Source organism: Acetobacter nitrogenifigens DSM 23921 = NBRC 105050 (assembly GCF_000429165.1).
GTDB classification, from domain to species: domain Bacteria; phylum Pseudomonadota; class Alphaproteobacteria; order Acetobacterales; family Acetobacteraceae; genus Acetobacter; species Acetobacter nitrogenifigens.
The window spans coordinates 1-52,771 of record NZ_AUBI01000020.1 but is presented as its reverse complement, the minus strand read 5'-3'; the positions used below and the strand labels follow the sequence as shown (position 1 = coordinate 52,771).

At 61.4% G+C, this 52,771-nt stretch carries 45 protein-coding genes, 1 other RNA gene and 1 pseudogene; 30 read left to right on the top strand and 17 right to left on the bottom strand.

Annotated elements, in window-relative coordinates:
• A pseudogene (locus tag G442_RS24560) lies at nt 1-231 on the top strand (hypothetical protein); the annotation flags it as partial.
• 445 nt (nt 232-676) lie between these two features.
• The gene (locus G442_RS0116490; protein WP_026398875.1) at nt 677-1,996 is read left to right on the top strand and encodes an MFS transporter; all 1,320 of its coding nucleotides are present in this window, start codon (nt 677-679) and stop codon (nt 1,994-1,996) included.
• 290 nt (nt 1,997-2,286) lie between these two features.
• On the opposite strand, the gene G442_RS0116485 is transcribed toward G442_RS0116490, so the two are convergent.
• Nucleotides 2,287-4,524, bottom strand: a complete 2,238-nt coding sequence (locus tag G442_RS0116485) for a primosomal protein N' (protein WP_026398874.1) — start codon at nt 4,522-4,524, stop codon at nt 2,287-2,289.
• 69 nt (nt 4,525-4,593) lie between these two features.
• On the opposite strand from G442_RS0116485, the gene G442_RS22900 reads away from it, so the two are divergent.
• From G442_RS22900 to G442_RS22890, 5 genes are all read left to right on the top strand, one after another.
• Nucleotides 4,594-5,604, top strand: coding sequence for a tyrosine recombinase XerC (locus G442_RS22900; RefSeq protein ID WP_051292446.1), 1,011 nt, complete (start codon nt 4,594-4,596; stop codon nt 5,602-5,604).
• Entirely contained in the window at nt 5,601-6,572 is a 972-nt protein-coding gene (gene pip / locus G442_RS0116475; protein WP_035376802.1) for a prolyl aminopeptidase, read from the top strand. The genes G442_RS22900 and pip overlap by 4 nt, the downstream gene beginning before the upstream one ends.
• Before the next feature lie 124 nt (nt 6,573-6,696).
• Nucleotides 6,697-7,656 carry a retroviral-like aspartic protease family protein gene (locus G442_RS22895; RefSeq protein WP_246789499.1) on the top strand — a complete coding sequence of 320 codons (960 nt, stop codon included), beginning with the start codon at nt 6,697-6,699 and terminating at the stop codon, nt 7,654-7,656.
• Between the two features lie 238 nt (nt 7,657-7,894).
• On the top strand, nt 7,895-8,032 hold the full coding sequence (locus G442_RS25310; RefSeq protein WP_154660402.1) for a hypothetical protein: 138 nt from the start codon (nt 7,895-7,897) through the stop codon (nt 8,030-8,032).
• A 15-nt stretch (nt 8,033-8,047) separates the two neighbouring features.
• Nucleotides 8,048-9,532: an amino acid permease gene (locus G442_RS22890; protein WP_051292450.1), complete on the top strand. Its 1,485-nt coding sequence runs from the start codon at nt 8,048-8,050 to the stop codon at nt 9,530-9,532.
• Between the two features lie 4 nt (nt 9,533-9,536).
• On the opposite strand, the gene G442_RS25305 is transcribed toward G442_RS22890, so the two are convergent.
• A complete protein-coding gene (locus tag G442_RS25305) occupies nt 9,537-9,734 on the bottom strand; it encodes a hypothetical protein (protein ID WP_146882603.1) in 198 nt (65 codons plus the stop codon).
• A gap of 41 nt (nt 9,735-9,775) precedes the next feature.
• On the opposite strand from G442_RS25305, the gene G442_RS0116455 reads away from it, so the two are divergent.
• The 10 genes from G442_RS0116455 (at nt 9,776) to G442_RS0116410 (ending at nt 21,591) form a co-directional block, all read left to right on the top strand.
• A complete protein-coding gene (locus G442_RS0116455; protein ID WP_026398872.1) occupies nt 9,776-10,672 on the top strand; it encodes a fructose bisphosphate aldolase in 897 nt (298 codons plus the stop codon).
• 327 nt (nt 10,673-10,999) lie between these two features.
• Nucleotides 11,000-11,464 carry a DUF1203 domain-containing protein gene (locus tag G442_RS0116450; protein WP_035376801.1) on the top strand — a complete coding sequence of 155 codons (465 nt, stop codon included), beginning with the start codon at nt 11,000-11,002 and terminating at the stop codon, nt 11,462-11,464.
• A 289-nt stretch (nt 11,465-11,753) separates the two neighbouring features.
• Nucleotides 11,754-13,439: an alpha-keto acid decarboxylase family protein gene (locus G442_RS0116445; protein WP_026398870.1), complete on the top strand. Its 1,686-nt coding sequence runs from the start codon at nt 11,754-11,756 to the stop codon at nt 13,437-13,439.
• Nucleotides 13,440-13,720: 281 nt separating this feature from the next.
• Nucleotides 13,721-14,464, top strand: a complete 744-nt coding sequence (locus G442_RS0116440; RefSeq protein ID WP_026398869.1) for a (Fe-S)-binding protein — start codon at nt 13,721-13,723, stop codon at nt 14,462-14,464.
• Complete coding sequence (locus tag G442_RS22885) at nt 14,461-16,032, top strand: lactate utilization protein B (protein WP_051292444.1); 1,572 nt, start codon at nt 14,461-14,463, stop codon at nt 16,030-16,032. Before G442_RS0116440 ends, G442_RS22885 begins: the two co-directional genes overlap by 4 nt.
• On the top strand, nt 16,029-16,640 hold the full coding sequence (locus G442_RS0116430) for a LutC/YkgG family protein (protein ID WP_026398868.1): 612 nt from the start codon (nt 16,029-16,031) through the stop codon (nt 16,638-16,640). Before G442_RS22885 ends, G442_RS0116430 begins: the two co-directional genes overlap by 4 nt.
• 166 nt (nt 16,641-16,806) lie before the next feature.
• On the top strand, nt 16,807-17,346 hold the full coding sequence (locus tag G442_RS22880; RefSeq protein WP_051292443.1) for a DUF2946 family protein: 540 nt from the start codon (nt 16,807-16,809) through the stop codon (nt 17,344-17,346).
• Between the two features lie 185 nt (nt 17,347-17,531).
• Nucleotides 17,532-19,739 (top strand): TonB-dependent receptor, encoded by a 2,208-nt coding sequence (locus G442_RS0116420; RefSeq protein ID WP_026398867.1) that lies wholly within the window; start codon nt 17,532-17,534, stop codon nt 19,737-19,739.
• Between the two features lie 161 nt (nt 19,740-19,900).
• Nucleotides 19,901-20,080: a DUF3311 domain-containing protein gene (locus tag G442_RS0116415; protein ID WP_026398866.1), complete on the top strand. Its 180-nt coding sequence runs from the start codon at nt 19,901-19,903 to the stop codon at nt 20,078-20,080.
• The gene (locus G442_RS0116410) at nt 20,077-21,591 is read left to right on the top strand and encodes a sodium:solute symporter family protein (RefSeq protein WP_026398865.1); all 1,515 of its coding nucleotides are present in this window, start codon (nt 20,077-20,079) and stop codon (nt 21,589-21,591) included. The genes G442_RS0116415 and G442_RS0116410 overlap by 4 nt, the downstream gene beginning before the upstream one ends.
• A 132-nt stretch (nt 21,592-21,723) precedes the next feature.
• Here the strand turns inward: G442_RS0116410 and G442_RS24085 are convergent, their stop codons facing one another.
• The 4 genes from G442_RS24085 to G442_RS0116390 all read right to left on the bottom strand — a co-directional run bounded on the left by G442_RS24085 (nt 21,724) and on the right by G442_RS0116390 (nt 24,090).
• Nucleotides 21,724-22,389, bottom strand: coding sequence for a peptidoglycan-binding domain-containing protein (locus tag G442_RS24085; protein WP_051292442.1), 666 nt, complete (start codon nt 22,387-22,389; stop codon nt 21,724-21,726).
• A gap of 150 nt (nt 22,390-22,539) precedes the next feature.
• Nucleotides 22,540-22,734 (bottom strand): hypothetical protein, encoded by a 195-nt coding sequence (locus G442_RS0116400; RefSeq protein ID WP_026398864.1) that lies wholly within the window; start codon nt 22,732-22,734, stop codon nt 22,540-22,542.
• On the bottom strand, nt 22,731-23,171 hold the full coding sequence (locus tag G442_RS0116395; RefSeq protein WP_146882601.1) for a hypothetical protein: 441 nt from the start codon (nt 23,169-23,171) through the stop codon (nt 22,731-22,733). Before G442_RS0116395 ends, G442_RS0116400 begins: the two co-directional genes overlap by 4 nt.
• A 349-nt stretch (nt 23,172-23,520) precedes the next feature.
• Nucleotides 23,521-24,090, bottom strand: a complete 570-nt coding sequence (locus G442_RS0116390) for a hypothetical protein (RefSeq protein WP_026398862.1) — start codon at nt 24,088-24,090, stop codon at nt 23,521-23,523.
• 356 nt (nt 24,091-24,446) lie between these two features.
• On the opposite strand from G442_RS0116390, the gene gltX reads away from it, so the two are divergent.
• The 7 genes from gltX (at nt 24,447) to adhP (ending at nt 32,320) form a co-directional block, all read left to right on the top strand.
• On the top strand, nt 24,447-25,850 hold the full coding sequence (gene gltX, locus G442_RS0116385; RefSeq protein WP_026398861.1) for a glutamate--tRNA ligase: 1,404 nt from the start codon (nt 24,447-24,449) through the stop codon (nt 25,848-25,850).
• Nucleotides 25,843-26,802 (top strand): aspartate carbamoyltransferase catalytic subunit, encoded by a 960-nt coding sequence (locus G442_RS0116380; RefSeq protein ID WP_026398860.1) that lies wholly within the window; start codon nt 25,843-25,845, stop codon nt 26,800-26,802. Before gltX ends, G442_RS0116380 begins: the two co-directional genes overlap by 8 nt.
• Nucleotides 26,799-28,154 (top strand): dihydroorotase, encoded by a 1,356-nt coding sequence (locus G442_RS0116375; RefSeq protein ID WP_026398859.1) that lies wholly within the window; start codon nt 26,799-26,801, stop codon nt 28,152-28,154. The genes G442_RS0116380 and G442_RS0116375 overlap by 4 nt, the downstream gene beginning before the upstream one ends.
• Complete coding sequence (gene plsY, locus G442_RS0116370) at nt 28,151-28,777, top strand: glycerol-3-phosphate 1-O-acyltransferase PlsY (protein WP_035376800.1); 627 nt, start codon at nt 28,151-28,153, stop codon at nt 28,775-28,777. The genes G442_RS0116375 and plsY overlap by 4 nt, the downstream gene beginning before the upstream one ends.
• A gap of 374 nt (nt 28,778-29,151) precedes the next feature.
• A complete protein-coding gene (locus G442_RS24555; protein ID WP_084440663.1) occupies nt 29,152-30,588 on the top strand; it encodes an HD domain-containing protein in 1,437 nt (478 codons plus the stop codon).
• A complete protein-coding gene (locus G442_RS0116360) occupies nt 30,581-31,099 on the top strand; it encodes a hypothetical protein (protein ID WP_026398856.1) in 519 nt (172 codons plus the stop codon). The genes G442_RS24555 and G442_RS0116360 overlap by 8 nt, the downstream gene beginning before the upstream one ends.
• Before the next feature lie 195 nt (nt 31,100-31,294).
• Nucleotides 31,295-32,320: an alcohol dehydrogenase AdhP gene (gene adhP, locus G442_RS0116355; protein ID WP_026398855.1), complete on the top strand. Its 1,026-nt coding sequence runs from the start codon at nt 31,295-31,297 to the stop codon at nt 32,318-32,320.
• Nucleotides 32,321-32,517: 197 nt separating this feature from the next.
• Here the strand turns inward: adhP and G442_RS22870 are convergent, their stop codons facing one another.
• The 4 genes from G442_RS22870 to G442_RS22860 form a co-directional block, all read right to left on the bottom strand.
• Nucleotides 32,518-33,816 (bottom strand): alkaline phosphatase family protein, encoded by a 1,299-nt coding sequence (locus G442_RS22870; protein WP_051292441.1) that lies wholly within the window; start codon nt 33,814-33,816, stop codon nt 32,518-32,520.
• A 238-nt stretch (nt 33,817-34,054) separates the two neighbouring features.
• A complete protein-coding gene (locus G442_RS22865; protein ID WP_246789498.1) occupies nt 34,055-36,244 on the bottom strand; it encodes a M3 family metallopeptidase in 2,190 nt (729 codons plus the stop codon).
• A 262-nt stretch (nt 36,245-36,506) separates the two neighbouring features.
• Complete coding sequence (gene thyX / locus G442_RS0116340) at nt 36,507-37,415, bottom strand: FAD-dependent thymidylate synthase (RefSeq protein WP_026398854.1); 909 nt, start codon at nt 37,413-37,415, stop codon at nt 36,507-36,509.
• 153 nt (nt 37,416-37,568) lie between these two features.
• A complete protein-coding gene (locus tag G442_RS22860; protein WP_084440662.1) occupies nt 37,569-38,156 on the bottom strand; it encodes a Dabb family protein in 588 nt (195 codons plus the stop codon).
• A gap of 121 nt (nt 38,157-38,277) precedes the next feature.
• On the opposite strand from G442_RS22860, the gene ssrA reads away from it, so the two are divergent.
• The 5 genes from ssrA (at nt 38,278) to G442_RS0116315 (ending at nt 42,786) form a co-directional block, all read left to right on the top strand.
• Nucleotides 38,278-38,611, top strand: a transfer-messenger RNA (tmRNA) gene (gene ssrA / locus G442_RS24550).
• Nucleotides 38,612-38,817: 206 nt separating this feature from the next.
• Nucleotides 38,818-39,354 (top strand): SspB family protein, encoded by a 537-nt coding sequence (locus tag G442_RS0116330; protein WP_026398853.1) that lies wholly within the window; start codon nt 38,818-38,820, stop codon nt 39,352-39,354.
• Between the two features lie 42 nt (nt 39,355-39,396).
• Nucleotides 39,397-41,085: a fumarate hydratase gene (locus G442_RS0116325; RefSeq protein ID WP_026398852.1), complete on the top strand. Its 1,689-nt coding sequence runs from the start codon at nt 39,397-39,399 to the stop codon at nt 41,083-41,085.
• Between the two features lie 177 nt (nt 41,086-41,262).
• The gene (locus tag G442_RS0116320) at nt 41,263-41,655 is read left to right on the top strand and encodes a VOC family protein (RefSeq protein WP_026398851.1); all 393 of its coding nucleotides are present in this window, start codon (nt 41,263-41,265) and stop codon (nt 41,653-41,655) included.
• 213 nt (nt 41,656-41,868) lie between these two features.
• The gene (locus G442_RS0116315; protein WP_026398850.1) at nt 41,869-42,786 is read left to right on the top strand and encodes a GIY-YIG nuclease family protein; all 918 of its coding nucleotides are present in this window, start codon (nt 41,869-41,871) and stop codon (nt 42,784-42,786) included.
• A gap of 60 nt (nt 42,787-42,846) precedes the next feature.
• Here G442_RS0116315 and tyrS read toward each other — a convergent pair whose 3' ends face one another.
• On the bottom strand, nt 42,847-44,124 hold the full coding sequence (tyrS, locus tag G442_RS0116310) for a tyrosine--tRNA ligase (RefSeq protein ID WP_051292439.1): 1,278 nt from the start codon (nt 44,122-44,124) through the stop codon (nt 42,847-42,849).
• Nucleotides 44,125-44,206: 82 nt separating this feature from the next.
• Nucleotides 44,207-44,872 carry an alpha/beta hydrolase gene (locus tag G442_RS0116305; protein ID WP_026398848.1) on the bottom strand — a complete coding sequence of 222 codons (666 nt, stop codon included), beginning with the start codon at nt 44,870-44,872 and terminating at the stop codon, nt 44,207-44,209.
• Between the two features lie 603 nt (nt 44,873-45,475).
• Between G442_RS0116305 and G442_RS0116300 the strand changes: the two genes are divergently transcribed.
• Nucleotides 45,476-46,606 (top strand): cysteine desulfurase family protein, encoded by a 1,131-nt coding sequence (locus tag G442_RS0116300; RefSeq protein WP_026398847.1) that lies wholly within the window; start codon nt 45,476-45,478, stop codon nt 46,604-46,606.
• A gap of 250 nt (nt 46,607-46,856) precedes the next feature.
• Here the strand turns inward: G442_RS0116300 and hpnK are convergent, their stop codons facing one another.
• The 5 genes from hpnK to dxs form a co-directional block, all read right to left on the bottom strand.
• Entirely contained in the window at nt 46,857-47,702 is an 846-nt protein-coding gene (gene hpnK, locus G442_RS0116295; RefSeq protein WP_026398846.1) for a hopanoid biosynthesis-associated protein HpnK, read from the bottom strand.
• A gap of 89 nt (nt 47,703-47,791) precedes the next feature.
• Nucleotides 47,792-49,216: a hopanoid biosynthesis associated radical SAM protein HpnJ gene (gene hpnJ / locus G442_RS0116290; RefSeq protein ID WP_026398845.1), complete on the bottom strand. Its 1,425-nt coding sequence runs from the start codon at nt 49,214-49,216 to the stop codon at nt 47,792-47,794.
• 170 nt (nt 49,217-49,386) lie between these two features.
• Complete coding sequence (gene hpnI / locus G442_RS0116285) at nt 49,387-50,589, bottom strand: bacteriohopanetetrol glucosamine biosynthesis glycosyltransferase HpnI (protein WP_051292438.1); 1,203 nt, start codon at nt 50,587-50,589, stop codon at nt 49,387-49,389.
• Nucleotides 50,590-50,665: 76 nt separating this feature from the next.
• On the bottom strand, nt 50,666-51,310 hold the full coding sequence (locus G442_RS0116280) for an ABC transporter substrate-binding protein (protein WP_026398843.1): 645 nt from the start codon (nt 51,308-51,310) through the stop codon (nt 50,666-50,668).
• Nucleotides 51,310-52,771, bottom strand: a 1,462-nt coding sequence (gene dxs, locus G442_RS22855; RefSeq protein ID WP_035376799.1) for a 1-deoxy-D-xylulose-5-phosphate synthase, incomplete at its 5' end; no start/stop codon positions are given. The genes dxs and G442_RS0116280, both read right to left, overlap by 1 nt.

Below are 52,771 nucleotides of genomic sequence, written 5' to 3'. Positions count from 1 at the left end.
CGGAAATCAAAGCCGCCTTACGACTGGCGCCTGTATAAAAAACGCCATCTGATCGAAAACATGTTCGCAAAGCTGAAAGACTGGCGACCTGTTGCAACCAGATACGACCGCAGCGCCCATACGTTCATGTCCGCAATCCACATCGCATTAAGCTTCAGTGCTGATGTGTGGAAATCAGTCCCGAACGCCGCGATTGATCTCCAGTCGCCCAGTGTCTCATACGTAAAATAGCCACCCATTCGGAGTCAACGACACTCGTATTCTCATGGAGTGTTGGGCGTGTGGCGAATATTTCGAAACCGTGGTAAAGATATTTTATTTTTAATAGATAAAAATTATCTAGTTAATTTCAAAATAAACGACAAAAAATCCGAGATATTGAGTTTTTTTATTTCAGATAAAAATCATTATTTTTATTTTCTTTTACCAAATACGGACTTTTTATGGAAATTCGTTGACAACTGCGTGTGCGGCGATTTATCAACAGGAAATATCACAGTTTCTGCATCGCTATTCATGGTGATGCCACGTCAATGTTGTTCATTGACGTGACTTTCCGAAACGAGGCTTTCGCCTTTACGCGAAGCCGTGCGCTGCAACCTGCTTTGACCACGTGTCGGCGGGCCGGGACACGCATGTCCGATTCTGCAGTCGCTCAGTCAAGAAAGACAGATTTTTGTCAGGCGCAATCACAAGTCAGCGTCGGGGTATTTCCGGCGTTCTGGGTATCCCGTCATCTCTTTTCTTCGGATTTGTCGGCCTCCTTCTCTTCATGGTGGGCGATGGCGTTGAGGCGGGCTATCTCGATACATTCATGCTGCATCATGGGCACACTCAGGCGGACGTGAATCTTCTTTTTACGACCTATGGCGTTACCGTGATGATATCGGCGTGGCTGTCAGGTCCACTGTCAAACCTGTATGGCCCGCGCCGCACGATGTGGGCCGGTCTGATCATGTGGGCTGCGCTTGAGGTGGGGTTCCTTGCGTTGGGGCTTGGTCCAGACAATTTCGCAATGACTCTCACGTTCTATACTTTGCGTGGTTTCGCGTATCCGCTGTTTGCTTACGGTTTTTTAGTCTGGATCGCTGCAGCGACGCCTGCCCGTATGCTCGGCTCCGCAGCAGGCTGGTTCTGGTTTTCGTTCTCTGCCGGTCTTCCCACGCTTGGCTCGCAATTCGCCCGGTACACCATTCCCCATATCGGAGAACTGGCCACGTTCTGGTGCTCGCTTGGACTGGTGATTGCGGGCGGTCTGATTGCGTTGCTGCTGGTGCGCGAACAGACGGGATCACATCCTTTAATCAAGAAACCTGTCGACAAGAAGGACGTGTTTTTTGGTTCGATCAGCATCATGTGGCGCGAACCAAAAACTTTGGTCGCGGGTATCATCAGGACTGTCGATACGTCTTCGGAATATGCTTTTCTTGCGATCATGCCTGCGTTCTTCGTGGATGTTCTTCATTATACGCAGGCGCAATGGCTGGATTTGCTATCGATCATCTTTCTTGGAAATATCCTGTTTAACCTTGTGGCAGGCATGGTCGCCGACAAATTGGGGCACCGTTTTGTAGTTGCCGTTTTCGGGTGCGTCGGATCGTGCCTAACTATTCCTCTCTTTTACTACACGCCGATCTGGTATCCGGGTAATTTCATGCTCGCAGCCCTTGCCGGCTTTATCTATGGCGGCACCGTCGCTGCGTTCGTCCCGATGTCAGGTCTGATGCCGTTGATCGTTCCCAAAGAAAAAGCTGCGGCTCTTTCGATTCTGGGTCTTGGGGCAGGGGCCAGCACGTGGGTCGGTCCTGCAGTTGTGGGCGTCTGTGAGTCCTGGTTTGGCCTTGGACTGGAGGGCGTGATCTGGACCTTCTCCGGCCTATACCTCGCGGCAGGAGCAATGACGCTTTACCTGCGCATCTCACCTGAGGCGCATAAACATACGCGGATGCTCGAGGCTCGTGCAGAGAGAGAACTACGCCTGCAAGAAGCGGCCTGAGTCTGGCGGGATGTCACGAAAGCCCAAATGGGCCTTCGTGGCAGGGATTCGGAGTTCTTTCTGACCCGCTAAACTTGGCTTCACAGCATGCAGAGATCTGGATCACTTTACTGTGTGACGATATCGTTCCACTTTTGCGCGACTCTATGAATCATCTGCAATTGTTGTCTGGAGCGTCACCTTCCGGGTGACGCTCCAGATGTAAAATGGCGAGATAGCTGACGCGTCGTTTCCTCGGCCGATTTTTACCTGAGGCTGGATACTCCCTCGTGTTGGTACAGCGGCCACATCTACAGAAACGACACCGGGTCCACGTCCAGATCGACCCTTACACCTGCAGAAATTTTCACCTTCGCCAGCCACTGCCGCAGGATCGGCTGCACAGCTATGGCGCGGCGAGTGCGCAGTAACAGGCGATGCCGATGCCGACCGCGAAGCAGTCCGAGCGGTGCAGGGGCAGGGCCAAGAACCTCGATGCCCGGCGCTTCGGGAGCGGCGCGACCCAGCCTTCGCGCCGTGTCCAGCGCAGCCTCGGGATTTTCCGAACTGACGATCAGGGCCGCGAGGCGCCCGAAGGGCGGCCAGAAGCCGGGCTGTCGCTGCCGGGCTTCCTCCTCCATGAACGTCCTGAAATCTCCCGACACCAGCGCCTCCATCACTGGATGCTCCGGCGCATAGGATTGCAGCAGCACGCGCCCCGGCGCTTCCGCGCGTCCCGCGCGACCGGCAACCTGATGCAGAAGCTGGATCGTGCGTTCGCCCGCGCGCAGGTCGGCGCCGCCTAGGCCGAGGTCCGCATCGACGACGCCGACAGTCGTGAGATGCGGAAAATGCCAGCCCTTGGCGACGATTTGCGTGCCGACGATCAGGTCTATATCTCGCTGCGCGATGCGTTCCACCGCCTCTGCGATGGCGGCGGGACCGCCGACCGTGTCGCTGGCCATGACCAGAACGCGCGCGTTGGGAAACGTCTCTTCAGCTTCTTCGGTAATGCGTTCTATGCCCGGGCCAATGGCGGTCAGGCTGTGCTCCGCGCCGCACTGCGGGCAGGTCTCCGGTATCGGTTGGCGATAATCGCAGTGGTGGCAGCACAGAATTTTCCGCTTGCGGTGCTCGACCAGCCAGGACGTGCAGTGCGGGCACTCCATGCGCTGCCCGCACGCCCGGCAGAGCGTCAGCGGCGCATAGCCGCGTCGGTTCAGGAACAGCATCGCCTGCTCGCCGCGCGCGAGCGTCGAACCGATTTCGTCGATCAGGGCGGGCGAGAGGAAACGCCCGCGCGGCGGTGGCGCCATTCGCATGTCGATCAGTCGCGTCGTGGGCATCGCTGCGCCGCCATGGCGCGACGGGAGGACGAGGTGGCCGTAACGACCAGTCTCCACGTTGTTCAGCGTTTCCAGACTTGGCGTCGCTGAGGCAAGGATCACCGGTGCGTTCGCCAGACGGGCGCGGACGACGGCCATGTCCCGAGCGTTGTAGGTGACGCCTTCTTCCTGCTTGAAGGTCGTTTCATGCTCTTCGTCGACGATGATCAGACCCAGATCGCGAAACGGCAGGAACAGTGCGGACCGTGCGCCGACGACCACCCCCGCGGAACCGTCGCCGACCGCATTCCATGTCAGACGCCGCGCTCGCTGGCCAATTTCTGAATGCCACGTTGCAGGCGTTACGCCGAACCGCCGCGCGAATCTTTCCATCCACTGCGCCGACAGCGCGATTTCCGGCAGAAGCACCAGAGCCTGTCTACCAGCGGCGATGCACTCCGCCACGGCTTCCAGATAGATCTCGGTCTTGCCCGAGCCGGTCACGCCCTCCAGCAATGTGGCGCTGAAGCGATGTTCTCGCGTCAGGGCGCGCAGCGCGGTGGCGGCGACATCCTGCGCGCCGCTCAGAACAGGCGGGTTGTGATCGGGGTTGGGCGCGGCGAACGGCGCGATCGGCCCCAGCAGGGCGGCGAGTAGTGCGCCCGCGTCCGCCAACCCGCGAATCACCGCAGCGCCGACGCCCGCGCGTCGGGCGAGTTCCGCACCGCTCAGGGGCGATTCTTCTTCCAGCGCGGCGAGGACGGACCGGCGCGCGGGTGTCATGCGCAGTCCTTCGGGAAGCGTCGGGGCGGCGGCCCACCCGGAGCGCGGCCCGGCCTGCGTTCCAAGCAGATGGGGGCGCAGGGCCATCGCCAGCACCATGCCCGGCGGCGCGAGCGTGTAGGCGGCGACCCAGTCGATAAACCGCCGCAGCATTTCCGGCATGGGCGGCGCGTCGACGAGCGTGGAGACGGCGCGCAATCGGGAATCGGCGATCTCAGGCGGCGGCGGCGGGGTGAGGTCGGGGGGCAGCGGCGTCTGATCCCACACGACGCCGGTCTCGCGCCGTCCGCCCAGAGGGACGGAGACGATGGCGCCGGGTGGCAACGAGTCCGCAAGCGCAGGCGGCGCGGCGTAATCGAGCGGGCAGGGAAATGGTAACGGCAGAAGCACGGCCACGCGCTTTCGCGGCGGCTGGGGTTCCAGTAGGCTGGTTTGCGCCATGACCCTCTGTAACCGCTCTCGCGTCGTCTGTCTTCCGTCAAGCGCCACGGTATGTGACGGGCGGTTTACGTGACGGGCGAAGACGCCGTCGCCGCTTTCCTGTCGTGGCTCGCGGCCGAGCGTGGCGCTTCGCCTCGTACGATCGACGCTTACCGCGGCGATCTGGCCCTGTTTTTTTCCTTCATGACGGAGCATCGCGGCGCGCCGCTCGACCTGAAGGCGTTGGGCGCACTGGGGCTCTCTGATCTGCGGGCGTGGCTGGCGCATGAACAGACCCGGGCGCTGACCCCGCATGGCGGACGCCCGGCGACGACGCGTGATCGCGCTGCCCGGTCGCGTGCGCGAAGGGTGTCGACGCTCAGGTCTTTCTTCAGGTTTCTCGACAGGCGCCTGAACGTCGAAAACCCGGCGGCGCAGCTTCTGGTGACGCCACGAGCCAAGACGCCGCTGCCGCGTCCACTCACGCGTAGCGATGCGGCGGAGGTCGCGCCGGGCGTTGCGGCCACCGAGCGGACGCCCATGGCGCAGGCGCGCGACGAGGCGCTGTTCCTGCTGCTCTACGGCGCGGGGCTGCGTATCTCCGAAGCGCTGGCGTTGAATGTCGGAGATTTCGATGCGGCGCGCGCGGGCGCCTTTCTCCGCATTGTCGGCAAAGGAGGGAAGGAGCGCCTTGCTCCGCTTGTGCCTCGCGTCCTCGACGCCCTGACGCAGTGGCGGAGGGCGCATCCGTCTCCCGCCCGAGACGAACCATTATTTCCCGGCGTTAGAGGCGGTCGCCTGAATCCTGCGGTCGCGCAACGGGCGATGCGGGAGTGGCGCATCGGCGAAGGATTGCCCGACCACGCCACCCCCCATGCATTGCGCCATTCTTTCGCGACGCATCTTCTGGAAGGCGGCGCCGATCTGCGCTCGATACAGGAGTTGCTGGGGCACGCGAGTCTTTCGACGACACAACGCTACACGCTGGCGGACGAGGCGCGGCTGCTGGACGTCTGGGAGCGCGCCCACCCGCGCGCGGCTCTGGGCGCGGCGGATGGCGCAGAAGGGCTTCGCGCAGGTGAAAAAGGAGAATCAGAGTGACGAACACGACTGCCGCGCCCCGCACGCCCTATCCGCCGATAGAACCCTACGCGCACGGCATGATGGACACGGGCGAAGGGCACCTCGTCTATTGGGAAAGATGCGGAAAGCCCGGCGGCGTGCCTGCGGTGGTGCTGCATGGCGGGCCGGGCGGCGGATGCACGCCGACCCAGCGTCAGCTCTTCGATCCGGAACGGTACGACGTGCTTCTGTTCGATCAGCGCGGCTGCGGCCGGTCGACGCCGCACGCCTCGCTTGAGAACAACACCACATGGCGACTGGTCGACGACATCGAGCGGCTGCGTGAAATGTGTGGTTTCGAAAAATGGCTGGTGTTTGGCGGCTCCTGGGGATCGACGCTGGCCCTGGCCTACGCCGAAACGCATCCGCAAAGCGTTAGCGCGCTGGTCCTGCGCGGGATATTCACTCTGCGGAAAGCGGAACTGCACTGGTATTATCAGGAAGGCGCTTCCTGGCTGTTTCCTGACAAATGGGAACGTTTTCTCGAACCTGTGGCGGCGGATGAGCGTCACGACCTGATGTCGGCATACCGGAAGTTGTTGACCAGTGAGGATGAGAACGTTCGCGGTTCGGCGGCCGTGGCGTGGTCGGTCTGGGAGGGCGAGACCATCACGCTTCTGCCCAATGAGGGGTTTGCCACCCAGCACCGGGACCCGAAATACGCGCTCGCCTTCGCGCGGATCGAGAACCATTACTTTGTCCACGCAGGCTGGATGGACGAGGGGCAGTTAATTCGGGACGTGGAGGCGATCCGGCACATTCCGGCGGTGATCGTGCAAGGGCGATACGATACGGCCACTCCGGTTCGAACAGCGTGGGATCTGCATCGCGCATGGCCCGAAGCGGAGTTCGTAATGATCGACGACGCCGGGCACGCAGTGTCCGAGCCCGGCATCCTCTCCGCCCTACTCGACGTGGTGGACCGCTTTGCGGACCAGCTCTCCTGACGGGCGACAGGGACGTATGTTCGTGACGACCCGGACCAGGATGGAAACCCGAATGGTTTGCGCGAGGGGCTCGTCGCGTGGCCCGATCGCGCGGCGTTTGCCGGCGCGAAGGGTATTCGTCGTCTTGGCATCGTTTCTGACGCCCTTCTGCGCCCTCGCGGCGGGGCACTCCTGCGCGCCGCACCTGCTTGCCGAAGCGCCGTTGCGCGACGATCTCGGGTTCCTGTCTGCTCCGGTGTCGGTGAACGGTCGGACCATCAGTCTGGTGGTCGACACAGGTTCCGAAGGCAGCCTGATCTCTCCGGACTTTGCGCGCGAAATGGCGCTTCCTACGGACCCGCTCAGAAGCACGCGTCTCGCCGGGCCGGGGGGCGACGGCGGCGTTGCGCCGAACGTAATCGCGCGGAGTCTGCGGATAGGCGGGCTGGAGTTGGGGCCGGTTTCGCTGCCTATGGGTTTTTTGCCCGCGCGACCGAATATTCACCCACCAGTAGAAGGGCTGCTGGGCGGCGATCTGTTGTCGGGAGACGGTGCCGTGCTCTGGCATCCGCCCGCATTGGGGCTTGCAGGCGGGGGGCGCATTGACGCGCTCGAACTCGATGCGTCGGGCGGGAGAATGGCGTTCTGGACGAAGGGGGCTGCGGACGCATGCGAGCAACCGCCCCATGTCGAAGGCGGCTGGACGCCTCTTCCAGCGACACGGCGCGGACGGCGGATTGTCCTGAAAATCAGGTTGGATGGTCACGACCTGACCGCACTGTTGGACAGCGGCGCTCGGTCCAGAATCGTTTCCGAAGAGGCTGCGGCGGCTCTGGGCGTCACGAAAGACGCGCTGGAGCGAGATTCTGGCGGAACGACTGCGGGCGTGGATGGAAGGGCGTCGATCTATCGGTGGCATCGCTTTCACAGCCTGACCATCGGCGGCGAGACCGAGTTGAATCCGGTCCTCACCGTGGCGCGGGTTTCCGAGCCAGTGAACATGTTGCTGGGGTCGGACTGGTTCGCGCAACGCCGTGTGTGGATTTCTTATCGCGATGGCCGCGTCTTCGTCGCCAATGCGCGTAAGGCGTCGTCCGGGCGTTGATCCATAGCGAACACCATGGAATTCACTTGTCTCCCAGGCGACGCTCTGACAGCTTGTTTTGATGAGAAAACGAAGCTCTCGATCAGGCCTGACGTCTGCGTTTTTCCGTCCGGCTTTTGCCGCCGACGCGAGCCGGGGGGCTCGTCCGGGGATGAACAGGCTCCCCGTGTCTCCAGATAGCCGGGTCTTGCGATGAGAGCAGGATCGGATATGCACTGCCCGCAATGAAAGAACGTATATGCGTGGCGACCAGAGCCCGGTCCTGACTGTGGCGGCTGGTAGCCGGGTCGACGTACGTCGCCCCGGCGGCGTTGCGCTGGTCCGAAACCTTGTGGCCCCTGACCATGCGGACCCGAGAATGAAGGTGAAGAGCTGAATGAGCAGAGACGCGGTGAGCAGAAGTCCGGCTGGAGAAGGATCCTCCGCAAACGCCACGCAGGGCGCTGGCGTAACGGAGGAAGGCTACCACAAGGGGCTTGGCAACCGGCAGGTTCAGATGATCGCCATAGGCGGGGCCATCGGCACGGGGCTGTTCCTTGGTGCGGGCTCGCGGCTGCAGAGCGCAGGTCCGTCGCTTGCGATCGTTTACCTCGTGTGCGGCGCGTTTTCGTTCTTCATTCTCCGTGCGCTGGGCGAACTGGTCATGTACCGCCCGACCAGCGGCAGCTTCGTCTCCTATGCGCAGGAATTTCTCGGCGACAAGGCGTCCTATGTCGCCGGGTGGATGTCGTTCCTGAACTGGGCCATGACCGGCATCGTCGATATCACTGCGGTCGCGCTCTACATGCATTTCTGGCCGGTTTTCGGCGGCGTGCCGCAATGGGTCTTCGCCCTTGGCGCGTTGTGCATCGTGACCGGAATGAATCTGATAGGCGTGAAGTATTTCGGCGAGATGGAATTCTGGTTCTCGCTGATCAAGGTCGTGGCGCTGGTGCTGTTCCTGATCGTCGGAACGGTGGTGCTTGGTTCGCGCATGCCGGTGGACGGGCATATGACGGGGTTGCATCTCATCACCGATAACGGCGGCTTCTTTCCGCATGGCGTGGCGGCGGCGCTGATCCTGACGCAGGGCGTGGTCTTCGCGTATTCGGGTATTGAGCTCATCGGCACGGCGGCGGGCGAGTGTTCGGACGCCCGGACCATTCTGCCGAAGGCCATCAACAGCGTGATCTGGCGTATCGCGCTGTTCTATGTCGGCTCCGTCGTGCTGCTGGTCTGCCTGTTGCCGTGGACGGCGTATCACGCGGGCGTCAGCCCGTTCGTCACGTTCTTCTCGGCGCTGGGCGTTCCGGGCGTTGATACGATCATGAATATCGTCGTCCTGACGGCAGCGCTCTCCAGCCTGAACTCCGGTTTGTATTCCACCAGCCGCGTTCTTCGGGCGCTTGCGGTCGGGGGCTCCGCGCCTCGGTTCCTCGCCCACCTGAATCGCAGTTCCGTCCCGTCGGGAGGCATCTTTCTGACGGTTTCGATCTATCTGATCGGCGTCGGCCTTAACTACATCGTGCCCGCGCAGGTGTTCGAGATCGTCCTGAATTTCTCGGCCCTGGGCATTGTCGCCACCTGGATGTTCATCCTTGGCAGCCAGATTGCCTACCGACGTCTGGTGAAGCGTGGCGAGCGTCCGGCAAGCGCGTTTCCCATGCCCGGTGGTCAGGCGATGTCGTGGCTGACCATCGCCTTTCTCGCGGGTGTCGTGGTTCTCATGGCGTTTGATTATCCGGCAGGCGTCTTCACCATTGCGGCGTCGCCACTGATTGCAGCGATGCTGTTCGTGGGCTGGCTTCTGGTCAGGAACAAGCCGCCGATGATGATGCCGGAAACTGTTCCGTCCATCGAGCTGACGCGCCGCATTCTTGAGCACGAACAGGATTAACGCGTCATTTGCGGCGCATGACGCTGGCGAAGATGCGCGCGTCGTGCAATTCTTGCGGCACTTGCCGGAGGGGCGGAACACAGGTCGCCCGGACCTGCGACACTCCTCCGTGCGCCATCGGCTCGTGGGCGATGAAGGGTGACCCGCCCGGACGTTCAGCGTTCGGCACGCGCCGTCGACGCCGGTATCTGCGGGACGTCATGTCCCGGCACGCATCCTGAGTTCAGCAGAGAGAAACGTAAGATGTCCATTGAACGGATGAAAGAGCAGATGTCCAGCAAGGGTGGTTTCATCGCCGCGCTTGACCAGAGCGGCGGGTCGACCCCGGGGGCGCTGGCGCTCTATGGAATCCCCGAGGGCAGCTATTCCGGCGACGAAGAGATGTTTCGCCTGATGCATGAGATGCGTTGTCGCATCATCACCTCCCCGGCGTTCACGGGCGAGAAGGTGATCGGCGCCATTCTCTTCGAACGCACCATGGACGGGGAAGTCGAGGGCAGGTCTGTCCCGAGCTATCTGTGGAACGATCGCGGCGTTGTTCCTTTCCTGAAGGTCGACAAGGGGCTTGAGGACGAAAAGAACGGCGTTCGTCTGATGAAGCCGATCCCCGGCCTCGATGAGCTCCTCGCCCGCGCCGCGAAGCTTGGCGTTTACGGCACCAAGGAGCGTTCTGTCGTCAATCTGCCGGATCGCGAAGGCATCGCCGCCATCGCAGCACAGCAGCTCAAGCTTGGAGAGCAGATCGCAGCCCATGGGCTTGTGCCGATCCTTGAGCCCGAAGTGCTGATCAAGAGCCCGGACAAGAAGGGCGCGGAAGCGATCCTGCGCGAAGAGCTGCTCAAGGGGCTCGACGCGTTGCCGGGTGATTACAAGGTCATGCTGAAGCTGACGATCCCCGATGTGCCGGACCTGTATCTGGACCTCGTCAAGCATCCGCGCGTCGAGCGGGTCGTGACGCTGTCTGGCGGTTACCCGCTGGATGAAGCGTGCGAGCGTCTGGCCGCGAATCACGGTCTGATCGCCAGTTTCTCCCGTGCGCTGGTCGGCGACCTGAAGGTCTCGATGAGCGATGCGGAGTTCGACGCGGCCCTGAAGACCGCGATCGACAAGATCTACACGGCGTCCGTCGAAAAGGTCTGAACCGCTCGTTCGGTTCTTCCGCTCCCGCCAACCGGCGTTCCGGTTTGGCGGGAGTGCTTCTTCCTGTCGCCGATGCGCGGTTTTTTCCCCCGCAGCCTATTGCGCTCCGAAGAGCAGGGCGCAGGAGGGGCGTCCGTCGTCGGGTCGAATTTCCTTCCTTATTCTCCTGTGAACGTCTGTTCTCCGGGCCGTTGTGTGAAGCCTGAAAATCCAGCGTATCTACTGCGGACTAAAACCGCACGTGGTTAATGTAATTTGATCGCAAGATTCGGAGCGTAGAAACACCTGCGAGCCGTCAGAACCATAGCGCCAGAAAAGGAGGCGCATATGTTCTGCATTCAAGGGCTCGACGCGAGCGAGTTCACGTGGCTTTCCAGACTTTCGGATGAGGAACTGTCAGTGATCGGCGCAAGGCGGTGCGTGGTTGACGCCCAGCCGGGATTTCCCGATCGCATCGAAATTCGTGATCTTGAAATCGGGGAAAGCGCCATTCTGCTCAATTACGAGCATCAGCCCGCCGTGACGCCGTACCGGTCGCGGCACGCCATTTTCATTAAGGAAGGCGCAGCGCGCGCGGCCAACATAATCGACACGATCCCCGAAGCCGTAAAAATACGTATGATTTCGCTGCGGGCGTTCAATGTGGCAGGCGAGATTATCGACGCCGATCCCGCCGAAGGGGCTAATCTGCCGCCGCTAATTGAGCATTTCTTTGCCAATCCCGACGTGTCTTATCTTCACGTACATTATGCGAAACGAGGATGTTACGCAGCCCGTATTGTTCGGGCCTGAGAGCGGGAGGCGCGTCTGATTGAGGGCGTCGAAACAGGCGGAACTTTCCGCGCCGCTTCGGCGTCATCAATCTGAGCCTGTGGTTACGTCGTACTCCGTTCACGGTCGCGCGACGGCGGTGGGTCGCCGGATTTTGCGCGTCAGGCCAGCCGGAGGTGGACAACGATCCATATGCAGTGGATATGGATCGTGCGATTTCCATATAGTAGTAAGATGAGACCGACGACGCCACACTCCACGCAGATGTCGATCCCGCCGGGGATCAACGCAAGGACAGGGAGCGTCTTTCATGACAACAGAGAAATTCACCGTCGGGCATTACCTGTCCGCGCGTCTCGGGCAGATCGGCCTTAAGGATCATCTCGCCGTCGCAGGCGATTTCAACCTCGTCCTTCTGGATCAGCTTCTGGAAGAGGGTTCGACCCGTCAGATCTACAGCTGCAATGAGCTGAACTGCGGCTACACGGCTGAAGGTTATGCGCGCGCCAACGGCGCCGCAGCGATGATCGTTACGTTCAACGTCGGCGCCCTGTCCGCCGTGAACGCCATCGGCAGCGCTTACGCCGAGAGCCTTCCGGTTATCTTCATCTCGGGCGGCCCGAACACCAACGATCAGGGCAGCGGCCATATCCTGCATCACACGATCGGCACGACCAATTACGGCTATCAGATGGAGATGGTCAGCCACGTCACCTGCGCGGCGGAAGTGATCCATTCGGCCGAGAATGCGCCGGCCCAGATCGACCACGCAATTCGCACGGCGCTGCGTCTGCGCAAGCCTGCCTATATCGAAATTCCCTGCAATCTCGCCGCCGCTCCCTGCGTGCGTCCGGGACCGGTTTCCAGCCTTCTGGCCGAAGCGACGCCGGACCGCGTGAGCCTTGACGCCGCCGTGAAAGCCGCAGGCGAGTTCCTTTCTGCTCGCGAAAAGGTCGTCATCCTTGTCGGCAGCCGCGTTCGCACGCTGGGCTCGCTTGAACCGATCGTGGCGTTGGCCGAGCGCGTTGGCTGCGCAGTCACTGTCATGGGCGCCGCGAAGAGCTTCTTCCCTGAGGATCATCCGCTGTTCCGGGGCGTTTACTGGGGCGAGATCAGCACGATGGGCGCGCAGGAACTGGTGGAGAGCGCGGACGGCGTGATCTGCCTCGCGCCGATCTTCAACGATTATGCGACAGTGGGATGGCAGTCCCGTCCGAAGCCGGAAGACACGCTGCTCGCCGACCTGAACGAAGTTACCGTCGATGGCCGCAGCTACGCCGGTTTCCATCTGGGCGCCTTCGTGTCTGCGCTGGCCGAGAGCGCGCCGCGTCGTCCGGCGACCGGACAGACTGCGAAGCCCGCGCCGGATGTCATTCCTGCGTCGAAGCCTGATGCGGCGCTGACGAATGACGAGATGGCGCGCCAGATCAACGCTCTGGTCGACGGCAACACCACCCTGACGGCCGAGACCGGCGACAGCTGGTTCAACGCGGTCCGCATGAATCTGCCGGGCGGCGCCAAGGTCGAGAGCGAAATGCAGTGGGGCAGCATCGGCTGGTCCGTCCCGGCTGCGCTTGGCGGCGCATACGCAGCGCCGGATCGTCGTCATGTGCTGATGGTCGGAGACGGCTCGTTCCAGCTGACGGCGCAGGAAGTGGCGCAGATGGTTCGCTACGAAGTTCCGGTCATCATCTTTCTGGTGAACAACCGTGGCTATGTCATCGAAATCAAGATTCATGACGGTCCGTACAACTACATCAAGAACTGGGACTACGCAGGCCTGATCGACGCGTTCAACGCGGGCGAGGGGCATGGTCTGGGCCTGCATGCGCATAACGGCGCGGAGCTGGCCGAGGCGATCGAGAAGGCCAAGGCCAACACGCGTGGCCCGACCCTGATCGAGTGCCATATCGGTCAGACAGATTGCACCGACATGCTGGTTCGCTGGGGCAAGAAGGTCGCCGCCGCGAACAGCCGTCCGCCCGCCAAGGCGTAAGTCGGGTCTGGCTCCGGGGCGGCTCGCGGCCCCGGAGCACGTTACGGTGATCGCGAGGCTCGCCAATTCTGAGCCAGATTTTCGACCGCGTTTATCCAGTCCTCTCGCGAGTTTTATCACCTCCCCTATATTTGCCTCGTCTGCATGATCACTGCGCATGGATAGTCGGCCTTCCGAGACGGCCATATTGCGCTAGTGTCATGCAGTGTGGCCAGAAGTGGTCAAAGAGGTGCGTATCTTCAAAGACGCGCTGATGTTATGGTCGCAAAGAGGGTGGGTTGATGCGAGTTGGGCTGTTCGTGCCGTGTTACGTCGACGCGTTTCATCCAGAGGTCGGTCAGGCGACGCTGGAATTGCTTGAGCGATTCGGTCTCGACGTCGATTACCCGTTTGATCAGACATGTTGTGGTCAGCCGATGACCAATACCGGTTGCCACGAGGAATCGCGGGCCACCGAAGAACTCTTCGTCAAAAATTTCTCCGAATACGATTATATCGTGGCGCCTTCCGGCAGCTGCGTGAATCAGGTGCGGCGTAATTTCACGGCCCTCGAACAGACTGAGGAAGTGACGGCAGTCCGCGCCAAGACTTTCGAACTGGTCGAATTTCTGCACGACATTCTGAAAGTCGATGCTTTTCCCTGGGCTGAGTTTCCACATAAGGTAGCGCTGCATAATAATTGCAACGCCCTGCGCGGTCTGAGCATCGCCAGCATGTCGGAGCTTCGGAACGAGCGTTTCTCCAAGCCAAAAGATCTGCTTGGAAAGGTGCGGGGGCTTGAGTTCGTAGATATCGCTCGCCCTGATGAATGCTGTGGCTTCGGCGGCACCTTTTCGGTGTTCGAGGAGGGGATTTCTTCTCGCATGGGGCAGGACAAGGCCCGTGATCAGGCCCGATCGGGCGCTGATTACGTCACGTCGTCTGACAGTTCCTGCCTGATGCATCAGGAGGGATGTGCGCGGCGATTGCAGTTGGGCCAGAAATACATTCATATTTCCCAGATTCTGAACGGATCGCGGGCATGAGCGCCGCTACGCCGCAGACTCCGGCCGGTAAATCGCCAGAGGGCGCGCCGGAACATTTGACGCATGCGGCTGGAGCCAGCGTGACGATGCCGCCACGCGGACCTGAGGAGCAGCCTCGTGGTCCGGTGATCCGTCCTGGCCGACCGGTTGATCAGTCGGAGGCGGCGAAGCGGTTCATGGCGGCGCCGCAGCATCTGGCCATGCACGATCAGCGTCTTTGGGATTTGCGTCAGAAGCGCGACCGGCAGATGCACGGGATCGAGGAATGGGAGGAGCTTCGGCAACTCGCCTCCGACATCAAGATGCATACGTTGACGCATCTCGATCAGTACCTTGAGAAGTTCGAGCGCAACGCACTCGCCAATGGCGTGAAGGTGCACTGGGCGAAGGACGCGGGCGAGCACAACGCCATCGTTGTCGATATCATGCGCGCGCGGGGCGCAAAGCGTCTTATCAAGAGCAAGTCGATGCTCACCGAAGAGTGCGGCTTTCGCGAGTACGCGGCGGAGCACGGCGTTGAGGTCATCGAGACCGATCTGGGCGAACGTATCCAGCAGCTTGACGACGAAGCGCCGAGCCATGTCGTGGTGCCGTCCGTGCACAAGTTGCGAACGGACGTCGCCGCCGTTTTCGCGCGCACGCTTGGCACCGATCCCGACAACGCCGACGCCGGGTACCTTGCCGAGCAGCAGCGCGAGACGACACGCCCGCTTATTCTAAGTGCCGACGCCGGCATGACCGGCTGCAATTTCGCGGTGGCGGAAACCGGATCGGTTGTGGTCTGCACCAACGAAGGCAATGCGGATCTGTCGGCCAACACGACGGGCCTGCATATCGTCTCCATGGGCATCGAAAAGCTTATACCCAAGCTGGAGAATCTCGCTGTATTCGTGCGTCTTCTGTCGCGCAGCGCCCTTGGTTCGCCGATCACGCAATACACGTCGCATTTCCGTGGTCCGCGAATGGGCGGGGAGATGCATATCGTGCTGGTCGACAATGGCCGCACCGATCGCCTCGGTATGGAGCAGTTCTGGACGTCCCTGAAATGCATTCGTTGCGGCGCGTGCATGAATACGTGTCCGGTGTTCCGCAGGTCTGGCGGGCTGAGCTACGGCGCTACTTATGCGGGTCCGATTGGGTTGATCATCGACCCGACTTTCAATCGACATAAATATTCGACGCTGCCTTTCGCCTCCACAATGAATGGAAGCTGCACGAACGTCTGTCCGGTAAAAATCAACATTCACGAGCAGATCGCAGGTTGGCGCAAGGTGCTCTCGGAAAATCATGAGATTCCAGCGTTCAAGAAAAACATGATGAAGGCGGCAGGCGCGATCCTGTCATCGCCGCGCCTGTATCGTGCGAGCCTGCCGCTGGCCGACAGCGCGCTGCGGCATTTGCCCCGGTTCATCATCTATAACCGGATGAACACATGGACACGCGGTCGCGAGATGCCGCACACGCCGCGAGAAACCTTTCACCAGTGGTACAAGCGCGAGCGCGGCAAGGACGGAAAAAAAGGCAAGGGGAGCAACCCCTCGGCCAAGACGGGGGGAGATGCGTCGTGAGCGCCAGCAGCCGCGAGGCGATTTTCGCCGCCATCCGGGCCAATCGTCCGAAAGTCGAAGCCCCGCTTCCCGTTGTGCCGCTCTTCGATGCGAACGCTCCGGCCGATCTGGTTGCGGCGTTCAAGAAGATGGCCGAGACGATGGGCGGCAAAATTCTGGAGCATGGCGAGGACAGCCCGATCGCTGCGTTAAGGACTGCGGTCGCCGGTCGTGGCGTCATCGCCAGCGCGGTCAAGGAGTTGCCTGGCGACGACGCGCAGGGCGTTCGCGCCATTACGCCGGACATGCTGCCGACGTCTCTGGCGGATGTGGAGGTCAGCGTGGTCCGAGCGGCGTTCGGCGTCGCGGAGACCGGTTCGGTGTGCCTGCCGGACAGCAGGCTGATCGTGAACACCGCAGGTTTTTTGGCGCAGCATCTGATCGTGTTGCTCGACCCGACTCAAATTGTCGCTAATCTCCATCACGCCTATCGGCGTCCCGAGTGGCGACAGCACGCATACGCTGTTTTTCAGACCGGACCATCCGCAACTGCGGACATCGAAGGCGTTCTGATCCACGGCGCGCAGGGCGTACGTTCCTTGCGTGTGCTCTTCTGCCCCGAAACGTAAGACCTGAAATACAAGGTCGGATTCTGAGCAGAGGCCCGGATCGTCCGCGCTGCGTGACGAAAGCTGTCCCGCGTTCTTGTCGGGTGGACGGGCGCTGGTGCGAGGTCTAGAGGATATCGAACGCACAAAGGCGTGATATCTGACGGAGGTCTTCCGGCGGCTCGCGATGACGTATCGGAGTTTCTCTTTCGACCGAGGCTGGCGTCTGGCGCTTCTGGCGCTGACGTTGCTGGGGTTTCTGGGGCAGGTTGCGCTGCAGGCGTTCGCTGGGCCCATGGAGACTCCGCGCGCGGCGATCACCCGATTACTCGGCGTCGACATCGCGGCGGCGGGCTCTGCCTCGGCCATGGCGGGCATGAGCGGCATGGACGTTGCCGGATGCGCTCACGCCATGGCGCAGGACGATTGCGTCGGCGGCAGCGGACACTCGCAAGATGGTCATGCGGGCGGACAGCATGACGAGTCCTGCCCTCTCTGCCCGTTGCTGCATATCGGCAGTTTCCTTCTGGAATCTTCACCTTTCGCACCTGGCATATCGTCGGCATGGCTCGCCGTGCGCCTTCTTTGCGCCGCGCCGCGTGCGCCGCCCACGATTGTCCGGTCTTTGCCGCCATCACGAGGACCGCCGTTTTTCGCCTCGCTTCGTCTCTCAGTCTTTGAGAGTGCGGGCGAGCGCTTGTTTCCGGTTAGTCCGTTTCTGCGATAACAGCTTGCGATAGGCTGGTTTTCTGAAATCGAAACGCCGGATATACGTGCGTTTGCTATAGAGGCATATGCAGAGCGGTCTCGCCGTGAGCGTTCACTGATTCAGTGACCTCGGCGGGGCGGCGGCATGCGTTCCTGTCTCGCATTCTCCTGACTGATCCGCAAATTCAGATCAGGAGCAACGAAATGTTCTCACAGTATTGGAAGCGGTCTGCGCTGTCCGTCATGTTGGCTGCCGGGTGCGCTCTGGCCCGCTCGGCCATGGCCGCGCCTCCCATCGGGCCGTCCGCTGAAACGTCGAGCGATCCTGCGTTGCAAGCGAAAGCCGCGGTGGCGGACAAAAATCCGAAGAAACTCTCGGGGCAGACGCGTCCGATCAGCAAAGTGGGTTCGGATGCAAGCGAGTATTTGACGGTCACCGGAATAAGACGCGCGGCGACGCATAGTCCGGACGCGACGTCGTTATTTCGGAACGCGCTGGGCTTCAGTTCTTACGGGGCTGGTGGAGTTTCGGCGTTACCGGTGCTGAACGGCATGGCGGATGATCGCGTCGCGACGTTCGTGGACGGGATGCGGATCGCCGCCGCCTGTCCCAATCACATGAATCCCGCCCTGTCCTATGTCGATCCGGACAGCGTGGAGAAGGCGGTGGCGATCGCGGGCGTCACGCCGGTCAGCGTCGGCGGCGACAGCACAGGGGGTACGATCGAGGTCGAGCGGCGAGATCCGCAGTTTGCGGCGGATGGCGGACTCCTGGTGACTGGGCATGTGCGTGGAGATTATCGTAGCAACGGCGGAGGCTCGGGCGGGTCCGGGTCGCTCACGGTGGCGAACGATACGGTGAGTCTGCGCTACTCGGGCTCCTATTCACATGCGAGCAATTATCATACGGGCGGAGCAGGGGCGCAGGTGCGTTCCACAAGCTACCTAAGTTTCAATCACGCAGTCACGCTTGGCATGCGTCACGAGAATCACGCGCTGACGCTGACGGCGGGACAGCAGGACATCCCGTATGAGGGGTTTCCGAATCAATACATGGATATGACCAACAACCGATCGACCTTCGTCAACGGCAAATATGTCGGGTCGTTCGACTGGGGAACGCTGGAGGCGAGAGGCTTTTGGCAACGCGTGACGCACGCGATGGATATGCTGTCCGACAAGGGCGGGCATACGTCGAGCACAGGCATGCCGATGAACACGGACGAGCGTACGGCGGGTGATTCCCTGAAGGCGACGATACCGCTGGGGCTGCGGCATACCTTACGACTGGGCAGTTCGTTCGATCACAACGGATTGAATGACTGGTGGCCGCCGTTGCAGGGAAGCATGATGATGGGGCCGAACACATTTCATAATGTAAATGACGGCCATCGAGATCGACTTGGCCATTATATCGAGTGGGACGCGCAATGGTCCCCGCGTTTCTCGACCGAACTCGGCTTTCGCAACGATCTGGTGATGATGAATACCGGGCAGGTGTCGCCGTATTCATGGGGCAGCATGATGTCGTCGGCGGACGCTTCAGCCGCGCGGCGCTTCAATGCGGCGTCGCGCGGGCGTACGGACGTCAATTTCGATGTGACGGCTTTGACGCGCTGGCGGCCAGTTGACTCGTTGTTGATCGAGGCGGGCTATGCCCGCAAGACGCGTTCGCCCAATCTTTACGAACGGTACGCGTGGGGGGCGGGGGCGATGTCCAGCCAGATGATCGGCTGGTTTGGCGATGGTAACGGCTATGTCGGTAATCTGAATCTGAAGCCGGAGGTGGCCAATACGGCGAGCATGACGATCACGTGGAGCGACGTTCGGGATCATGCCTGGGAAGTAAAAATTCAGCCGTATTTCACCTACACCCATAATTACATCAATGTTGTACGTATCGAGAATTTTTCGAGCGGCCTGTCCCAACTTCGTTTCGTCAACCACAACGCGCAGAGTTATGGCGTCAACGCCTCTGCTTCACGTCGTTTGTGGAACGGTTCGGCCTGGGGAACTGGCGAAATCCGGGCGAACGTCAACTGGGTGCGCGGGCAGGATCTGGTGACGCATTCCGGTCTGTATCATCAGGCTCCGGCGAACGGTCTTGTCGGATTCTACGAAAAATATGAGAATTGGACGGGAAGGGTTGAAGTCACCCTGATGAAGAAAAAAAGTACGGTCGACTGGCTGCGTAACGAGCCTAGGACGCCTGGCTACGCTCTTCTGGGGGTAGGGGGATCGTATCGGTGGAGAAATTTTCTTCTCGACGCCAGTATCGATAATCTTCTTAACCAGAGCTATTATCTGCCGCTCGGCGGGTTATCGCTCGGGGACTATGACGCGACCGGCGTTCTTGGTCCATTGCAGGGCATGGGACGCTCGTTCAATCTGAGTCTCACCGCCAGCTTTTGAAACTCGAATTCTCTATGGACGCCCTTCTGACACCCACCATTCCGGCAGAAGGGCGTACGGTCACAGGTTCGCGTGGTACGGTCGAGGGCTATTGACTTTGAGGGGGCCGTTTTTAAAGTGAGAAACGGACAATACCACATAAAAAATAACGCGGTCCCTTAATGAAAATATTCGATGTTTTGCTCTTGGCACCATTCGTGGGGCTGCTGTGGCTGCCTTTCTATAACCTGCAAACGCCGGTTCTGTTCGGCTTCCCGTTTTTCTACTGGTATCAATTCGCCTGGGTCCCCGTGACGTCGGTCCTCATCTGGCTCGCATGGAAGAAAGGGAGCCGAACATGAGCGGCGGCGCGTCCACCGACATGGTGGCTCTTATCGTTTTCATTCTCTTTTTCGGTGTAACGATTGTCGCTGGTAGCACCGTGTCCAGATGGCGCGGACGTCTGTCGTCGAACAAGGCTCCTGAGAAGGCGGTTCAGGCCGACGGCCACGGCGCCGAGGATTGGGGACTGGGCGGCCGCCAGTTCGGCGCATGGATCACATGGTTTCTCGTCGGTGGAGATTTTTACACCGCATACACGGTGATCGCCGTTCCGGCGCTGGTTTACGCCGTAGGCGCTTACGGCTTCTTCGCCTTGCCGTACACGATTATCGTCTACCCCTTCATCTTTGTCGTCATGCCGCGTCTGTGGGACATCGCGCACAAGGCAGGGCTTGGAACTGCCGCCGATATCGTCCGGGCTCGCTTCGGCAGCCGGACGCTGGAACTGGCAATCGCGACCTCGGGCCTTGTCGCCGTGATGCCGTATATCGCGTTGCAGTTGATCGGTATCCGCACGGTCATCGAGGCGCTCGGTCTTCCGGGCGACGTGCCCCTGGTCGTCGCGTTCGTTTCGCTTGCCGCGTATACGTGGTTCGGCGGGCTGCATGCCCCGGCGCTGACCGCGTTCATCAAGGACATCATGATCTACATCGCCGTAATCGCCGCAGTAACGGTGATTCCGCTGCATCTCGGCGGATACGGCCATATGTTCGAGGCGATGAACACAACCCTGCCGCCGCCTGACGGCGAGCATGTGCTGAAACCGGCCCAGATGGCGCCATACGCCACGCTCGCATTGTCCTCCGCCCTAGCCGCGTTTTTGTACCCGCACACGCTGACGGGCATTCTGGCGGCGAAATCGGCGGATACGATTCGCCAGAACGCCGTGTATCTGCCGATCTACACCATCGTGCTCGGGCTGATCGCGATGCTGGGCTTCATGGCGCATGTCGCTGGCGTCGATACGCATTCGTCTTCGCTCGTCGTGCCGCTGCTGTTCCAGAAAATCTTCCCGAGTTGGTTCGTGGGCTTCGCTTTCGCAGCAATTGCGGTCGGTGCGCTCGTTCCGGCTGCGGTCATGGCGATCGGAGCGGCGAATCTTTTGACCCACAACATCCTGCCCTCGCGCTACGACACGGTGAATGGTGCGCGGATCGCCGGTCTGGTTGTGAAGCTGGGCGCCCTGTTTTGCGTGTTGTTCCTGAACGCACAGTTCGCCATTGACCTTCAGCTTTTGGGCGGCGTGATCATCCTGCAGACGTTCCCGGCTCTTATCATGGGTCTGTTCAAGATCCGGTATTCGTCAGTCGGCATGTTGGCTGGCTGGGTGATCGGCACGCTCGTCGGTCTGGGTCTGTGTTGGATGGACGGGCTGAAGCCGGTTCACGCGGTGCCGCTGGGCGGCGATGCGCCGACATTGATTTCGACTGGTCTGATCGCGTTGATCGTCAATCTGCTGGTGGTCGGCGTCGTCACTCTGGCGGGTCAGTTGGCCGCAGGCCGGAGCGGGAGCGCCGCTGTTACGAAGTAAGAACGGCTCTGCTTTCCAATGAAGAAAGCCCTCCGTCCTTAAACAGGGCGGAGGGCTTCTTCGTTTTGAGCCGCCGTTTCCTTGTTGCAGGGTCGCGGAACGTTGCGGTCTGCAATCCGGCAGGTATGGGTTTTACGCCCCGGACTGTTGAGACACGATCAGGTCCAGAATTCGCATCGTGTTGCCTCCGACAACGCCATCCGCCGGTATCCTGGCGCGTGATTGCGCCATGCGAACGGCAGCAGCCGTGCCTGCGCCGAAAACGCCGTCCGTTTCGATCTGGTTGACGCCCGCAAGGACGCGGTTGAGCGCGCGTTGCACGGCGCGCACGTCCTGTCCCCGGCTTCCGATTTGCAGCAGACGCGTGGAGATGGAGCGGTGATGAAGCGGCGCCCTGTGCTGATACGGAGCCCTGTCTCGCCCAGGAACGGCCGACGCCATCGCGGCGGGAGATTGGGGTTGTTGATCAGCCTTCTTCGGGGCGGCCGACTGTAGCGCCGTGCGGTCTTCCGCAGCGCAGGCAAGGAAAAGAGCCTTCGTGTCGTTATTGCGCTGGTCCGATGGACCGTGCCGTCGGCACGCGCCTGCGGCCTTGACCCAGTCATGGTTCTGGCAGGCGGCGATCAGGGTGTGGAACTGTCTGAGGCCGGTGGCCTTGCGGTGACGGGCGGGGTCGGCGTTCCGCCCTTCGCCGAGATTGTAGATCATGTCGAACAGGGCGATCTTCGCTTTCTCGGGGTAAGAATCGAAGCCCGAAAAAACATCGACCAGGCCGGCGTAGAATTCTTGCAACTTCACGTCGAACAGCCGCGTGATCTCCGCATCCGGCCTAACGAGTGTCGTGCTGGATTCATAGAACTTGGCGTTATGAGAGTTCGGTGTGTGCGCAGGCGACAGCGCCTGTATGGTTTCCCACTCCTTCTTCTTTTCTGCGGCCGTGGCCGGCGCTCATGTGGTCTTGTTAAGGAAGCGCAGCGTCGTCGCATCCTCCGCGGTCGGGCAATAATATCCGACTGCAGCCGTAACGAGACTGCGGCTGTCCAGGTGGAAATGGGCCACCCGTCCCTCACCGTTACCGATAAGGCCGCGAATTTTTGTCAGGGTCGCATCGGAGATCGACCCGCCGCGCCATGCAAGCGTCATTGCGCGACCGCCTGCGGGCTGGCGAACGTGACCTGTTCGCAACTCTGAAGCGGCGCCGCCTTGCCGGAATCCTGACGTTTCGGGACGAAGGCGGGTTCCAGAGCTGTGTAGATCAGGACGGGACGGTCAAGCACGTCCTTATCCGGCAGGAACGTGACGTATCCCTGTGCGGGCTTGTCTTTCGAAGCGCAGAACGGATCCTGTTTGTGCGCGGCGCCGCTTACGGGGCGGATGACGTAGACGTCGGGGGAAATCTGGTTCTCCTGCCCCGGAAAGGAGCCGTAATATTCTAGTTTGAATGAACCGAGATTGGGAAAGGTCACTTCATCGCCACGGATGGAAATACGGTCGTCGAATTGTACTGTCGAAAGACTTTTCCTGTTCTCGACCTGCGGCGGCTGGTGCGGGGATTGGGCGAATGCGTGTCCGGACGTCACAGCGCAGCATATAACGGCGGCCAATCCCAGATTTTTATTAGGAATTTTTGATCTGGGGCGTATGAAAAAGGGAATCACCTTAATTCTCGACTTAAGATTGCAAGGATACGACTTGTCTTTGGCAATTATATATTACTGAAATTGAAATCGGGAATTCTTGTGGGCGACCTGAGAAAGGCGGGGATTTTTTCGCGCGGAGGTTAGGCAGCATCCGAACGGGGGCGGTCCTCTGGCCTTTGCCGTCGTCCTCGGGGCGAAGGTCTGTCCGCGGGTAAGTGTGGCGTGTTGACGCTGGCGGAGGTTCGGCCTGACAGGGCCAGGGCGTCGATGCGTCTGGCGGCTTCGGCGCTTACGCCGGTAATGGCGGCGGCATTGGAAGCCATCCGCTCAGTTGACTCTCCTGCGCCGGTATCCGCTGAACGCTCATGTAAGTGTCAAAAAAATACCGCCCGGTCATGTAACCGACGATAGCGGCGGGAGGAATCCGGCCCTCTTTTAGCCATTCCCGCTGAGTCGAAAACGGACGCTCTATCCCGGCGCGATCGAATTCGTCGTTCACGTCGCGGAACGGGCCAGTCGCGCCCGCTACTCCGGTCCTGATCTTGTAAAGCGTCTTGGCGAGCATGCCCTGCGCCAGCAAAGGGTCGGGATTCTTGATCATGCCGTAAGCTCCGGTGGAGACGAACTGACTGTCATATTTGGTCGCCCGTCCACGCGAAGGGCCTGAGGAGTAGCTACCGTTCACATGGTCGATAAGGGTGACGTCACCGCCCTCGTTCCAAGGCCCAAAGCCGTCTCGCGCGATCTCCTGAGGAGAGCGCGCATCCCAGCGGTAGGTGTATTCAGGCAGTTTCTTCTGGTTCAGGACGCGCCCGGCGATGCGTCGTTTCCGTCCAAGCCACGAGGTCAGATCAGGCAAGATAAATCTCCGTGCCAAAGGGAAGCATGCAAGGGCGGTTTACGAAAACCGGAGTACAGAACTGCAACGCATATTTTATGTCGCTCATTCCGTTTTGCGTCGCCCGCGACCCGCATAGTTGCGGGCTGTGACGCCCGGCTAAATGCGCCCTCCGCACGTCTTGCAGGGGAGAACGAAGGGTTTCGTTCGGCGGCGAACCTTTTCGAACGGTTTTCATGCAGCCGCGACAATACACCGTCGATCAGGCGTTACAATCGGTAACCGTCGTCATGCGCCGAAGGCGCGCTCCGCGCCGGGTCTGCCCCGCTGTCATGCCCCGTGGCTCCGCTGACGATGTCATGGTAAGGACGCCACTCATGACCATCCGCACACGCTTCGCCCCATCGCCGACCGGCCTGCTGCATATCGGCAACGCCCGCGCCGCCCTGTTCAACTTCCTCTACGCCCGCCACCACGGCGGTCAGTTCCTCCTCCGCATCGAGGACACGGACAAGGAACGTTCGACGCAACAGGCCGTCGACGTCATCTTCGCCGGCCTGAACTGGATGGGGATCACCGCCGATGAGGAGCCGGTGTTTCAGTCCACCCGACAGGCGCGCCATACCGAAGTCGCGCTGCAACTGCTTGAGGCGGGCCGCGCCTACAAGTGCTTCTGCACTCCGGAAGAGCTGAAGGAGATGCGCGAGCGGGCGATGGCGGAGGGCAAGCCCCCCCGTTACAACGGCATGTGGCGCGACCGCGATCCGTCCGAAGCCCCTCCCGGCGCTCCTTACGCCGTGCGTATCAAGGCCGAGCGCGAAGGCGAGACGGTCATTCAGGATCTGGTGCAGGGCGAAGTGCGCGTCGCCAACGCCGAACTGGACGACATGATCATCCTCCGCTCGGACGGCACGCCGACCTATCAGCACGCGGTGGTCGTGGACGATCACGACATGGAGATCACCCACGTCATTCGCGGCGACGATCACCTGACCAACACCTTCCGGCAGTTGATGATCTACCGCGCCATGGGCTGGACGCCGCCGAACTTCGCGCATCTGCCGCTGATCCACGGTCCCGACGGCGCCAAGCTGTCGAAGCGCCACGGCGCGCAGTCGGTCGTCGAATTCCGCGACGAAGGCATCCTGCCGGAAGCGCTCTGCAACTATCTCCTGCGCCTCGGCTGGGGCCACGGCGACGCCGAGATCCTGTCGCGTGAAGAGCAGATCCGCCTGTTCGACCTCGACGGCGTCGGCCGCTCGGCCTCGCGCATGGACTACACCAAGCTGTCGCACATCAATGGCGTGTGGATGCGCGAAGCCGACGACGCGCGGCTGACCGATGAAGTGATGCAGCGCCTCGCCGGGCGCGAAGGTGTGGACACAGGAGAGGATACGCGGGCGCGCGTGCTCACCCTGATGCCCGGCCTCAAGGAACGGGCGCGCACGCTGGTCGACCTGACCGACAGCGCCGCCTTCCTGGGGCGCAGCCTGCCGCTGAGCTATGACGCCAAGGCCGAAAAACTGCTGACGCCGGAGGCGCGGACCATGCTCGGCGCGCTGGCGCGAGACCTCGCCGTGGTCGATCCGTTCACGGCGCCGGAAATCGATGCGGCATTGCGGCGTTTCGCGGAAAATAGCGGCCATAAGCTGGGGCAGGTCGCACAGCCGCTGCGCGCGGCCCTGACCGGAACCACCACCTCGCCCGGCATCGATGCGACGGTGGCGGCCTTGGGCAAGGACGAGGTTCTGGCCCGTATCGGAGCCGTCCTGCATGGCTGAGGGACGGTCCGACGGCGCGCGTTTCTTCTCGCCGGCGGGGCGTCACCTGCTGGGATTGCAGGGGATGCATCCTACCCAGATCGAGCCGATCCTCGATCTGGCCGAAACCTATGCGCTGATGAACCGGTCCCGAAAGACGCCGCGCGACCTGCTGCGCGGCCGCACGGTCATCAACCTGTTCTTCGAGGACAGCACGCGCACCCGCACGTCGTTCGAACTGGCCGGAAAGCGGCTGGGCGCCGACGTCATCAACATGTCGGTCGCGCAGTCCTCCGTGAACAAGGGCGAGACGCTGCTCGACACGGCCGCGACGCTGAACGCCATGCGGACCGATATCCTCGTCGTGCGCCACGCCCAGTCCGGCGCGCCCGCGCTGCTGGCGAAAAAGGTCGAGGCCGCCGTGGTGAACGCGGGCGACGGCACGCATGAGCACCCGACGCAGGCCCTGCTGGACGCGGTCACGATCCGCCGCCATCTCGGCCGCATCTCCGGCCTGACCGTCGCGATCTGCGGCGACGTCGCGCATTCGCGCGTCGCGCGCTCCAACATCCATCTGCTGACCGCCATGGCCAACAAGGTCCGCGTCGTCGGGCCGCCGACACTGGTGCCGGGCGCGTTCTCGGCATTGGGCGTCGAGGTCCACTACACGATGGAGGAAGGGCTGCGCGACGCCGACGTGGTGATGATGCTGCGTCTCCAGCGTGAGCGCATGTCCGGCGGGCAGGTGCCCAGCGCACGCGAATATTTCCGCTTCTACGGCCTCGACCGCCGCCGCCTCGATCTCGCGAAGCCCGGCGCGCTGGTGATGCATCCGGGGCCGATGAATCGCGGCGTCGAGATCGACAGCCAGATCGCCGATTCCGACCAGAGCGTCATTCAGGAACAGGTCGAAATGGGGGTCGCCGTACGCATGGCCGTGCTCGACCGTCTGGTGCGCGGAGGCGTGTCATGAGCGCGAAGAGCACAGACATCCTGTTCGAGAACGTGCGTCTGCTGGACCCGGCAAGCGGGCTGGACCGTCCCGGTCGCCTGCTGGTTCGCGGCGGCAGGATCGCAGATCACGACCTGCCCGGCGCCGAAGGCGCGCCGGAGGGCGCTGAAATCGTGCAGGGCGGGGGCGCGGTCCTGTGCCCCGGCCTCGTGGATATCCGCGTCGAAATCGGCGAGCCCGGCCACGAGTATCGGGAGACCGTGAAATCCGCCACGCGCGCGGCCTTCGCAGGCGGCGTCACCACCGTCGCGGTGCTGCCAACGGGAACGCCGCCCATCGACGACCCGGCCATGGTGCGGCTGCTCCGTTCGCGCGGAGACGATCCCGGATCGCTGACCCTGCTGCCGTATGGCGCGGTCACGAAGGGCTGCAAGGGCGGCGAACTGGCCGAAATCGGGCTGCTGCGCGAAGCAGGCGCCGTGGCGTTCACCGACGGCGCACAGGCCATCGCCTCCGCCCGGCTGATGAAACTCGCCCTGACCTACGCACGCGGTTTCGGCGGCATGGTCGTGCAGCACCCGGAGGAGCCGTCTCTGGCGGGCTCCGGCTGCGCCACGGACGGGGAACTTGCGATACGCCTCGGCCTGCCGGGCATCCCGACCGCCGCAGAGGCGATCATGATCGCGCGCGACATCCGCCTTGCGGAGCTGACCGGCGGGCGGCTGCATTTCGGCCACGTCTCCACCGGAGAAGGCGTCGAACTGATCCGCCGCGCGAAGCAGCGGGGTCTTGCCGTCACATGCGACACGGCGCCGCAGTATTTTGATCTTAACGAGAACGCTATTGGCGATTTCCGAACCTACGCCAAGTTCTCCCCGCCGCTGCGCGCGGAGGCCGACCGGCTTGCGATCTGCGCGGCCCTTGCGGACGGCACCATCGACGCCGTGGCCTCCGACCACACCCCGCGCGACGCCGACGACAAGCGCCTGCCGTTCGCGCAGGCGGCGGCGGGCGGCACGGGGCTTGCGACGCTGCTGGGCGTCACGCTCACCCGGTATCACGATGGCACGCTGTCGCTGCTCGACGCGGTGGCGCTGCTGACCAGCCGTCCGGCCGCGCTGCTGGGGCTCGACAGGGAAACGACGGCCGTCACACCGTCCCGCGCGCGGGGCGGATGGCGTCCGGCCGGGGCGCTGACCGCCGGACATTCTGCCGATCTCTGCCTGTTCGACCCGGATCGCGCCTGGCGCGTCGTGGCGGGATCGCTGCCCGGTCACGCGCAGAACACGCCGTTCGACGGGCGCGCGCTGGAAGGCCGCGTGCTCGGCACATGGAAAGACGGATTGCGGGTGCTCGGGGGGGAGGCGCAATGATCGAGAACTCTCCCGCGCTGCTGATGGGCGCGATCGCGTTTCTGTCCTACCTGCTCGGCAGCGTGCCGTTCGGGCTGGTGCTGACCGCGCTGTCCGGCGAAGGCGATATCCGCAAGGTGGGCTCCGGCAATATCGGCGCCACCAACGTGCTGCGCACCGGGCGCAAGGATCTTGCGGCGGCGACGCTGGCTCTGGACGCCGTCAAGGGCGCCGTCGCGGTCGCCATCGCATGGGTCATGACGCCGCCGGACATGGGCGCGCAGGCGATGTGCGTGGCGGCGGTGTTTGCCGTGCTGGGCCACTGCTTCCCGCTCTGGCTGGGCTTCAAGGGCGGGAAAGGCGTCGCAACGGGGCTGGGCGCGGTGATGGCGCTGTCATGGCCCGCAGGGCTTGCGGGCTGCGCCGTCTGGCTGCTGGGCGCGAAGCTGACGCGCATTTCCTCGGCGGGCGCGCTGCTGGCCTTCGCCGTGATGCCGCTGGTCCTGATGGCGCTGGCGGGGTTTTCGTTTTCAGCGTCGCCAAAGCCGCTGGCGGGGGTGTTGATCGCGGTGCTGATCTTTGTGCGGCATCACGCGAATATTGTGCGGTTGTTGAATGGGACGGAGCCGAGGATCGGGAAGTAGGGGGTGTATGTTTCCGGCCCTCTTGTCGAACATCCGGTTGAAAATAGTGATTTCTCCATGGCGGTCATGGTCTGATAGGAGAAGTGATTGTTTTTGCAATGCATTCATGAAACTGGGTTTGTCGAAGCTCTAATAGCTTCGTTTGTGACAAGCAGGGTTTCGGAAAATCTTTGTGGCTCGATCAATCATCGAGGCTTGGTAGTGCAACTGCAGAGAGGTATAATGCCACTTCAAATCGGCCGTATTCGTTCAAATTATTTTACTTAATTTAGTAATATGTAAAGATTTCGAATTAGAGTTATGAAAGGTAAAAAGTTGATGTTTTGACAAATCTGGGTGTATAATTACTGTAATAATTTAATTGGGAAATTGTAATGAAATCCAAATTGCAACGTGTTCGTGACCCAGTTCACAATTTAATCGAATTTGACCGTAGTCAATTTGAGCAAGCGCTTTGGAGTGTTATTCAATCTCCCCCCTTTCAAAGGTTGCGTCGAGTTCGACAACTGGGGTTTTCTGAGTTTGTATTTCCAGGAGCGACCCACACTCGCTTTGCACACAGCTTGGGGGTTTTTCACACTGCAAGAGCTCTGATGCGGGTTGTCAGGCAGCACATCAGTGAAAATTCTGGCAATCAACAATTCAAGGAACATCAAGCGCAAGTCGCGCTAGCGGCTGCATTGGTACACGATGTTGGCCACGGGATGTTTAGTCACGCCTTTGAAACCGTTGGAAAGTCATTGGGTTTACGGATGGCGCAGCATGAGACCGTCAGTGAAGAAATTATTCGGAATACCGAAATAGCATCCGTTTTAACCAAAGAATTGGGGAGCGGTTTCGCAAATGATGTTGCTGATTTAATAGGTCGAAAAGAACCTGGAAATCTATATGATTCAGTTGTTTCTAGCCAATTCGATGCTGATAGATTGGATTACATGCAGAGAGATCGCATGATGACTGGAGTTCAGAGTAGTGGGATAGATCTTACGTGGCTGCTTGCCAATCTCCAGGTTGCATCAGTTTCTACAGGAGCGGACGAAGATACTACCGGTTCTGTAGAAACACTGGTCCTGGGACCTAAAGCTATTCAAACTGCTGAAAGTTATGTGCTATCTCTATTCCACCTGTACCCAAATGTATATCTGCATAAGACAACTCGAGGGGCTGAAAAGGTGTTCGGTGCCCTCATGCAGCGTTTGTTAAGTTTGGGAGCAAGTCAGGAGGATCGGACTGGGTTGCCTCTTACTCATCCGATTATTAAATTTGCAAAAAATGCTAATGAATTAACAAGAGCTTTAGAATTGGATGATGCAGTCTTCTGGGGTGCGTTGCCGATGCTTGTTGAAGCTAGAGATAAAGAAATTCAGAATTTGGCCTTGTGTCTCAAGGATAGGTTGTTGCCTGAGTGCATTGATATTCGCCGTCATGTCGAGAGAGAACTGCTCGCAAACGCCAACGATAATAGGGTGCAGCACCATGCACGCGCTACTCTTGTATGTACAAGAATCGAAACTGCTTTGAAACGGCTTCCTGAATCTGGGGAGGGCTCGTCGACACCCATTTTTCTCGATCGGTATGACAGAGCACCCTATAAAAGGTACCAAGATTCTGATACGCCTTTAAATCGGATTTTACTTCGATCCAGCGAAGCACAACTGACAGATATGGCCGATTTATCTCCGGTAATCGCCGCGGCAGAAACTTTTTCAATCTCTCGTGCTTACGTGTTTCGGGGTGACACTCATGCGAGAGAATTGGTAGAGAACACGATGAGAACAGAGATTGCGAAGGGGGTTCAAAGCAATGCATGATCCGAACGTGGCCGCAGCACAAATCATAGGCGATGCGGGAGGAGAGCTAGTAGGTCGTACTCGCTTGCAGAAAATAGCCTACCTGTCGCAACTGGCTGGTTTTGGTGAAGAGTTTGAGTTTGAATACCGTCACTATGGTCCGTTTAGTGAGGGGCTGGCTCAGGGCATGGATATTGCGGTGGCTCTTGGTTATGTTGTCGAGGAGGAGAGGCAAGCCAGTTGGGGCGGGAAATACTCGATCTTCAAAATTTGCGGGCAAGATTCTCCGGCGACTACAGAGAGAAGTTTGTTTGTCAAGACGGCAAAAAGCATTAACGCTATCGAACTAGAGCTTGCTGCCACGGCTGCTTTTCTTTTCGTTGCTGAGCACAGGAGTGATCCTTGGGCTGAAACCCGACGCCGTAAGCCAGAAAAGGCTGCTAATGGAAGGATTGAGCAAGCGATGGAGGGGTATAAGAAATTAAGAGCCCTAAAAACCGTACGCCCCTTACCGCTTCTACCGGATGCATGACTGCCAAAGTATCCTAATTATGTGAATGGCCGCTTTTTTACGATTTTGTCCAATAGCGGGCATTCGCTCCCTCTCTCCAAAAACGTTATCTAGTGCGGGGTCAAATCAAGGCCAACCTCTCGTTTTTCGGGCAAATGCACTCCCGGACATTGCCCCCCACACCTAGGGCCATGACGAAGGGGAGAAACCACCACAATGACCACCATGAAAGCCGCCGTCTGCCGCGAATTCGGCAAGCCGCTGACCATCGAGCAACTCGCAATCCCGACGATCGACGAGAACCAGATTCTCGTGAAGGTCGACGTATGTGGCGTGTGCCACACCGACCTGCACGCCGTAAGCGGCGACTGGCCCGCCAAGCCGACCCTGCCGTTTATTCCGGGGCATGAAGGCGTGGGCCGCGTGGCGCGGGTTGGAAGCAATGTGAAATGGGTGAAGGAGGGGGACGTCGTCGGCGTGCCGTGGCTGCATTCGGCCTGCGGGCATTGCGAGCACTGCTACGGCGGGTGGGAGACGCTGTGTGAAAAGCAGGAGGACACGGGATATTCGGTGAATGGCTGTTTCGCCGAATATGTCGTGGCCGATCCGAACTACGTCGCGCATATCCCCGCGGGCGTCGATCCGCTGCATGTTGCGCCGGTGCTGTGCGCGGGGCTTACGGTCTACAAGGGCCTGAAGATGACCGACACGAAGCCGGGCGACTGGGTCGCGGTGTCGGGCGTCGGCGGTCTGGGGCAGATGGCGGTTCAGTACGGCGTGGCTATGGGTCTGAACGTCATTGCGGTCGATATCGACGACGCCAAGCTGGCGGAGGCGAAGGAACTGGGCGCTGCGTTCGTCGTCAACGCGAAGGATGAAGATCCGGCGGCGGCGATTCAGAAGAAAGTTGGCGGCGCGCATGGCGTGCTGGTGACGGCTGTGTCCCGTTCGGCCTTCGCGCAGGCGATGGGTTATCCGCGCCGTGGCGGGACCATCGTGCTGACGGGTCTGCCGCCGGGGGAATTCCCGATTTCGATCTTCGACATGGTGATGGCCGGGACGACGGTGCGCGGGTCCATCGTGGGGACGCGGCTCGACATGATCGAGGCGCTGTCGTTCTTCGCGGATGGCAAGGTGCGGTCTGTCGTGAAGGCGGACAGGCTGGAGAACATCAACCAGATTTTCGACGATCTGGAACACGGCCGCGTGGAAGGCCGCATCGTCATCGACTTCAGGAACTGATAGGCGCCGGTCCCGCATAGAGACCATCCTGAATGGAAGGTCGGGCTCCGCCCGAACCCGGAAGGGGACTTGTCCCCTTCACCCCGATTTTTGTTAAACAAACCGGTTTCCAAAGGCCCCCGGCCTTTGGCGGGTCAAGGGCAGCGCCCTTGCCTTCCCCCTTTACGAGCCGGAATCAGGCGCCCCTGGCATAAAGGTCAATGGCTCGCAGCGGGCGTGCCCGTCGAGGCGCCTTGCTTCAGCACGGGCGTGAACGGCGCGATGGTTCCATCCGACGGCAGCGGTTTCAGGCCCAGAAGGGTCATGACCAGCGGATAGACATCGACGTTGTCGAACGTTGCGATATGCGTTCCCGGCTGGAACGCAGGGCCGCTGGCGAGGAAGGTCGCCGTCATGTCCGGTTCCTGATTGTCGTAGCCATGATCACCGCCGTTCGGGTTATGCGGCTTCCACTTCCCGGCTTCGATCACCCAGCCGTCGTTGGGCATGCAGACGAAGGCGGGCACGCGGGCGTTGTGGCCGTAATGCAGTCGCTCGGGGATGTCGGCCTTCGCCCAGCAGACGACATGGGCGTGTTTTTTGGTCAGGTTGGCGGCGAGCACGGCCTCGTTGCCCGGCGTCGGGTCGATCCCGGCGTAAGCGCCGCCGACGACCATGTGAAAGGTCTTGGCGGGGCTCAGGCTTTCCACATGGATGACGCGCCTGTCGCTGATCGCGGCCATGCCGTGATCGGACACGACGATGATGTCGGCCTTGATCCCGCGCGATTTCAGGCCCTCGACCAGCCGCCCGATGGCGGTGTCGACCGTGGCTGCGGCCTGCGTGGTTTCCGGCGCGTTCGGTCCGTTTTCGTGGCCGGAGTGATCGACGATGTCGAAATACAGCGTGGCGAAGCGGGGGCGCTTGTCGGGCGTGCGGTCGAACCAGCCGAGAAGGTGATCGACGCGGTCGTTGGACGACATTTTCGAGTTGAACGGCAGCCAGTCGGACGGGCGCACGCCGTGGATGTCGGCTTCCGAACCGGGCCAGAAGAGGGTGGAGCTGCGCACGCCCTGTTTTTCGGCGGTGACCCAGATCGGCTCGGCCTCGTCCCACCAGCGGCGATCGATCAGCGCGGTGCGGTTGCCCAGGCTGAAATGTTCGTTGGCGATGGCGGGATCGTCCATCGTGTTGCCGACGACGCCTGTTTCGTCGGGACGGCGGCCGGTCACGAGGGTGTAGTGATTGGGGAATGTGATGGAGGGGTAGGACGGGCGCATTCCGTCGGCCAGCACGCCGGACGCGGCGAGGGCGTTCAGGTTCGGCGTGACGTCGCGCTTGAGGTAATCGGGGCGGAACCCGTCGATGGAGACGAGGATGACCGGAGTGGGCTGGGGGCCTTGCGCCGACTGCGTCGCGTCATGCGCGCAGGCGGCGAGCAGCAGCACGATTGCGCCGCTGAGTCCCAGCCGTTTCAGGCGGGATGTGTCGAGGGTCTTCGAAAGAGGGCGCTTCATAGGTTCGCTCGCTTGTGAGGAGCCCCGGCTGGCGTAGCGCCTTCGGGGCTGTGGTCTGCTTCATGCTTTCATGAAGCATCCACGCGCGGGCGAACAGGGGTGGCGCGTCGTGCGGTCTGGGGGTGGGCGGCCGTGCGACGCGGGGTGCGCCATTGTTTCTGCTGGCTTTTTCTGGCCGATTTTAAAGCGGGCGCCGTGCAGGACGGCGCCCGTATCGAAACGAATGTTCAGAAAAGCTTCAATTCTCGCCGGGGGCCAGTCCGCGATGTTGCAGCATCGGTCCGATATCCGGGTCCTTGCCGTAGAAGGCGCGGAACATTGCGGCGTAGTCCTGCGTATGCCCCTGCGAGAGGATCATGTCGCGGAAACGCTGTCCGTTTTCGCGGGTCAGGCCGCCGTGGTCGCGGAACCATGCATAGACGTCGTCGTCCAGCATTTCGGTCCAGAGATAGGCGTAATATCCGGCTGCGTAACCGTTGGCCCAGATGTGCAGGAAGTAGCTGGAGCGATAGCGGGGCGGCACGTCGGTGACGTCCAGTCCGCTTTTCTTCAGCGACGCGGCCTCGAACGTATCGACGTTCTGTTTTGGCGCGCTGGCGGACAGGCTGTGCCAGTCCATGTCGAGTTTTGACGCGGCGATGATCTCGCCCAGCGCGTAGCCCTGATTGAAGTGGGCCGCGCGCCGGATCTTGTCGATCAGGTTGGCGGGGATCGGTGCGCCGGTGTCGATATTCCGGGCGTAATGCGCGAGCACTTTCGGGTCGAGCGCCCAGTGTTCGTTGAACTGTGAAGGGAATTCCACGAAGTCGCGCGCGACGGCGGTGCCGGAGACCATGGGGTAGGTCTGGTTGGCGAAAAGCCCGTGCAGGCCGTGGCCGAATTCGTGGAACATCGTCACCACGTCTTCGAAGCTGATCAGCGCGGGCTGGCCTTTTTCGGGTTTGGGCAGATTGGCGATGTTGTAAATGACCGGCTTCGTGCCGAGCAGTTTCGACTGCCCGACCAGATTCGACATCCATGCGCCGCCGTTCTTGTTGTCGCGCTTGAAGTAATCGAAATAGGCGAGGCCGAGCGGCGATCCATCCTTATCGAAAACTTCGAAGACCATGACGTCAGGATTCCAGACCGGAAGATCCTTTCGTTCCTTGAAGGTCACGCCGTAAAGCTGGTTCGCGGCGTAGAACACGCCGTCGCGCAGCACGGTGTTGAGTTCGAAATAGGGGCGAACTTCGTTCTGGTTGAGGTCGAAGCGCTTCTGGCGGAGCTTGTCGGTGTAGAGGTTCCAGTCCCAGGGCTTCAGCTTGAACGATTTCCCGTCAGCTGTGATCTCGTGTTGCAGATCGGAGGCTTCACGCTCCTGCTCGGCGCGGGTCGCGGGGACAAGGCGATTCATGAACGCCTGCGCCGCCTGCGGCGTTTTCGCCATCTGGTCGTAAAGTTCGTAGGACGCGTAGTCGGGGTAGCCCAGCAGCGCCGCCTTCTGTGCACGCAGTTGAGCGAGTTGCGAGACCGTGTCGCGGGTGTCGTTGGCGTCGCCCTTTTCGGTGCGGGTCCAGCTTTTCTGGAACAGCGCCTCGCGTGTCGCGCGGTTTTCCAGCGATGACAGGGCGGGCTGTTGCGTCGTGTTCTGCAACGCGACGACCCACTTGCCATCCAGACCGCGAGATGAGGCTGTTTTCGATGCGCCGATCATGCCTTCGGCGCCGATGCCTGCCAGAACCGTCTTGTCGTCCACGATCAGGGCCGCGGCTTTCGTGCCCTCCATCAGCTTCTGCTGAAAGGTGGTTTCAAGCGATGAGATCCGGGCGTTGAGTGCGCTGAGGGTTGTCCTGTCGGCGGCGGAAAGCTGGACGCCCGCATGTGTGAACTGCTGGTAGTAGAGTTCGAGAACCTGCCGCTGCTCGGGATCGAGTTTCAGGGCGTCGCGCTGGTCGTAAAGCGCCTTCACGCGTGCGAACAGTTTCTGGTTGAGGAAAATCGCATCCTGATGCGCGCTCAGCTTCGGGGCCTCGATCTCCTCCACCTTGTCCAGCGCCGGGTTCGTGTCAGCGCCGTATACGCAGCTGAAGACGTTGTTGACGCGATCGAGCATCCTGCCGGAGCGTTCGAGTGCGGCGATGGTGTTTTCGAAGTCCGGCGCCGCCGGGTCGTTGGCGATGCGGTCTACCTCGGCGCGCTGTTCGGCCATGCCCTGCTCGAACGCGGGCTGATAATCGCTGTCATGGATCAGGTCGAAGCGCGGCGCCTGAAAGGGCAGCGTGCTTGCTGTCACAAAAGGGTTGGTCGGCGGGGCGTCTGCGCGGGCGCCCGGCAGCGCGCAGAGCGCGCTTGCCGCCAGCAGCGCGCCCAGGGCGGCGGAGTTGCGGAACCTGCGGCGAGAAGGGCGGCAGGGAAGGGGCGCGGACGCCATGAAATGCTTTGCAATCATGGCGAATCGTTATGGCGAGCCGATCCGGCAGGTCAAGCGCTGCGCAGTGCGCATTCGATCTCAGCGAGAGGTTTGTTCGCTGTGAAAGAGGTCTTTCCAATGAGCGGGATGTGTTGGCGGCAGGAAAAATTCCATCGCGGCCCATATGACCACGAGGACTGCGGCGGCGATCACAAACGGCGTGAAGCTCGGTGGGCGGGGAGGGCGCGTCGGGCGACCGTCTTGCGGACCGCCGCCTTTAGCCGTTCCCCAGGTCCCGCCGTCAGGCACGAATCGCGGCCTGAAACTCTTCCCACTCGCGTTTGCTGAGGCCGGAATCGGGCTGCGTCACCGCTTCGCCCGCCAGCATCCGGCGCAGGGCCGCGAGCATGGAGGCCGAGAACGTGAAGGCGCCGACGCGGTAGTCCTGAAACGCTTCGGCGGTGACGGGAACCCACGCTCGAAGGATGTCGAGCATCGCTTCTGCATAGGCGCGGATTTCGTACTGCGCGTGCGGGTCGATCCGCAGGGACAGGAAGTGCATCAGGTTATGCAGATCGACCTTCCAGTACCACTGCGTATAGGCGTTCAGCGTCAGGTTCATGCGCGCCAGTTCGCGGGCGAGCCCGGGGCCTTCGTCGGTGTCCAGCAGGTGTTCGTAGGTTCGGTAGCATCTGGCGGCGTCGTCGCGCAGAAGCTCCATCACCTGCTGCGCGGTCTCGGCGTCGAGCGTATCGCCGCGCCCCTGACGGTTGCTGGCGCTCTGTGCCGCCATATGTTCGGGGGCGGGCAGATAGAACTCGTTATCGAGGATCGAATAACGCGCCGAGTATTCGTTGACGTTGGCCGTGCGGTGCCGGATCCACTGCCGGGCGATGAAGATCGGCAGTTTGATGTGGAACTTGATCTCGCACATCTCGAACGGCGTCGAATGCCTGTGCCGCATAAGATAGCGGATCAGGCCCGAATCTTCAGAAACCTTCTTGGTGCCGCGTCCGTAGGACACGCGCGCCGCCTGAACGACCGCCGAATCGTCGCCCATGTAATCGATAACGCGGATGAAGCCGTGGTCGAGCACGGGGATCGGCTTGAACAGCTTTTCCTCGAGTGCGGGAACGGTTGGGCGGTGTGTGGGAGCCGAGGCCTGGGAGTGGGCTTCGATCTCGGCGCGTTGGGCGTCGGTCAGGGGCATGGCTGGTGGTCTGGCGCCTTCGAAAAAGGGATGGCGAGGATCGTTCGCATGCGCTGCGAGGGCGCGTGGCGACCTTCGTGTCGGGTGAAGACCTCTAGCACGCGGGACTCCGGATAGGAACGTGCGGGAATGGCGCTGCGCAAGCGGCGACCGTTACCGGCTGGGGTGGCCTCCGCTGAATGCCGCGAGCGTAGTTGTGGCGGACACCGGGAAGTCGAACACCACGACCTGTTGCAGCAGGGCGCCGACTTTTTGTTTGTAGCGCTCGTGCGCGGCGTCGAAGAACGCGGGGTCATTCACAATCGGTCGCCCTACATAGAAATTCCTGTCGCCCTGCGACTTGAACGTGACGAGGAACCCCAGTTGGAGGCCTCGATCAACGCCTTCGCCGCTATCCTGCAAGCCGGTCTCGATCGACTGGACGACGGTCGAGCCGTTTGGGCGGCGGGACAGGCGGGCAAGATCCAGAAATTCCTGAACCACCATCTTGCGTTGGGCGTCCGTGGCGCCCGGACGCAGTTCGAACATGACCATGTGCTTCACCGTTCCGGGACGGAAGTCTGGCGCGGTGAAGGCGGCGAGGCCGACCTGGTCGCGAAGCTGCTGCGCCGCCAGTGCGGCCGCGTCCGGTCTGGCCGTATGCGGTCGCTGGCTCGGCTGGGCGATGGCGCGTTCGCCAGTCGGCGCCAGGCAGATCGCCGCAAGCAGGATGGAGCGGCGGAGGAGTGGAAGATGCTTCATTGTGGGCCTCCGGGGCGGTGGTCTGTCGGCGTATATTACGCGACCTGAGGGGGGCGGTTGGAAAAGCTCTGGTCACAAGAGGTTGCGCGCAGATCGCGGTGGCTCCGCTTTGGGATGGCGAGCGCTTGCGCACAGTGAATCGGACGCCTATATGTCGCCGTGCAGGAGGGGCTTCGGCCCCTTGGCTATGGCGATAAACGGAACGTAGAATAAGCGTTGTGGACCCGGGGGCGGTACCCGGCGTCTCCACCATCTCCTCCAGCCTTTCGGGGCGGGGAAACATGGGGACGAAACAGGCTCGACACGCGTGGTAAAACCGTTCCTTTTGCCCGGCATTGTACCACCGTCATCGGGCTAAATCACAAGTGCCAACGATAACTCTGAGGTGCTCGCTGTCGCTGCATAAGCGATAAGCGCGGTTCGGGAGGGCACCGGGCAACAGAAGCCCTCCCACTTCAGTTTTCTTCGCGACCCATGACGGTTCTGGCGCGTTCACCCTTGCGTGACGACGCATCGCCCGACGGCGCTTGCGTTCGGCTCCTGTTTGCCGCATCCCTCTTCCAAACGGGCTGGCGTCGGCATGTTGCGCCGCGCGTCCGAAAGACCGTCTCCGAAGCGCACGGCGCAAGGGGGACGCTTGTTAAAAACAGGGGCTTTTGCGATGGCCAGCGATCACGACGACACCGAGTTTGGCGGCGAACTGCCGGAGAGCCTCCTGCCTTACGAGGCGTGGATGGAAGACGCCTATCGTGAGGTGATGTTGCGTGCGCTCGAACATGTGAGCCGGGAGGGGCTTGCGGGCGGCCACCATTTCTATGTGTCTTTCCGCACCGACTGGCCTGGTGTGGAGATTCCGGCCCGGCTCCGCGCCCAGTACCCGCATGAGATGACCATCGTGCTGCAGCATCAGTTCTGGGACCTTACGGTCGACAGGGCCAGGAGCTGCGTCTCGGTTGGACTGTCTTTTGGCGGGGTCGGTTCGACGCTTGTGATCCCGGTTGCGGCGATTACGGGATTCGCGGACCCGCATATCCAGCTCTCCCTGCGTTTCACGACGCCGGACGAGCCGGATGCGGCGGCGCCCGTGCTGGAAGAAACCGCCTCCGTTCAGGAAGAGCGGTCGGAGCCAGAACCCGACGCTTCTCCTGCGGTCGTAAGCCTCGACGCATTCCGCAAGAAGGGCCCGAATCAAGGCTGACGGTGTGCTCGTCGGCTGAACGCACGTCGGGAGACCGAGACCATGACTGTTCAGACCCCCGTCGCAAAAGCGCCGGATTCCTCCGCCGCCAAGACTTCAGCGACACGGGATTTCGCTTACGCTCCAGTGTTCCAGCTCGGTAACGATGAAACGCCGTACCGCAAGCTTGATGTAGAGGGCGTGAGCACTCTGACGGTCGATGGCCGGACCGTGCTGCGTGTCGAGGCTACGGCTCTTGAGGCGCTGGCGACCGAGGCGTTCAACGACATCGCGCATCTGCTGCGGCCGGGGCATCTGGAATCGCTGACCCGAATTCTCAAAGACCCGGAAGCGTCCGACAACGACAAGTTCGTTGCGCTCGATCTTCTCAAGAACGCCTGCATTTCCGCTGGCGGCGCGCTCCCCATGTGCCAGGACACCGGAACGGCGATCGTCGTCGGTAAAAAAGGCCAGCGGGTGTGGGTGGAAGGCAATGACGAGGAAGCGCTGTCGCGTGGGGTCTACAATACCTACACCGGCACGGCGCTCCGTTACTCCCAGATGGCGCCGCTGACGATTTTCGAAGAAAAGAACACCGGCACCAATCTACCTGTGCAGGTGGATATCGCCGCCAATCCCGGCACGTATCATCCCGAGCAGTATGATTTCCTGTTCGTCGCCAAGGGCGGCGGGTCGGCCAACAAGACGTTTCTGTTTCAGGAAACGCGCGCGCTGATCTCAAGCAAGGAAAACCTGCTCAAATGGCTTGAGACGAAGCTGAAGACGCTCGGCACGTCCGCCTGTCCGCCCTATCACCTCGCGATCGTTCTGGGCGGTCTGTCGGCCGAGCAGACGCTCAAGACGGTCAAGATGGCCTCCACCCATTATTACGATTCTCTTCCCCGCGAAGGCAACGAAAACGCTCAGGCGTTCCGTGACGAGGCGATGGAAGCCGAAGTGCTGAAGCTGACTCAGAAGCTGGGCATCGGTGCGCAGTTCGGCGGCAAATATTTCTGCCATGACGTCCGTGTCATCCGCCTGCCGCGCCACGGCGCATCCTTTCCGGTTGGCATCGGCGTGTCATGTTCCGCTGATCGTCAGGCCAAGGCGTATATCAGCGCCGAAGGTGTGTTCCTCGAACAGCTTGAGCGTGATCCGGCTCGCTTCCTGCCCGAGACGACGGACGCGCATCTTGGCGGCGAGGTCGTGAAGATCGATCTTAACCGCCCGATGAACGAAATCCGTGCGGAACTGTCGAAACACCCGGTCAAGAAGCGTCTAGCTTTGACGGGAACGGTTGTCGTGGCGCGTGACATCGCGCACGCCAAGTTTAAGGAACGTCTGGATAGGGGTGAGGGGCTGCCTCAGTACCTGAAGGACCATCCGGTCTATTATGCTGGCCCTGCGAAGACGCCCGCAGGCATGCCGACCGGTTCCTTTGGCCCGACCACGGCCGGGCGCATGGATTCCTACGTCAACGACCTGCAGAAGGCCGGCGGGTCTTTCGTCATGCTGGCGAAGGGCAACCGCTCCAAGGCCGTCAAGGACGCCTGCCAGAGTTATGGCGGCTTCTATCTGGGTTCCGTCGGCGGCCCGGCTGCGCGTCTGGCGCAGGATTGCATCCGGAAGGTGGAGGTTCTGGAATACCCCGAGCTTGGGATGGAAGCCGTCTGGAAGATCGAGGTCGAGGACTTCCCGGCCTTCATCGTCATCGACGACAAGGGCAATGACTTCTACGCCGGCCTGACCTGATACGGGTCTGAGCCAGATCCCTCGGGGCGTTAGATCCCGAGGGGCTTGCATTCCTCCCGTTTTATGCCCCCATAGAGGCGGTGGCGCGGCCCTTTGCGTTTTTGGGGCGTGCGGTCGCAACGCGCCGGACCCCGGTTCGGCAAGGTTGTGGTCCCTCTTGTGGAAGGTGCTCGTGGAATGCGTTTTACCGTCGATCGTCTTGATCATATTGTGCTGACGGTTCGCGACGTCGAAATTTCGGCGTCATGGTACCAGCGCGTCCTGGGCATGGAGCGCGAAGAATACGGTCGCCACAACCGCACCGCCCTGAAATTCGGCGGGCAGAAGATCAATCTGCGTCCCGAGGGGATGGAGGGGTGGGAGACCGCCGAATACTCCACCTGCGGCGCGAATGATTTGTGTTTCGTTGCCGCCGTTCGCAGCGAAGAAATCATCGAGCATTTGCGCAAATGTGGCGTCGAGGTGGTGGAAGGCCCCGTGGCGCGTCTTGGCGCGCTGGGGCCGATCACGTCGGTTTACTGCCGCGATCCGGATCGGAATCTGGTGGAGATTTCTTCGTATCAGGGGTGATTTGTGGGATTTTGTGTGAAAATATTTATAATTAAAAGAGCTTTTCGAATTGTTGATGGTGGTCGTGTTACCCGGCGTGCGCTTTGAGCAGGGCGGCGGTTGGGGAGTGTCGCTTGCGAATGATGAGGGTGAATATCTATAATTATCCTACGGGTGTGGCCCCTTACGTCGATCAATTCTGTCTGACCGAACGATACGTTTGCGTATAAAATCATGATGCCGCACCCACAAACGATTCAGATATTTCTTCCCGGCGGCGATCCTCAAGGTATTCGTGTCGCTTCGATTACCACAAGGATATTACAGGTAATTGAAGTACCGCGCATATGTTTGAGCGCGTTTCTTGCCATGCCTGAGGCCGACTATGTCGGGGTTTACGCATTGCTCGGTGAAAATGAAGAAACGAGCGTCCCAAAGGCCTATATTGGCCAAACGGGAAATTTCAGAACGCGCCTGAAACAACATAGTGAAAAGAAAGATTTCTGGAATAGAGCGCTGATTTCGTTATCGATGACGCAAAGCCTTACAGTTACACACGCTTATTATCTGGAATGGCTGGCGATTGGCAAAGCCGCGCGTGCAGAGCGTTTTGAACTGGAAAACGGAACTGCGGGCAGCAAGCCACATACTCCGCCAGCCATGGAAGCGGAATGCCGGGAGGTTTTTGAAACGCTCGATATATTATTCACGACGCTGGGATATCCTCTCTTCGAACCGTTGCTTCGTTCCCGCCGTCAGACATCGACCGATGCGACGCCAGTTTTCGAGGCTGCGGAACCAAGTAACATTTCTTCCGATGAAGAAGGTGTGACCGTTTACTGCTTGGCTCCTGGCGTGGAGGGACAGGCTCGATACACGGAGGAGGGTTTGGTAGTGTTGTCGGGATCTTATGGGCGGTCTGAAGTATCAGATAGTTTCAGTCGGCATAATTACTATCGCAAGCGCCAAAACCTGATTGATCAGGGTGCTTTGCGCATCGATGGCTCTCGCATCGTTTATACGCGGGATACTCTTTTCAAATCGCCCAGCCCTGGCGCGGTCTACCTGCTTGGGCGTTCGGCTAACGGTTGGTTTGAATGGAAAGACCGGACAGGACGATCTTTGGCTGACGTGATGGAACGAAAGCAATAAGGGAGAAGAAGTGCTCTCCCCTATTGCTGTTCAGGCAATTTTCCGCATCTGCAATGTAAATCATGTACCCGCCCGCACCAGCACATGGTGCTTCTTGCCGGAAGACAGCTTGACTACGCCGTCGACCGCGTCGGCGAAAGAGACGATCTGCCCCTCATCCGTCACCGCTATGTCATTGACGCGTGCGCCGCCACCACGGATCAGGCGCCGCGCCTCGCCGTTGCTGGCGACTAGTCCAGCCTCTGCAAAAATACGGAAGGCGGGAATGCCTTCGGCAAGGTCAGCGTGAGGAAGCGTGCGCGTCGGCAGGGTGTCCACATGCTGCCCAGCCTCAAACACGCGTCGTGCGGTCTCGGCGGCTTCCTCGGCGGCGGCGCGCCCGTGACACAGGGCGGTCGCCTCCGTGGCGAGGATTTTTTTGGCCTCGTTGATCCCGGCGCCTTCTGCTGCGGCGAGACGATCGCACTCCTCCACCGGCAGATCGGTGAAGAGCTTGAGGAAGCGGCCGACATCTGCATCTTCCGTGTTGCGCCAGAACTGCCAGTACTCGAACACGGGCAGCCGCTCCGCCGACAGCCAAACGGCGCCCTTGGCGGATTTGCCCATCTTGGCGCCGGACGACGTGGTCAGCAGCGGCGCGGTCAGGCCGAAGACTTGCTTGCCGTCCGTGCGGCGGACAAGGTCGATGCCCGAGACGATATTACCCCATTGGTCGGACCCGCCCATCTGCAGATTTACGCCGTGACGTCGATTCAGTTCTCGGAAATCAAAAGACTGCAAAATGGAATAGTTGAACTCGAGGAACGTCAGGCCCTGCTCGCGCTCGAGACGCGATCTCACGGAATCGAAAGACAGCATACGATTGACCGAGAAATGCACGCCGACTTCGCGAAGCAATTCGATATAGGGAAGGCGGTCGAGCCAATCGGCGTTGTTGGCGAGAACGGCGTCAGAAGAGCCCTCGCCGAACGTCATGAACTGCCGCAGGCTTTTCTCGATTCCGGCTATGTTCGTTGCGATAGTCTCTTCGCTCATCAGTGAGCGGGCTTCTTCGCGGAAGGATGGATCGCCGATTTTCGCCGTTCCGCCGCCAAGGAGTGCGACTGGGCGGTGGCCGTGTTTTTGCAACAGGCGCAGCAACATGATCTGCGTCGCCGAGCCAACGTGCAGGCTGTCAGCGGTGGGATCGAAGCCGATATAGCCTGTGACCGGGCCGGCCAACATGGCGGCGTCGAGAGCTTCGACGTCAGTGCACTGATAGAGGAACCCGCGCGCGGTGGCTTCCTGCAGAAATGGGCTGCGGAGCGTGGCGGTGGATAATGCTTCGGGCTGGGTCATCTCAGTCTGGTCCTGATCGTCTGGCGCGGGGTGGTCTACCACGCCAGACGATCAGGAGAAACCGCCGCAGCCCGAAGGGGCGTCAGTCAGCCGCCAGCGGCATCGCGCGGCGCGCCATGACCGTGCCGACATGGTCTTCGAGAGCGTCGGTGACCTGCTCGGCCTGATTGGCGAAGATGTGGTCGGCTTCGGGGAAAATCCGATAATCGACAGTGACGTTCTTCTGCGTGTTCAGCTTGTCGACCAGCTTGTGGATGGCCGGTTCCGGCGCCATGTCGTCCTTGCCGCCAGCAATCATCAGGCCGCCGCACGGGCAGGGAGCAAGGAAGCCGAAGTCATAATGAGCGGCCGGGGGCGCGACGCTGATCCAGCCGGTGACTTCCGGACGACGCATCAGAAGCTGCATGCCGACGAACGCGCCGAAGGAGTAACCTGCGATCCACAGCGCGCTGGAGTTCGGGTTGACTGCCTGCATCCAGTCAAGGGCCGCAGCTGCGTCCGAAATTTCGCCGATGCCGCCGTCATAGCGTCCCTGCGAACGTCCCACGCCGCGCGAATTGTAGCGCATGACGGAGAAACCCATTTTCTCGAACGAGCGGTACATCGCGTACGTGATGCGGTTGTTCATCGTCCCGCCATGCAGCGGGTGAGGGTGCAGAACCAGCGCCAGTGGCGCGTTGGGCTCGCTGGAGTGATGGTAACGTCCCTCTAGGCGGCCGTCGGGGCCGGCGAACATAACCTCAGGCATTATGGTTCCACGATTCCTGGTGGCCGTCCCTGGGCATGACGGTCGCCGTGTTAAAGGTGGTCGCCGAACGGGTGACGATGCCTCGCCGATCCGTCGGGTTCGAATGTAAAGTCACGAAACTTGATCTCTTCGCGGCGGCGCGGCGAAAGCGAAGCTCCGCACTGCATGACCGCTCAAAGACACTTGCCATTCCCTATTTGGGGCCGGGCTTACGTTGCGCGAGATGCTTATTCAACAGGGGAGGTCTGCGCGCGATGCGCCGCCCCCGCCGTTTCCATCACGCGGGGAAGTCACCCGGCCGGATCGCCAGGCGACGAACGGCGCGGGCGAGCCTTGCTGGCGTGATGCGCCGTGAGCTTGATGGATGGTAAGAAGGAGGTTGACTCGAACGCACGAACGTCCATGAAAGGTACTCCTCCTGCTTGGCGCCGCATTCGGCGTCTCGCCACTCGTTAAGGTTCTTCAAGAGCGCCTTTTGTTTGCGCCAAATCGTGGCTTCGAAGCAACATATATCTGCGAGTTCACGGTAATGGCTACAGAAAACGTACAAAAGCGTGAGAGAGACGTGGGCGGAAAGGTGCATATCTCGCCCACGCGGCGGTCGTGAACTCCTCGCCGAAAACTCCTGCATCGGGTCTGTACCTCGACGCGAATGCGTCTGAGCCTGTACGCCCGGAAGCCTTGGAGGCAATGGTGGAAGGCGCGGAAATCACAGGAAATCCCAGCTCTCCGCACCGGGCGGGGCGCGCTGCGCGTGCGGCGCTGGACCACGGTCGCCGTCTGGTGGCGGGGCGGTTCGGAGCGTCCGCCGAGAACTGTGTGTTCACTTCCGGGGGGACCGAGGCGAATCTGTTGGCGGTGCGTGGCCTTGGGGCTGGTCGGACGCTTCTTGCTGGCGCCACGGAACACGACGCCATCCGCCGCGCGTCAGACGACTCCACTGTGTGCACGATTCCCGTTCTTCGGGACGGAACCCTGGATCTCGAAGTGTTGGAGGCGCGCTTAAGCGAGGCTGGTCAACATGGCGCGCTCGTTTGCGCCATGCTGGCGAATAACGAGACCGGCGTATTGCACCCGATATCCGAGATAGCGGCGCTTTGCCGACGATACGGGGCACGCCTTCATGTGGACGCCGTGCAGGCGGCGGGCAGAATGGCGTTTGACCTCGGGTCTCTGGGTGCGGACAGTCTGGCGATTTCTGGGCATAAGTTCGGCGGCCCGAAAGGCACCGGGGCGTTGCTGCTCGCGGGCGAGGGGGCGACGCCTTTGGCGCCGGTGCAGGCTGGCGGCGGTCAGGAGCGTGGCCGCCGCGGCGGCACGCCGGCTCTTCCCGCTATCATGGGCATGGCTGCTGCGCTTGAAGCTGCGTCGACGTGTTCCCGGGATCTTGCGCCCCTCCGCGACGCAATCGAGATCGCTGCGCGAGCGGCCGGTGCGACCGTCTGTGGCGACGGAGCTTCTCGTCTGGGCAACACGACCTCTTTGGCATTGTCCGGGATCAGGGGCGAGGCGCAGTTGATCGCGCTTGATCTGGACGGGGTCTGCGTGTCGGCAGGATCTGCGTGTTCCTCGGGAAAAGTGGCGACGTCGCATGTTCTGGAGGCGATGGGTCTGGGCGATCTCGCCGGATGTGCGGTGCGTGTCTCGCTGCCGTGGAACGCGCCGGATGATTGCGCGGAAGTTTTCAACGCGGCTTACGCGCGTCTCGTTTCACGGCGACGTCGCGACGGATAGTGAGCGCAGAAAGAAGGTTCGTGTCCCGACAGTCGTCGTAACATGTACCGATTTGAGACGCGTCGTGGTGGGGGCGGCTCTATCGGTCACGCTCCCTGCGCAAGGACGGCGGCGCCCCGTAACTGGCTTTCGCTCGTCTCGGTGAATCCGGTCTTTCAGCACGCAAAGGCGCCCGCCACGCTGCGTTATTCAGAACCTGCCGCACATAATTCCGTTGAAGCTGTCCGATATGCTGATCGGCTGGAACGCTTCAATAAAGATCGTTCCAGCCGATCAGGCGCGTGCAGGAGTGGGCCAGCCCGGCGCGGAAACCGGGGCTGCACAGGGCGGCCAGTTCCGCTTCATGTTCATAGTCGGGCATCAACCGGCTTATCAGCGCATTTTTGCTCGTGGCGGGATGAAAATAGATTTCCGACACGCCTTCCGGCAAATGCGCGGCCAGAGCCGCCACGCGGCTCGGCGTCATATGCCCGCTCCATGCGAGGCCGAAGCACCAGTCGTTGGTGATCATACCTGCTTCGCGGGCTTGATGTCGAAGCAGTGCAGTCCAGCGGCGTAGAGCAGCGTCGCCCAGAGTGTCGGTATAAATCCCGGCCGCGTAGAGCGGCTCTAACGGCTCCAGCGGCACGCGCACCGCTCGCAGGCCGAATTTCTTGCCGATCTCGATCAGCAGCGCCCCGACGGTGGGATGGAGGTGCATGTGCTTGTGGGCGTTGGCATGGTCCAGGCGCAGACCCGTGCTCCGAAACGCTTCGAATTGCGCCGCGATCTCGGCGGCGAGTTCGCGCCGGACAGACGGCCGGAAGAAATACTCTACGCCCAGCCGAAGCTGATCGGACGGGAACTGCCCGTCCTGAGCGACCAGCAGGGGAATGTCGGCGGGCGGCAGCTTCGCCGGTCCTTCGATCGCCACCAGATGAAGCCCGACGCGCAGGTCCGGCAGACGGTGCGCGCGCTCGACGGCGTCGTCGAACGCGGGACCTGCGACCATCAGGCTGGCCGTCGACAGCAGGCCGTCACGGTGGGCGATCTCGATTGCTTCGTTGACTTCGACCGAAAGGCCGAAATCGTCAGCGGAAATGATGGCGCGCTTCATGATTCAGCGGCGCGTCAGGGGGAGGCGTTGGCCCACCCGCCGTCGGCTCTTTCGCGCCGGGCGACGGGCGGTGGTCGGCCTCCCGCGCATCAGGCCGCGCGGCGGTCGCGCAGGAAGTGGAAGAACTCCACGCCTTCGCGCAGACGACGCTTCATCATCTGCGGGCTGCGCACCATCTCGTTGACGATCGACGCGATCTTCGGCGCGCGGAAATAGAACTTCCGGTAGAACTCATCCACGCTGTTGAAGATTTCGGTGTGCGACAGGTGCGGATAATGCAGCGGCGCCATCTGCACGCCGTTCTCGTCGATCAGCTCGGCGTGGGATTCGTCCAGCCAGCCGTTCTCGGTCGCCTGCTTGTGCAGGGCGGTGCCGGGATAGGGCGCCGCGAGGGAAACCTGCAGGGTGTGCGGGTTGATCTCGGTCGCGAACTTGATCGTTTCCTGGATCGTCTCCTTCGTCTCGCCAGGCAGACCGACGATGAAGGTGCCGTGGATCTTGATGCCGAGTTCGTGGCAGTTCTTCGTGAACTCGCGCGCCACTTCGACCCGCATGCCCTTCTTGATGTTGTGAAGGATCTGCTGGTTGCCGCTCTCATAGCCGACCAGCAGCAGGCGCAGGCCGTTGTCCTTCAGGACTTCAAGCGTCTTACGGGGAACGTTCGCCTTGGCGTTGCACGACCAGGTGACGCCCATCTTGCCGAGTTCCTTCGCGATCGCCTCGGCGCGCGGCAGGTCGTCGGTGAAGGTGTCGTCGTCGAAGAAGAACTCTTTCACCTGCGGGAAATACTGCTTCGCAAGGCGGATTTCGGCGGCGACGTGCTGCGGGCTGCGGGTGCGGTAGTTATGGCCGCCGACCGTCTGCGGCCACAGGCAGAACGTGCAGCGCGATTTGCATCCGCGACCCGTGTAGATCGAGATGTACGGGTGCATCAGATAGCCGATGAAGTAGTCTTCGATCCGCAGGTCGCGCTTATAGACCTCCGTCACGAACGGCAGGCTGTCCATGTTCTCGATCATGGCGCGGTCGCGGTTGTTGACGATCACGCCTTCGCTGTTGCGCCAGGAAATGCCGTCGATATCCTTGAAATCGCGACCTTCGGCGACTTCCTTGATGGTGAAGTCGAATTCGTTGCGCGCTACGAAATCGACTGGCGAGGCCTTGAGCAGGCTCTCTTCCGCCTGAACGGCGACCTTCGCGCCGACCATGCCGATCTTCAGGTTCGGATTGGCGTCCTTGAGCATCTGCGCCACCTGTACGTCCTTGGAGAAAGACGGGGTGGAGGTGTGCAGGACGACCAGATCGCGATTCTTCACGTCGGCGAGAATCGGCTCCATGCCCATGCGCGCGGGCGGCGCGTCGATCAGGCGGCTGCCTTCGACCAGAGCTGCAGGCTGGGCGAGCCACGTCGGATACCAAAACGACTTGATTTCACGCTTGGCCTGATACCGGGAGCCGGCGCCGCCGTCGAAGCCGTCGAATGACGGGGGTTGCAGAAACAGGGTCTTCATCATGGCGGACGGTCCTTGCCGAATTGGAGCCAAAGCGGGTGGCGGAGATAGGATGGTCGTCAGAAAATCGGGTCGCGACGACACTGACTCAATACCGGAGGCGCTTGCATAGCGGTTTCGGGTATCGCTGTCATGCCGCAGGGAAAAACGACCCGGTGTGGGAGACGCGGCTTCTAGTCCCCTGTTGATATAGGAGGGGGAATGGCGCTGATGGGAGGGGCGTGGGCCGGTCCCGCGACGTGCCCGGAAACATGCATGGTGTGTCCGCGCCAATCGACCCGCGTGCCGGTCATGCTGCTCGCCATGATAATCGCCGAGAGCCAGTCTCGCGGCGCGAGCAGCAGCAGGGGCATGAGTGAGCGCTGACCGACGCAGCGATCCATGACGAACGCGGCGGCGGCGCGGAAGCCGTAGCACCACAAAAACAGAGCGAGGGGCCAGGACGCGTGCGGCTGCAGCACGACAGCCAGCGTGAGCCACAGAAGAGGCAACTGAATCGACGATGCGAGATAGCCGACCGGCGCCAGAGCCCGGACCGTGCGCCCCCACCTAAGCTCATGGCTGTAAAGCGCTGGCAGGCTGTCTTCCGCGATCGTCGTCCAGGTCATGCAGCCGGCGATGGCGATGTCCTGACCCTGCGCCCGAACGAGACGCCCGAGCACCGCGTCGTCCGCCACGTGTGCGACCAGCGCCTCCAGGCCGCCGACCCGGTCGAGCATGGATCGAGTGAGGGCCATTGTGGCGCCAAGGCAATCCTGACGCCCCAGATAGCGGGACAGCAGTACGCCCGGCAGGAAATTGTGGTTGATCTGACAGGCTGACAGCAATCGTGGTAGTGCGTTGCTGGCGGGAAGCCCGGCATAGAGAGTCGTCACCAGGCCGACATTGGGCGTCTGGAACGCAAGGACGACCTGTCGGAGATAATCCGGTCCGACATGGATATCGGAGTCCGAGATGACCAGAATTTCATGCTTCGCGTGAGGAAGCATGTTGATCAGATTGCTGACTTTCCGGTTTTCCCCATGAAGCGCGCCGTTGACGACAAGGCTCATGTCGACGCCGGGATGGCGGGCCTGAAGACGCCGGACCAGTTCAATGGCCGGATCGTTGGCCCGCTGAACGCCGAATACGATTTGCATCGCAGGATAATCCTGCGTGCAGAAGCTTTCCAGCGCTTCATCCAACAGAGGCTCATCGCCATGCAACGGCTTGAGAATCGTAACCGTCGGAAAACTGGAAGGCTGTTGCCGCCGACGCTCGCGCGCGCAGAAACGCGCGACGAGCGCGGTTCCCAGCGCGGCTTGCACGCACCCGGCCAGGCCGAGCGCTGCGCTTCCGATTGCGGCGACCTGAAAGACCGAAGACGGGCCGATCATACGGGCGCGGCATCCCGCGGCGCGTTTTGCGGTGTGTGCAGGTCCGGTGAACGATGCGGCCGGCGCATAATGGGGATTAGTCCTCGGAGAAGCTTTTGACCTTGCGGTTCAACACATCGACCAGCCCGTTGACGCCGCCAGAGGCGAGGGTGGAGCCGAAATCCGCGCGTTGCGCCGCCGCCTGACTAATATGCCCCTCCAGCAGAACGTCAACGATCTTCCACGAGCCAGCTTCGGGTCTGACGACATAGTCGACCTCCGTTCCAGGCATATTGTCTTCCGAGCCGATATGCGTCGTGACGATTTTTTCGCCGCCGATCGGAGACGGGCGGGAGCCCGGGGCGAGCGTGAACCGTGCGCCTGAGCCACGTTTGAAGTTCGAGAGATAGCGGGCGACCGTGTACTGGCGAAATGTCGCGAGCAATGTCTGCTTTTCCTGATCGGAAAGCTGCATGTAGCGCGCCGCGCCGATGGAGGAACGCAGCACGGCTTCGAGATCGTAAGTCTGGTCGATTACCGGCGCCAGCGTCTGCATACGTGCGTCGAAAGCGCCCGAGTCCTTTTGCTGAATCCTGTCAAGCGCCTGATCCAGCGCGGCCACTGGCGCTGTTTCGTCGACTGCCGCCTGTGCGCGGGCAGCGCCAGGGCCGAAAGAGACAGTGATGGCCAGCGCCGCTGTTGCGGACAGGGCGCGACGCGCGGTCAGACGGATATCGATCATCAATTGGCTCCTGAAACCGTTTTCTGGGCGACGCTCTGGGTTATGTTTGAATTGACGCCGAGCGCGTTGAGTGCGGTTTTGACGATGTGCGGGGCGTTGAGTTCTGCGGTGTTGTATTGGTCGAACTGGTTGTCGTGGTCGATGAACCTGTCCGGCAGTGTCATGGTGCGCAGGCGGACGTTGTCGAGCAGGCCTGTCTTTGACAGGTGATGGGCGACGAGCGCCCCGAAGCCGCACTCCGACCCTTCCTCGATGGTGATCAGCACGGCGTGGTTGCGCGCCAGCTGCTCGATCAGGGCGGTGTCGAGCGGCTTGGCGAAGCGCGCGTCGGCGACGGTTGGCGCCAGGCCGTGGGCGGCGAGCTGGTCGGCGGCCTTCAGCACCTCGACCATGCGCGGGCCGAGGTTGAGGATGGCGACGCCGCCTTTCTCGCGCCCGGACTGCGCGCCCATCTCGCGCACGATGCGCCCCTTGCCGATCTCGATGATCGAGCCCGCGGCCGGAAGCTCCAGCCCGAGGCCGTTGCCGCGCGGGTAACGCAGCGCGATCGCGCCCTCGTCAAAGGCGGCGGCCGTCGCCGTCATGTGCAGCAGTTCAAGCTCGTCGCTCGGCGCCATGATCGTCATGTTCGGCAGGCAACCCAGATAGGCCAGGTCGAACGAGCCCGCGTGGGTCGCTCCGTCCGCGCCGACAAGACCGGCGCGGTCGATGGCGAAGCGCACCGGCAGGTTCTGCAGCACCACGTCGTGGACCAGCTGGTCATAGGCGCGCTGCAGGAACGTCGAATAGATCGCACAGAACGGCCGCAGCCCTTCCGTCGCCATGCCGGCGGCGAAGGTCACGGCGTGCTGTTCGGCGATGCCGACGTCGAAAAACCGGTCGGGGAACTTGCTGGCGAACTTGTCGAGGCCGGTGCCGGACGGCATCGCCGCCGTGATGGCGACGATCCTGTCGTCCTGCTCGGCGCTGCGGACCAGTTCGCGGGCGAACACGTTGGTCCAGGACGGCGGGCCAGGCGGGGCCTTGCTCTGCTCGCCGGTCACGATGTTGAACTTCGCGACCGCGTGGTACTTGTCGCCTGCGGCCTCAGCGGGTTTGTAGCCGCGACCCTTCTCGGTGATGACGTGCAGCAGGATCGGGCCGTTGTCCGTGTCGCGCAGGTTGCGCAGGATCGGCACGAGCTGGCTGATGTCGTGCCCGTCGACGGGGCCGACATAGTAGAAGCCCAGTTCCTCGAACAGCGTGCCGCCGGTGATCATGCCGCGCGCGTATTCCTCGGCCTTCTTGGCCGTGCGCTCGAGCCGGTCGGGCAGCTTCCTGACGAATTTCCCGGCGAGGTCGCGCAGCCCCATGAACTGGCGCGAGGACATCAGGCGCGAGAGGTAGTTCGACATCGAGCCGACCGGCGGCGCGATGGACATCTCGTTGTCGTTGAGGATGACGATCAGGCGTTCCGCGCCG

Bases quoted from the DNA above. Each gene is read 5' to 3' on its own strand.
- G442_RS0116485 (WP_026398874.1), bottom strand. From the start codon at position 4,524: ATGGCGCAAACCAGCCTACTGGAACCCCAGCCGCCGCGAAAGCGCGTG.
- G442_RS22885 (WP_051292444.1), top strand. From the start codon at position 14,461: ATGAGCGCCGCTACGCCGCAGACTCCGGCCGGTAAATCGCCAGAGGGC.
- G442_RS24555 (WP_084440663.1), top strand. From the start codon at position 29,152: ATGAAATCCAAATTGCAACGTGTTCGTGACCCAGTTCACAATTTAATC.
- gltX (WP_026398861.1), top strand. From the start codon at position 24,447: ATGACCATCCGCACACGCTTCGCCCCATCGCCGACCGGCCTGCTGCAT.
- G442_RS22865 (WP_246789498.1), bottom strand. From the start codon at position 36,244: ATGATTGCAAAGCATTTCATGGCGTCCGCGCCCCTTCCCTGCCGCCCT.
- hpnK (WP_026398846.1), bottom strand. From the start codon at position 47,702: ATGAAGCGCGCCATCATTTCCGCTGACGATTTCGGCCTTTCGGTCGAA.
- G442_RS0116445 (WP_026398870.1), top strand. From the start codon at position 11,754: ATGACAACAGAGAAATTCACCGTCGGGCATTACCTGTCCGCGCGTCTC.
- hpnI (WP_051292438.1), bottom strand. From the start codon at position 50,589: ATGATCGGCCCGTCTTCGGTCTTTCAGGTCGCCGCAATCGGAAGCGCA.
- G442_RS0116440 (WP_026398869.1), top strand. From the start codon at position 13,721: ATGCGAGTTGGGCTGTTCGTGCCGTGTTACGTCGACGCGTTTCATCCA.
- G442_RS0116325 (WP_026398852.1), top strand. From the start codon at position 39,397: ATGACTGTTCAGACCCCCGTCGCAAAAGCGCCGGATTCCTCCGCCGCC.
- tyrS (WP_051292439.1), bottom strand. From the start codon at position 44,124: ATGACCCAGCCCGAAGCATTATCCACCGCCACGCTCCGCAGCCCATTT.
- G442_RS0116315 (WP_026398850.1), top strand. From the start codon at position 41,869: ATGATGCCGCACCCACAAACGATTCAGATATTTCTTCCCGGCGGCGAT.
- G442_RS22860 (WP_084440662.1), bottom strand. From the start codon at position 38,156: ATGAAGCATCTTCCACTCCTCCGCCGCTCCATCCTGCTTGCGGCGATC.
- G442_RS0116360 (WP_026398856.1), top strand. From the start codon at position 30,581: ATGCATGATCCGAACGTGGCCGCAGCACAAATCATAGGCGATGCGGGA.
- G442_RS0116375 (WP_026398859.1), top strand. From the start codon at position 26,799: ATGAGCGCGAAGAGCACAGACATCCTGTTCGAGAACGTGCGTCTGCTG.
- hpnJ (WP_026398845.1), bottom strand. From the start codon at position 49,216: ATGATGAAGACCCTGTTTCTGCAACCCCCGTCATTCGACGGCTTCGAC.
- G442_RS0116330 (WP_026398853.1), top strand. From the start codon at position 38,818: ATGGCCAGCGATCACGACGACACCGAGTTTGGCGGCGAACTGCCGGAG.
- thyX (WP_026398854.1), bottom strand. From the start codon at position 37,415: ATGCCCCTGACCGACGCCCAACGCGCCGAGATCGAAGCCCACTCCCAG.
- G442_RS0116450 (WP_035376801.1), top strand. From the start codon at position 11,000: ATGTTCTGCATTCAAGGGCTCGACGCGAGCGAGTTCACGTGGCTTTCC.
- G442_RS0116410 (WP_026398865.1), top strand. From the start codon at position 20,077: ATGAGCGGCGGCGCGTCCACCGACATGGTGGCTCTTATCGTTTTCATT.
- G442_RS22870 (WP_051292441.1), bottom strand. From the start codon at position 33,816: ATGAAGCGCCCTCTTTCGAAGACCCTCGACACATCCCGCCTGAAACGG.
- G442_RS0116420 (WP_026398867.1), top strand. From the start codon at position 17,532: ATGTTCTCACAGTATTGGAAGCGGTCTGCGCTGTCCGTCATGTTGGCT.
- G442_RS0116455 (WP_026398872.1), top strand. From the start codon at position 9,776: ATGTCCATTGAACGGATGAAAGAGCAGATGTCCAGCAAGGGTGGTTTC.
- plsY (WP_035376800.1), top strand. From the start codon at position 28,151: ATGATCGAGAACTCTCCCGCGCTGCTGATGGGCGCGATCGCGTTTCTG.
- G442_RS0116280 (WP_026398843.1), bottom strand. From the start codon at position 51,310: ATGATCGATATCCGTCTGACCGCGCGTCGCGCCCTGTCCGCAACAGCG.
- G442_RS0116415 (WP_026398866.1), top strand. From the start codon at position 19,901: ATGAAAATATTCGATGTTTTGCTCTTGGCACCATTCGTGGGGCTGCTG.
- G442_RS22880 (WP_051292443.1), top strand. From the start codon at position 16,807: ATGACGTATCGGAGTTTCTCTTTCGACCGAGGCTGGCGTCTGGCGCTT.
- G442_RS25305 (WP_146882603.1), bottom strand. From the start codon at position 9,734: ATGACGTCCCGCAGATACCGGCGTCGACGGCGCGTGCCGAACGCTGAA.
- adhP (WP_026398855.1), top strand. From the start codon at position 31,295: ATGACCACCATGAAAGCCGCCGTCTGCCGCGAATTCGGCAAGCCGCTG.
- G442_RS0116305 (WP_026398848.1), bottom strand. From the start codon at position 44,872: ATGCCTGAGGTTATGTTCGCCGGCCCCGACGGCCGCCTAGAGGGACGT.
- G442_RS0116380 (WP_026398860.1), top strand. From the start codon at position 25,843: ATGGCTGAGGGACGGTCCGACGGCGCGCGTTTCTTCTCGCCGGCGGGG.
- G442_RS0116400 (WP_026398864.1), bottom strand. From the start codon at position 22,734: ATGACGCTTGCATGGCGCGGCGGGTCGATCTCCGATGCGACCCTGACA.
- G442_RS25310 (WP_154660402.1), top strand. From the start codon at position 7,895: ATGCGTGGCGACCAGAGCCCGGTCCTGACTGTGGCGGCTGGTAGCCGG.
- G442_RS0116320 (WP_026398851.1), top strand. From the start codon at position 41,263: ATGCGTTTTACCGTCGATCGTCTTGATCATATTGTGCTGACGGTTCGC.